Annotated in this window: 47 protein-coding genes, 2 tRNA genes and 1 pseudogene (2 of these 50 running past the window's edge); 29 read left to right on the plus strand and 21 right to left on the minus strand. The window is 70.3% G+C overall.

Annotation, left to right across the window (positions count from 1 at the left end; genetic code table 11):
* The 7 genes in view from ACZ4SF_RS02085 to ACZ4SF_RS02115 are tightly spaced (each overlapping or abutting the next) and all read right to left on the minus strand, a layout consistent with a single transcriptional unit that may run on beyond the window.
* A protein-coding gene (locus ACZ4SF_RS02085; protein WP_468376958.1) for a 2-hydroxyacid dehydrogenase crosses the window boundary here: on the minus strand, positions 1-39 show its 5' end (the start). Its footprint begins 987 nt before the window's first position; 39 of the gene's 1,026 nt are visible here — the first part of the coding sequence; it begins with the start codon at positions 37-39; its stop codon lies beyond the left edge, outside the window.
* Positions 36-1,109, minus strand: coding sequence for an ABC transporter ATP-binding protein (locus tag ACZ4SF_RS02090; RefSeq protein WP_468376960.1), 1,074 nt, complete (start codon positions 1,107-1,109; stop codon positions 36-38). The genes ACZ4SF_RS02085 and ACZ4SF_RS02090 overlap by 4 nt, the downstream gene beginning before the upstream one ends.
* The gene (locus ACZ4SF_RS02095; protein ID WP_468376963.1) at positions 1,087-1,911 is read right to left on the minus strand and encodes a DeoR/GlpR family DNA-binding transcription regulator; all 825 of its coding nucleotides are present in this window, start codon (positions 1,909-1,911) and stop codon (positions 1,087-1,089) included. The genes ACZ4SF_RS02090 and ACZ4SF_RS02095 overlap by 23 nt, the downstream gene beginning before the upstream one ends.
* A complete protein-coding gene (locus ACZ4SF_RS02100) occupies positions 1,908-2,996 on the minus strand; it encodes an ABC transporter ATP-binding protein (RefSeq protein WP_468376965.1) in 1,089 nt (362 codons plus the stop codon). Before ACZ4SF_RS02100 ends, ACZ4SF_RS02095 begins: the two co-directional genes overlap by 4 nt.
* A complete protein-coding gene (locus ACZ4SF_RS02105; protein WP_468376968.1) occupies positions 2,993-3,817 on the minus strand; it encodes a carbohydrate ABC transporter permease in 825 nt (274 codons plus the stop codon). Before ACZ4SF_RS02105 ends, ACZ4SF_RS02100 begins: the two co-directional genes overlap by 4 nt.
* The gene (locus tag ACZ4SF_RS02110; RefSeq protein ID WP_468376971.1) at positions 3,814-4,698 is read right to left on the minus strand and encodes a carbohydrate ABC transporter permease; all 885 of its coding nucleotides are present in this window, start codon (positions 4,696-4,698) and stop codon (positions 3,814-3,816) included. Before ACZ4SF_RS02110 ends, ACZ4SF_RS02105 begins: the two co-directional genes overlap by 4 nt.
* Entirely contained in the window at positions 4,698-6,134 is a 1,437-nt protein-coding gene (locus tag ACZ4SF_RS02115; protein ID WP_468376973.1) for an ABC transporter substrate-binding protein, read from the minus strand. The genes ACZ4SF_RS02110 and ACZ4SF_RS02115 overlap by 1 nt, the downstream gene beginning before the upstream one ends.
* 180 nt (positions 6,135-6,314) lie before the next feature.
* On the opposite strand from ACZ4SF_RS02115, the gene ACZ4SF_RS02120 reads away from it, so the two are divergent.
* Together ACZ4SF_RS02120 and ACZ4SF_RS02125 are read left to right on the plus strand one after the other, a co-directional pair.
* A complete protein-coding gene (locus tag ACZ4SF_RS02120; RefSeq protein ID WP_468376976.1) occupies positions 6,315-7,736 on the plus strand; it encodes an FGGY-family carbohydrate kinase in 1,422 nt (473 codons plus the stop codon).
* Positions 7,737-7,960: 224 nt separating this feature from the next.
* Positions 7,961-8,572 (plus strand): histidine phosphatase family protein, encoded by a 612-nt coding sequence (locus tag ACZ4SF_RS02125; RefSeq protein WP_468376979.1) that lies wholly within the window; start codon positions 7,961-7,963, stop codon positions 8,570-8,572.
* Between the two features lie 237 nt (positions 8,573-8,809).
* Here ACZ4SF_RS02125 and ACZ4SF_RS02130 read toward each other — a convergent pair whose 3' ends face one another.
* From ACZ4SF_RS02130 to ACZ4SF_RS02160, 7 genes are all read right to left on the minus strand, one after another.
* On the minus strand, positions 8,810-10,195 hold the full coding sequence (locus ACZ4SF_RS02130) for an amino acid permease (RefSeq protein WP_468376982.1): 1,386 nt from the start codon (positions 10,193-10,195) through the stop codon (positions 8,810-8,812).
* 121 nt (positions 10,196-10,316) lie between these two features.
* Positions 10,317-11,213 (minus strand): TauD/TfdA dioxygenase family protein, encoded by an 897-nt coding sequence (locus ACZ4SF_RS02135; RefSeq protein WP_468376985.1) that lies wholly within the window; start codon positions 11,211-11,213, stop codon positions 10,317-10,319.
* 11 nt (positions 11,214-11,224) lie between these two features.
* Positions 11,225-12,601, minus strand: a complete 1,377-nt coding sequence (locus tag ACZ4SF_RS02140) for an LLM class flavin-dependent oxidoreductase (protein ID WP_468376987.1) — start codon at positions 12,599-12,601, stop codon at positions 11,225-11,227.
* Positions 12,598-13,332: an ABC transporter ATP-binding protein gene (locus ACZ4SF_RS02145; protein WP_468376990.1), complete on the minus strand. Its 735-nt coding sequence runs from the start codon at positions 13,330-13,332 to the stop codon at positions 12,598-12,600. Before ACZ4SF_RS02145 ends, ACZ4SF_RS02140 begins: the two co-directional genes overlap by 4 nt.
* Entirely contained in the window at positions 13,308-14,156 is an 849-nt protein-coding gene (locus ACZ4SF_RS02150) for an ABC transporter permease (protein ID WP_468376992.1), read from the minus strand. Before ACZ4SF_RS02150 ends, ACZ4SF_RS02145 begins: the two co-directional genes overlap by 25 nt.
* Positions 14,153-15,196 (minus strand): ABC transporter substrate-binding protein, encoded by a 1,044-nt coding sequence (locus ACZ4SF_RS02155; protein ID WP_468376995.1) that lies wholly within the window; start codon positions 15,194-15,196, stop codon positions 14,153-14,155. The genes ACZ4SF_RS02150 and ACZ4SF_RS02155 overlap by 4 nt, the downstream gene beginning before the upstream one ends.
* A gap of 217 nt (positions 15,197-15,413) precedes the next feature.
* Positions 15,414-16,613 carry an ROK family protein gene (locus ACZ4SF_RS02160; protein ID WP_468376996.1) on the minus strand — a complete coding sequence of 400 codons (1,200 nt, stop codon included), beginning with the start codon at positions 16,611-16,613 and terminating at the stop codon, positions 15,414-15,416.
* Between the two features lie 423 nt (positions 16,614-17,036).
* On the opposite strand from ACZ4SF_RS02160, the gene ACZ4SF_RS02165 reads away from it, so the two are divergent.
* Positions 17,037-17,618 carry a biotin transporter BioY gene (locus ACZ4SF_RS02165; protein ID WP_468376999.1) on the plus strand — a complete coding sequence of 194 codons (582 nt, stop codon included), beginning with the start codon at positions 17,037-17,039 and terminating at the stop codon, positions 17,616-17,618.
* Between the two features lie 204 nt (positions 17,619-17,822).
* Here the strand turns inward: ACZ4SF_RS02165 and ACZ4SF_RS02170 are convergent, their stop codons facing one another.
* Entirely contained in the window at positions 17,823-19,241 is a 1,419-nt protein-coding gene (locus ACZ4SF_RS02170) for an amino acid permease (protein ID WP_468377001.1), read from the minus strand.
* A 214-nt stretch (positions 19,242-19,455) separates the two neighbouring features.
* On the opposite strand from ACZ4SF_RS02170, the gene ACZ4SF_RS02175 reads away from it, so the two are divergent.
* Together ACZ4SF_RS02175 and ACZ4SF_RS02180 are read left to right on the plus strand one after the other, a co-directional pair.
* Positions 19,456-19,941, plus strand: coding sequence for a ribose-5-phosphate isomerase (locus ACZ4SF_RS02175; protein ID WP_468377003.1), 486 nt, complete (start codon positions 19,456-19,458; stop codon positions 19,939-19,941).
* A gap of 421 nt (positions 19,942-20,362) precedes the next feature.
* On the plus strand, positions 20,363-21,172 hold the full coding sequence (locus ACZ4SF_RS02180; protein WP_468377005.1) for an Fpg/Nei family DNA glycosylase: 810 nt from the start codon (positions 20,363-20,365) through the stop codon (positions 21,170-21,172).
* Between the two features lie 7 nt (positions 21,173-21,179).
* Here ACZ4SF_RS02180 and ACZ4SF_RS02185 read toward each other — a convergent pair whose 3' ends face one another.
* A complete protein-coding gene (locus ACZ4SF_RS02185) occupies positions 21,180-22,421 on the minus strand; it encodes a GNAT family N-acetyltransferase (RefSeq protein WP_468377008.1) in 1,242 nt (413 codons plus the stop codon).
* Positions 22,422-22,582: 161 nt separating this feature from the next.
* On the opposite strand from ACZ4SF_RS02185, the gene ACZ4SF_RS02190 reads away from it, so the two are divergent.
* Both ACZ4SF_RS02190 and ACZ4SF_RS02195 read left to right on the plus strand, forming a co-directional pair.
* Complete coding sequence (locus tag ACZ4SF_RS02190) at positions 22,583-23,755, plus strand: SpoIIE family protein phosphatase (RefSeq protein WP_468377011.1); 1,173 nt, start codon at positions 22,583-22,585, stop codon at positions 23,753-23,755.
* Positions 23,756-23,778: 23 nt separating this feature from the next.
* Positions 23,779-24,216 (plus strand): annotated as a pseudogene (locus tag ACZ4SF_RS02195) (HD domain-containing protein); the annotation flags it as partial.
* A gap of 95 nt (positions 24,217-24,311) precedes the next feature.
* Here ACZ4SF_RS02195 and ACZ4SF_RS02200 read toward each other — a convergent pair.
* Positions 24,312-25,397 carry an acyltransferase family protein gene (locus tag ACZ4SF_RS02200; protein ID WP_468377014.1) on the minus strand — a complete coding sequence of 362 codons (1,086 nt, stop codon included), beginning with the start codon at positions 25,395-25,397 and terminating at the stop codon, positions 24,312-24,314.
* A gap of 532 nt (positions 25,398-25,929) precedes the next feature.
* Between ACZ4SF_RS02200 and ACZ4SF_RS02205 the strand changes: the two genes are divergently transcribed.
* On the plus strand, positions 25,930-26,124 hold the full coding sequence (locus ACZ4SF_RS02205; RefSeq protein ID WP_030648672.1) for a hypothetical protein: 195 nt from the start codon (positions 25,930-25,932) through the stop codon (positions 26,122-26,124).
* Positions 26,125-26,195: 71 nt separating this feature from the next.
* The gene (locus tag ACZ4SF_RS02210) at positions 26,196-28,364 is read left to right on the plus strand and encodes a protein kinase domain-containing protein (RefSeq protein ID WP_468377017.1); all 2,169 of its coding nucleotides are present in this window, start codon (positions 26,196-26,198) and stop codon (positions 28,362-28,364) included.
* Between the two features lie 618 nt (positions 28,365-28,982).
* On the opposite strand, the gene ACZ4SF_RS02215 is transcribed toward ACZ4SF_RS02210, so the two are convergent.
* Positions 28,983-29,053 (minus strand) — tRNA-Gly (locus ACZ4SF_RS02215).
* A gap of 163 nt (positions 29,054-29,216) precedes the next feature.
* Here ACZ4SF_RS02215 and ACZ4SF_RS02220 point away from each other — a divergent pair.
* The 5 genes from ACZ4SF_RS02220 (at position 29,217) to clpX (ending at position 34,165) form a co-directional block, all read left to right on the plus strand.
* A tRNA-Pro gene (locus ACZ4SF_RS02220) sits at positions 29,217-29,293 on the plus strand.
* Positions 29,294-29,472: 179 nt separating this feature from the next.
* A complete protein-coding gene (gene tig, locus ACZ4SF_RS02225) occupies positions 29,473-30,843 on the plus strand; it encodes a trigger factor (RefSeq protein WP_468377019.1) in 1,371 nt (456 codons plus the stop codon).
* Between the two features lie 524 nt (positions 30,844-31,367).
* Complete coding sequence (locus ACZ4SF_RS02230) at positions 31,368-31,973, plus strand: ATP-dependent Clp protease proteolytic subunit (protein ID WP_468378274.1); 606 nt, start codon at positions 31,368-31,370, stop codon at positions 31,971-31,973.
* A gap of 69 nt (positions 31,974-32,042) precedes the next feature.
* Positions 32,043-32,708, plus strand: coding sequence for an ATP-dependent Clp protease proteolytic subunit (locus ACZ4SF_RS02235; protein ID WP_468377022.1), 666 nt, complete (start codon positions 32,043-32,045; stop codon positions 32,706-32,708).
* A gap of 170 nt (positions 32,709-32,878) precedes the next feature.
* Positions 32,879-34,165, plus strand: coding sequence for an ATP-dependent Clp protease ATP-binding subunit ClpX (gene clpX, locus ACZ4SF_RS02240; protein WP_468377025.1), 1,287 nt, complete (start codon positions 32,879-32,881; stop codon positions 34,163-34,165).
* Positions 34,166-34,372: 207 nt separating this feature from the next.
* On the opposite strand, the gene ACZ4SF_RS02245 is transcribed toward clpX, so the two are convergent.
* Positions 34,373-35,311, minus strand: coding sequence for a hypothetical protein (locus ACZ4SF_RS02245; protein ID WP_468377027.1), 939 nt, complete (start codon positions 35,309-35,311; stop codon positions 34,373-34,375).
* Between the two features lie 138 nt (positions 35,312-35,449).
* Here ACZ4SF_RS02245 and ACZ4SF_RS02250 point away from each other — a divergent pair, with 138 nt between their 5' ends.
* The 11 genes from ACZ4SF_RS02250 (at position 35,450) to ACZ4SF_RS02300 (ending at position 51,137) form a co-directional block, all read left to right on the plus strand.
* Entirely contained in the window at positions 35,450-38,074 is a 2,625-nt protein-coding gene (locus ACZ4SF_RS02250) for a valine--tRNA ligase (RefSeq protein ID WP_468377030.1), read from the plus strand.
* A 332-nt stretch (positions 38,075-38,406) separates the two neighbouring features.
* Positions 38,407-39,921: a bifunctional tetrahydrofolate synthase/dihydrofolate synthase gene (gene folC / locus ACZ4SF_RS02255; protein WP_468377033.1), complete on the plus strand. Its 1,515-nt coding sequence runs from the start codon at positions 38,407-38,409 to the stop codon at positions 39,919-39,921.
* A gap of 8 nt (positions 39,922-39,929) precedes the next feature.
* Positions 39,930-40,292 (plus strand): DUF4233 domain-containing protein, encoded by a 363-nt coding sequence (locus ACZ4SF_RS02260; RefSeq protein ID WP_468377036.1) that lies wholly within the window; start codon positions 39,930-39,932, stop codon positions 40,290-40,292.
* A 66-nt stretch (positions 40,293-40,358) separates the two neighbouring features.
* Positions 40,359-40,772 (plus strand): nucleoside-diphosphate kinase, encoded by a 414-nt coding sequence (gene ndk, locus ACZ4SF_RS02265; RefSeq protein WP_468377039.1) that lies wholly within the window; start codon positions 40,359-40,361, stop codon positions 40,770-40,772.
* A gap of 300 nt (positions 40,773-41,072) precedes the next feature.
* Positions 41,073-42,092 carry a rod shape-determining protein gene (locus ACZ4SF_RS02270; protein ID WP_020940056.1) on the plus strand — a complete coding sequence of 340 codons (1,020 nt, stop codon included), beginning with the start codon at positions 41,073-41,075 and terminating at the stop codon, positions 42,090-42,092.
* A gap of 166 nt (positions 42,093-42,258) precedes the next feature.
* Positions 42,259-43,197, plus strand: a complete 939-nt coding sequence (gene mreC, locus ACZ4SF_RS02275) for a rod shape-determining protein MreC (protein ID WP_468377042.1) — start codon at positions 42,259-42,261, stop codon at positions 43,195-43,197.
* Between the two features lie 12 nt (positions 43,198-43,209).
* Complete coding sequence (gene mreD, locus ACZ4SF_RS02280) at positions 43,210-43,887, plus strand: rod shape-determining protein MreD (RefSeq protein ID WP_468377045.1); 678 nt, start codon at positions 43,210-43,212, stop codon at positions 43,885-43,887.
* A 146-nt stretch (positions 43,888-44,033) separates the two neighbouring features.
* Complete coding sequence (mrdA, locus tag ACZ4SF_RS02285) at positions 44,034-46,286, plus strand: penicillin-binding protein 2 (protein WP_468377047.1); 2,253 nt, start codon at positions 44,034-44,036, stop codon at positions 46,284-46,286.
* Positions 46,283-47,479 (plus strand): rod shape-determining protein RodA, encoded by a 1,197-nt coding sequence (gene rodA, locus ACZ4SF_RS02290; protein ID WP_468377050.1) that lies wholly within the window; start codon positions 46,283-46,285, stop codon positions 47,477-47,479. Before mrdA ends, rodA begins: the two co-directional genes overlap by 4 nt.
* A 123-nt stretch (positions 47,480-47,602) precedes the next feature.
* Entirely contained in the window at positions 47,603-49,105 is a 1,503-nt protein-coding gene (locus ACZ4SF_RS02295; protein ID WP_468377052.1) for a CYTH and CHAD domain-containing protein, read from the plus strand.
* Between the two features lie 70 nt (positions 49,106-49,175).
* Positions 49,176-51,137, plus strand: coding sequence for a TIGR03960 family B12-binding radical SAM protein (locus tag ACZ4SF_RS02300; RefSeq protein WP_468377055.1), 1,962 nt, complete (start codon positions 49,176-49,178; stop codon positions 51,135-51,137).
* A 100-nt stretch (positions 51,138-51,237) separates the two neighbouring features.
* Here the strand turns inward: ACZ4SF_RS02300 and ACZ4SF_RS02305 are convergent, their stop codons facing one another.
* On the minus strand, positions 51,238-51,915 hold the full coding sequence (locus ACZ4SF_RS02305; protein WP_468377058.1) for a GAP family protein: 678 nt from the start codon (positions 51,913-51,915) through the stop codon (positions 51,238-51,240).
* A 377-nt stretch (positions 51,916-52,292) separates the two neighbouring features.
* Here ACZ4SF_RS02305 and ACZ4SF_RS02310 point away from each other — a divergent pair, with 377 nt between their 5' ends.
* From ACZ4SF_RS02310 to ACZ4SF_RS02325, 4 genes are all read left to right on the plus strand, one after another.
* Positions 52,293-52,883 carry a hypothetical protein gene (locus ACZ4SF_RS02310; RefSeq protein WP_468377060.1) on the plus strand — a complete coding sequence of 197 codons (591 nt, stop codon included), beginning with the start codon at positions 52,293-52,295 and terminating at the stop codon, positions 52,881-52,883.
* 112 nt (positions 52,884-52,995) lie between these two features.
* Entirely contained in the window at positions 52,996-54,348 is a 1,353-nt protein-coding gene (locus ACZ4SF_RS02315; RefSeq protein ID WP_468377063.1) for a Dyp-type peroxidase, read from the plus strand.
* A 57-nt stretch (positions 54,349-54,405) separates the two neighbouring features.
* Positions 54,406-55,536, plus strand: a complete 1,131-nt coding sequence (locus tag ACZ4SF_RS02320) for a catalase family protein (RefSeq protein ID WP_468377066.1) — start codon at positions 54,406-54,408, stop codon at positions 55,534-55,536.
* A gap of 73 nt (positions 55,537-55,609) precedes the next feature.
* On the plus strand, positions 55,610-56,662 hold the full coding sequence (locus ACZ4SF_RS02325) for a zinc-dependent alcohol dehydrogenase family protein (protein WP_468377069.1): 1,053 nt from the start codon (positions 55,610-55,612) through the stop codon (positions 56,660-56,662).
* Between the two features lie 66 nt (positions 56,663-56,728).
* Here the strand turns inward: ACZ4SF_RS02325 and ACZ4SF_RS02330 are convergent, their stop codons facing one another.
* On the minus strand, positions 56,729-57,194 hold the end of the coding sequence (locus ACZ4SF_RS02330; RefSeq protein ID WP_468377072.1) for a cytochrome P450. Its footprint extends 740 nt past the window's final position; the window shows 466 of its 1,206 coding nt (coding positions 741-1,206); its start codon lies beyond the right edge, outside the window; the stop codon is at positions 56,729-56,731.

Here is a 57,194-nt window from a genome sequence, read left to right on the forward strand (position 1 = left end):
GTCGCCGGCGGCCACCACACGTACACCACTGGACGTCATCGCAGGGCATCTCCCGTCTCGGCGTCGAAGACATGGGTGAGTCCGGCCGCCACCCGGACCCGCTCGTCGTGGGCGAGCCGCACCCCGGGCCCGGTGAGCACCACCAGATGCCGTTCCACCCCGGGCAGGGCGAGGGTGGCGATGCCCGACTCCAGCAGGGGTTCGTGGGCGACGACCCGGGCGGGGACGCCGCCGGCGCCGGTGAGGCTCAGCTCCTCGGGGCGGATGCCGACCACGACCGGGCGGCCCTCCGGCACCGCGACCGGCAGCGGCAGTTGCACCCCGGCGGAGAGCCGGGCCCGGCCGTCGGCGCCGGCGACGCCGGGCAGCAGGTTGATCGCGGGCTCGCCGACGAAGTCCGCCACGAAGGTGGTGGCGGGGCTGTCGTAGATCTCGTACGGGGTGCCGAGCTGCTGGATCACGCCGTCCCGCATGACGGCGATCCGGTCGGCGAGCGACAGCGCCTCCTCCTGGTCGTGGGTGACGAGGATGGTGGTGTGGCCCAGGTCCCGCTGGATGCGCTTGAGTTCGCGGCGGGTGGTGTCGCGCTGGGCCGCGTCCAGATGGGACAGCGGCTCGTCCAGCAGCAGGACGTCGGGTTCCCGGACCAGGGCGCGGGCGAGGGAGACGCGCTGCTTCTGGCCGCTGGACAGGCCGGCCGGGCGGGCGTCGAGGACCTCGGTGAGGCCGACCCGCCCGGCGATCTCGGCGACCCTGCGGGACACGTCCTTGCCCCGGCTCCCCCTGCGGGCCCGCAGCCCGAACGCCAGGTTCTCCGCGACCGTCAGCGGCGGGTACAGCGCGTAGTTCTCGAAGGCGACCCCGATGTTGCGGCGCTGCGCCGGCCGGTTGGTCACCGGGGCCCCGCCGACCAGGATGTCCCCGCCGGTCACCGCCTCCAGGCCCGCGATCATCCGCAGGGTCGTGGACTTGCCGCAGCCGGACGGCCCGAGCAGGCCCAGCAGTTCACCGGAGTCCAGGCTCAGGTCGATGCCCCGGACCGCCTCCACCGGCGGGCGGCCCCGCGACCGGTAGGTCTTGCGCAGCTCACGTAGCTCCAGCGCGGTCATCGCCCTCCCTCGGATCGGTGGCGCACACCTCGTAGCGCACCGTGTGCTCGTCCAGGTCGCGCAGCGCCTGTGGCGAGGCTCCGTCGTCCACCAGCAGCAGGTCGAAGCGGGAGAGGGGGGCCACCCGGTGCAGGGCGACCCGCCCCAGCTTGGTGTGGTCCACCAGCAGCACGTTGCGGGCGGCCGAGTCGACCATCGCCCGCTTCACGGAGACGATGTGCTGCTCCTGGTGGTAGGCGTAGCCGCCGTGCACGCCCGAGGTGGACACGAAGCCGACGTCGACACGGAGCTGGCCGACGGCCTCCACGCAGGACACGCCGAGGAAGGAGGAGTGCAGCCGGTCGTAGTCCCCGCCGAGCGCCATCAGACGGATGCCCCGCTGACCGGCGAGGAGATTGATCGCCTCCAGGAAGTTGGTGACGACGGTGAGCGGGGTGATCTCGCCGAGCCGCAGCCTGCGGGCTATCTCCAGCGTGGAGGTGGAGTCGTCCAGCAGGATCGCCATGCCGGGCTCGATCTGCTTCAGGGCGTGCCCGGCGAGCGCGGCCTTCTGCGGGCGCATGGTCTTCAGCCGGTACTGCACGTTCGACTCGAACACCCCGGAGGGCTGCGCGGTCACCCCGCCCCGCGACTTCCGTACAATGCCCTGCCGCTCGAGCTCGTCCAGGTCCCGGTGGATGGTCATCAGGCTCACGCCGAACCGCTCGGCCAGCTCGGCCGCGGTCGCCGAGCCCTCGGCGAGGACGAGTTCGGCCATGGCGGCCTGCCGGGCCGCGGGTCCCTGTGCACCGGTGCTGTTCATCGTCGCTCTATCCGTCGTCCCGGGTGCTCGGGCCGGTCGGCCTCGAACACGAGCAGGTTCTCAGGCCGGACGGCCGGGCGTACCGGGTCGTCGGGGCGCAGTCCGGCCGCCTCGCCGCGGGCCGCCACGAGCGACAGGGTCTGTGCGCCGATCCGCACGGTCACCTCCACGGACCGGCCGAGCACCTCGGTGACGTACACGGTCCCGGCGAGCCGGTGCCCGTCACCGGTGAGCGTCACGTCCCGCGGCCGCACCCCCACCAGCACCTCGGTGCCGGCCGCGACCCGTGCCGCGAGCGGCAGTTCGAGCGCCCCGTCCGCCGACCGGAAGTGCCCGGCCGCGGTCACCGCGCCCGGCAGCAGATTGATCCGGGGCCGCCCGAACGCGCGGGCGACCTCGGTGTCGCAGGGCCGGTACCAGATGTCCTCGCGGGTGCCGGTCTGCACGATCCGCCCCTCCCGGATCACCCCGATCCGGTCGCCGAGCGCCAGCGCCTCCACGGAGTCGTGGGTGACGTACAGGGTGGTCGTGCGCCGGACGGCCCCGATCGCCTTCAGCTCCGCACGCATCTGCTGGCGCAGTTTGGCGTCCAGGTGGGACAGCGGCTCGTCCAGCAGGAACGCGCGGGCCGGGCGGACCAGCACCCGGCCGAGCGCGACCCGCTGCCGCTGCCCGTTGGACAGCTGGCCCGGCATCCGGTCCAGCAGACCGCCGATGCCGAGCAGTCCGGCGATGGCGCCGACCCGGTCCCGGGCCTCGGCGGCGGGCAGCCGGTGGCGCGGGGAACGCAGCGGTGAGACCAGGTTGTCGTACACCGACCGGTGCGGATACAGGGCGTAGCTCTCGAAGCACATCGCCACGCCCCGGTCGTACGGCTCCACGTCCCGCATGTCCCGGCCGTCGATCTCGACCGTGCCGGAGTCGGGCCGCTCAAGACCGGCGACCGTCTTCAGGGTGGTGGTCTTGCCGGCCCCGGACGGCCCGAGCAGACAGAAGAACTCGCCTTCCCGGACGTCGAGTTCGAGCCCGTCCAGGGCGGTCGTGCGGCCGTACGACTTCCGTACCCCGCGCAGCGCGATGCTCATGACTTCACCGCCCCGAAAGACAGCCCGCGCACCAGGTACCGCTGGATGGTGAGCGCGAGCAGCAGCGGCGGGACGACGGAGACGAGGGCGGCGGCGGCCGTGAGGTTGTACTTGGGCCGGTCGCCGCCGAGGAAGGACAGCGCGCCCACGGTCACCGTCTGGGCCTCGTTGGAGGTGAGGATCAGCGGGAAGACGAAGTTGTTCCAGGCGAAGATGAACGCCAGCAGCGACACGGCCGCGATGCCCGGCTTGACCAGCGGCAGGGCGACCTTGAAGAACGCCTGTCTGCGCGTGTACCCGTCGAGCAGGGCCGCCTGTTCCAGCTCCGGGGTCAGGTCCGCGAAGTACGAGCGCATGATCCACACCACCAGCGGCAGCGTGATCAGCTGCAGCACCCACACCATGCCGACGTACGTGTCGAACAGGCCCAGCTTCTGGTACAGCACGAACAGCGGGATGATCACCGTGAGTTCGGGTGCGAACCGGAACGACAGCAGCGTGAACATCAGGTTCTCGGAGCCCTTGAACCGCCAGCGCGCCGAGGCGTACGCGGCCGGCAGCCCGACCACCAGCGACAGCGCGACCGCGCCCACCGACACCACCAGGCTGTTGCCGAAGAACCGGGTGAAAGGGATGCCCCCGCTGTCGCCCAGCACCGTCCGGTACGACTCCAGGGTCGGCGTGAAGGAGAAGTAGGTGCTGAACAACTGGTCGGCCGGCTTGAGAGAGAGGACCAGCATCCAGGCGACCGGGAACAGCGCGAAGACGAAGTACAGGATCAGGGCGGCATCCGCGAGCCACCCGCCGAGCCGGCTCCTCATCCGGACACCTCCGCGGCCTTGCGCTGGATGCGGCCCAGACGCCGGACCAGCACCATCGCCGCCAGGTAGACCACGGCCCACAGCACGATCGTGTAGCTGATGCCGAACGAGTACCGCTGGAACCGGATCGCCTCCAGGTACGCCCGGATCTGCAGCACCACCGTGGAGTCGCCGGGGCCGCCCTCGGTCAGCGCATAGATGATGTCGAAGACCTTCAGCGAGTCCATGAACCGGAAGATCACCGCGACCAGGACGTACGGCCACAGCATGGGCAGGGTCAGCCGCCGGAAGGTGTACCACCAGCCGGCGCCGTCCACGGCCGCCGCCTCGAACGGCGATGCGGGCAGCGACCGCAGTCCGGCCAGGGCGAGGATCGCCACGAACGGCGTGTACACCCACACGTCCACGGCGATCGACGACAGCAGCGCCCCCGTCGGGGTGTCCGTCCACTGCACCCCGCCCAGACCGAAGGGTTCCAGCAGGTGGTTGACCACTCCCACGGACGGCTGGAGCATCAGCTTCCACATGATCGCCGCGATCACCGGTGCGATCATCAGCGGCAGGATGAGGATCTTCTCCAGGACCCGGCCCACCAGGGACGAGCGGTGCAGCAGCAGCGCCACGGCCACCCCGAGCACGGTCTCCACCCCGGCCGCGCCGACCGCGTACAGCACGGTCACCCAGGCCGAGTTCCAGAAGGCGTCCTGCGTGAAGACCGTCCGGTAGTTCTCGAAGCCGACCAGGTCCGGCTGTGGCCTGGCCGCCGAGAAGTCGAACAGCGTGTAGTACAGGCCGAGCCCGAACGGATAGAGGATCCCGCAGGTCAGCAGCAGGGCCGGGAGGACGAGGAGGTACGGCCGCAGCGCGGGGCGAGGGCGCATCAGCCGACCTTCGGCTTCAGATCGCCGGCCAGCCCGTCCAGCACGGACTTCGCGTCCTTGCCGCCGTAGATCTCCTGCAGGGCCGCCGCCCAGCTGGTGGTGGCGTCGAAGAACTGCGCCTGCGGGGTGAACTGGATCCTCGTCCGGCCGACGACCGTCTCGAAGGTCTCGATGAAGCCGGGCAGGTGCTTCATCTTGTCCTTGTACGCGCCGTCCTGGCTCACCGACTTCCGCACCGGATCGATGTGGTTGCCTGTCAGGGCGGCCCTGCGCAGGTGCTCCTTGCCGGTCGCCCACTGCAGGAACAGCCAGCTCGCGCTCTTGCGCCGGCTCCTGGCGTTCATGCCGAGCGACCAGATCCACATGTTGGTGGCGAGCGAGCCGTCCGGCCCCTTGGGCCCGGGATGGAAGGCGATCTTCCCGGAGGCGGGGCTCGCACCCTTCACGGCCTGGAAGTAGGCGGCCGTGTCGGCGTCGAACAGCATCCCGGCCTTCCGCGCCCCGAGATCGCTGGAGCACTGGTACCAGGTGTACGACGTCCAGGACGGCGGCCCGCCCTGCTTCACCATGTCCGCCCAGTCCTCGGTGAAGGCGACGGCCTCCGGGGAGTTCATGGCCGGTGCGAGCTTCCCGCCCTCGACGGTGAAGTCGTGCAGCCCGTTGCGGGCGTACATCGTCATGAACCCGGGATGGATGGTCGCCCAGCTCCGCGACCCGCGCACGGCGATCCCGTACATCCCGTCGAACCCCGCGCCCGGAGCCTTCCGCTTGATGACCCCGGCCAGCTCCCGCAGCTCCTCGAACGACTCGGCAGGCTTCAGCCCCAGTCTGCGGAACACCTCGGTGTTGTAGGCGACCACGTTGGTCTCCCAGCCCCACGGCAGCGCGTACTGCCCGCCCCGGCCGAGCGGTGCGCCCGCCTTGAGCGACCACTGGTCGGCCTGGAGCAGGTTCGGGAAGAAGTCCGCCCGGTCCCATTCGGCGCCGGTGGCCGAGGAGTTGCGCATCCATGGGCCCAGGTCCTCCAGCCAGCCCGGTGGCCCGTACTGCCAGACCATGTAGGCGCCGAGCATGAAGACGTCGTAGGAGGCCCGCCCGCCGGCCAGGTCGACGGTGAGCTTGTCGAAGTAGTTGTCCTCGGGGAAGACGTCGTACCTCACCTCGATGCCGGTCTTCTCGGTGAACGACTTCAGATCGGCGATCAAGGCGTCCGTGTACGGGTGCTTGTTCAGCAGCGCCCTGACGGTGGTGCCCTTCTCCCGCTTCCAGTCGAAGGACCCGGTGATCTCGTCCGCGGCCGAACCGCCGCCCTTGTTCCCGTCGTCGCCCCCGAAGCCGGTACCGCAGGCCGAGAGCAGCGGGGCCGCGGTCGCGCCGGCGGCGAGGGCGCCGGTGAGAGAGAGGAAGCGTCGGCGGTCGTGCACGTGCCTGTCCATCCGGGACCTCCGTCGGTGGGGCGGTGGGGTCTGGCGGGTTAACAGCGCGAGTCGACTCGACAACCGAGGGTGTAACGGCGACGGAAGCCCGTCAATCCCTTGTGCACGAGGAAATGAGGGTGAAATCTCAGTAGGGAGTGGGAAGTTCACAGAGCCGGTCGCGATGTGCGGGAGGTTCGGATGGAGTGGGCGTGGCTCGGGGTGGACCTCGGCACGCAGGGGGCACGGGCCCTGCTCGTCACGGCCGACGGCCAAGTGCTCGGCAGCGGGGCGGCACCGCTGCTGCGCGGGTGCCGGGAGGGCGTGCGGCACGAACAGGACCCGGGGGAGTGGTGGGAGGCGGTGTGCGCGGCCTGCCGGGCGGCGCTCGAGGGGGTGCGGGCGGCGGTGGGCGGGGTCGCCGTGTGCGGGACCTCCGGGACCGTGCTGCTCACCGACGGCTCGGGCCGCCCGCTGGCACCGGCCCTGATGTACGACGACCGGCGGGCCGCGGCCGAGGGCGCGCGGCTGCGGTCGGCCGGGCTCGCGGTGCAGGACACCTGGGCGCTGCCCAAGGTGCGCTGGCTCGTCGACCGGCACGGCCCCGGCCGGGTCGCGCACCAGCCCGACGTGATCACGTCCAGGCTGGTCGGGCACCCGGTGCCCAGCGACTCCAGCCACGCCCTGAAGACGGCGTACGACCTGCGGCGCGCGGCCTGGCCGGACATCACCGGGCTGCCCGCGGGCGTGCTCCCCGACGTCGTGCGCCCCGGCACCCGGCTCGGCGAGGTCTGCACGGCCGCCGCCGCCGCCACCGGCGTCCCGGCCGGCACGCCCGTCGTCGCCGGCATGACCGACGGCTGCGCCGCCCAGATCGCCGCCGGCGCGCTGCGCGAGGGCGCGTGGAACTCGGTGCTCGGGACGACCCTGGTGCTGAAGGGGGCGGCGGCCGAGCCGGTGCACGACCCGGCGGGCGTGGTCTACAACCACCGGTCACCGGAGGGAGCCTGGTGGCCGGGCGGCGCGTCCAGCGTCGGCGCCGGAGTCCTCACCGCCCGCTTCCCGGGCGCCGACCAGGCAGCGCTGGACGCCCGGGCGGCCGGCTTCGAACCGTCGAACGCGGTCGCCTACCCCCTCGTCTCACCCGGCGAACGCTTCCCGTTCCACGCCCCCGGGGCCACCGCCCTCCTCCTCGGCGACCCGGAGTCGGACGCGGACCTGTGGGCGGCCCTGCTCCAGGGCGTGGCCTTCGCGGAACGCCTCTGCCTGGACTACCTCGACCATCTGGGCGCCCCGCTGGAGGGCCCCCTCACCTTCACCGGCGGCGCCGCCCGCAGCGCGTACTGGACGCAGCTGCGCGCCGACGTCCTGGGCCGCCCGGTCCGGGTGCCGGCCCGCACCGAACCGGCCCTGGGCATGGCGGCGCTGGCCGCGTACGGCACGGGGGCCGGGCAGACGCTCGCGGACGCGGCCGAGGGCATGGTGCGCTCCGGTACGACGGTCGACCCCCGCCCGGACCGCACGCCCCGCTTCACCGAGCCGTACGCCCGGCTGGTGTGGGAGCTGGAGGCCCGGGGATGGCTGCCGCGCCCGGTGGCCGTGCATGCGCGGGGCCGGCTCTGAGGGACTGGCTTCCGGGGAACTGGCTGTGCGGGGCCGCGGCAGGTCCGGTACCGCCGGTTCGTGGCCGGACGTGCGTGGGCCGGCTGTGCGGGGCCGGCTGTGTGGGGCCGCACGGGTCCGGCACCGCCGGCCGGTGCCGTCGTGGTCGCGTGCCGCTGCGACGGACCGGAAGCGGACCGGGAAACATGCCGCCGGGTGCCGGGACACCCGCGATACTGCTGCCCATGACCCCCGCCACCCTCCTCCTCGCCCGCCACGGCGAGACCGTCTGGCACGCCGAGAACCGGTACGCCGGAATCAGCGACGTGGCCCTCACCGACACCGGGCGGGCGCAGGCCGAGGCGCTCGGGCGGTGGACGGCCGCGCACCCCGTGGACGCGGTCTGGACCTCGCCGCTGTCCCGGGCGATCGCCACCGCCGAGCCCGCCTGCCGGGCCCTCGGTGTCACCCCGCATCGTGATCCGGGCCTGCGGGAGTGCGACTTCGGCGTGGTGGAGGGCCGTACCCTCGCGGAGTTCGCGGCGGAGGACCCGGCCGCGGCGGAGGCGTTCCGCGCCGATCCGGTGGCGCACCCGTTCCCCGGGGCTGAGGACCCCCGCGCGGCGGCCGAGCGCGGCACGGCCGCCCTGCGCCGGATCGCCGCCGGTCACCCCGGCGGCCGGGTGCTGGTCGTCGCCCACAACACCCTGCTGCGGCTGGTGCTGTGCTCCCTCATCGGCATCCCGCTCGGCGGATACCGCAGGGTGCTCCCGCGGTTGCGCAACGCGGCCGTCAGCGAGATCCGCCTCGGCACCGAGGACACCGCCCTGCTCTCGCTCAACGTGCCCTGCGCATGAGAAGGCCCCCGCGAGTCACGTCCTCGCGGGAGCCTTCCCTTCATCCGCCTGCCAGGTGAAAGGTGAGAAGACGATCACGAGGCAGGACGTTCTCGGGCGGGGACCCGCCCCATCGTCTCGATGGTGATCCCCCTCCGACCTTATTGCGAGTGAGTTGCAACTACACATTAACAGTGACAGTGTCCGGGCAACGGAAAGCCCCCACGTGTCGCACGCGGGGGCTTTGCGGGGTACGGGTCAGCGCTTGGCGCGTGCCCGCTGCCAGGCGTATCCGACGGCCGCCAGGACCAGCGTCATCGCGCCCGTCGAGTACAGCTGGACACGCGTGTCCGGCTCCCGCGCCATCAGGACGAAGATCGCCACCATGCCGGCCAGCGCCACCCAGGTCAGCCACGGGAACGCCCACATCCGGACGACCAGCTTCTCGGGGGCCTCGCGCTCGATCCGGCGGCGCAGCATGAGCTGGGAGACCGCGATGAAGATCCAGACGACCAGGATGACCGCGCCGATCATGTTCAGCAGCCAGGGGAAGACGTCGTCCGGACGCCAGTAGCTGAGCAGCACGCAGACGAAGCCGAAGAAGCAGGAGGTCAGGACCGCGATCCGGGGGACCCCGCCGGACAGCTTCGCGAGCGCCTTCGGGCCCTGAGCGCGCTCGACCAGCGAGTAGGCGATGCGCGAGGAGCCGTAGATGTTGGCGTTCATCGCGGACAGCAGCGCCACCAGCACGACCACGTTCATCAGCTGGCCGGCGCCCGGGATGCCGAGGTGGTCGAGCGTGGCCACGTACGGGCCCTTCTCCACGACCTCCTTGGAGTCCCACGGGACCAGGGTGACCACGACCGCCATCGAGCCGATGTAGAAGAGCGCGATGCGCCACATCGCCGTGCGGACGGCGGACGCCACGCCCCGCACCGGGTCCTGCGACTCGGCCGCCGCGATGGTGACCGTCTCCAGGCCGCCGTACGCGAAGACCGAGGCGAGCAGGCCGACCAGCAGGCCCTCGCTGCCGTGGGGCATGAAGTCGGTCAGGTTCGAGGCGCCCGGCGAGTCGGTGCCCGGCAGGACACCCGCCATGGCCAGCACGCCGAGTACGAGGAACAGGCTGATCGCGCCGACCTTCAGGGCCGCGAACCAGAACTCGAACTCGCCGAAGTTCTTCACGGCGGCCAGGTTCGCCCCGCAGAACACCACCATGAACAGGGCCACCCACATCCACTGCGGGGTGCCCGGCACCCAGCCCTGGACGATCTTCGCGGCGCCGATGCCCTCCAGGCCGACCGCCGTGCAGAGCAGCACCCAGAACGACCAGCCGGCGGTGAATCCGGCCCAGGGGCCCATCGCCCGCTCGGCGTGCGCCGAGAAGGAGCCCGACGATGGGTACGCGGCCGACATCTCGCCCAGCATCCGCATCACCAGCATCACCAGGACGCCGGAGAGGGTGTAGGCGATCACGATGGACGGGCCGGCCGCGGCGATGCCCGCACCGGAACCGACGAACAGGCCGGCACCGATCACACCACCGAGGGCGATCATCGACAGGTGGCGCTGCTTGAGGCCGTGGGAGAGGGAGGAGGCCTGCTGCTCTTGCGGCGGCGTCTCCGTGGTCGTGCTGCTGGGCATGGGCGCGGCTCTCCCAGTGCGATAGGCGGGCAAAAACCCCGTCAGTCTGGGCGGCCCGTCCGCTCAGGCGAAGGGGCCGCCCACTATCCGGACACCTGCCGTACGCTGAGTGAACCGGCGGTTACGCAGCCGCGGGTGTCGGGGTGTAGTGCGAGGCGTCGCCCTCGATCGAGTAGCTCTCCTTGCCCTCGACGCCGGCCGGCACGTCACCGGCGACGGTCACCCGGTGCAGCCGGCGCGGCTGCCCGTCGTAGTTGTCGATGGCGTAGTGCTGGGTGATGCGGTTGTCGAAGAGGACGAGCTGGTTCTCCGACCAGCGCCACCGCAGCACGTTCTCCGGGCGGGTGACGTACGCCTGCAACAGGTCCAGGATCTTGCGGGACTCACCGGCCGACAGGCCGACGATGCGCTGCGCGAACCCGCCGACGAACAGCCCCCGCTCGCCGGTCAGCGGGTGCACCCGGACCACCGGATGCGCGGTGCGGTACTTGATGGACATGAACTCGGCGAGCTGGGCGGCCCTCTCCTCGTCGACCCCCTCGTCCGGCACCGCGTAGTCGTAGTCGTTGGTGTGCTCGGCCCACAGGGTGTCGGCGAAGCGGCGCAGCGGCTCGGGCAGGTCGCGGTAGGCCGCCGCCGCGTTCGCGATCAGGGTCTCGCCGCCGTACGGCGGGATCGTGATGCTGCGCAGGGTGCTGGCCTGCGGCGGGTTGAGGACGAAGGTGACGTCGGTGTGCCAGTGGTTGGCGCGGCCCCGCTCGCTGTCGACCGGCAGCACGTTGGGGGCGCCGTCGACCGCGCCGACCGTCGGGTGGGCGGTGGTCAGGTCGCCGAAGTGCCGGGCGAAGGCCTGCTGGCCCTCGTCGTCCAGGTGCACGTCGTCGAAGACGAGCGCCTTGTGCACGTTGAGGGCCTCCCGGATGGCGGAGACGTCCTCCGGGGCGAGCGGCCGGGAGATGCCGACGCCGGAGACCTTCGCGCCGATGCGTGCGGTGACCTTGGTGATCTCGATGGACATGCGGGTTCCTCTCAGGCGAACACGGGCGACGGGGACGCCCCCGGTGCGGGCGGGGCCGTGAACTCGGGGGAGTACTGGTTGGCGGGGCGGGGGAGGCCGTAGCGCTCCCGCAGGGTCTGGCGGGGGCCGTACTCCGTGCGCAGCAGGCCGCGGGTGCGCAGGATCGGTACGACGTGCTCGACGAAGGCGTCCAGACCGGAGGGGAGCACGGCGGGCATGATGTTGAAGCCGTCGGCGGCTCCTTGTGTGAACCAGGTCTCGATCTGGTCGGCGACCTGCTCGGGCGTGCCGGCGAAGGTGAGGTGCCCACGCCCGCCGCCGAGCCGCCCGACCAGCTGCCGCACGGTCAGACGCTCGCGCCGGGCCAGCTCCACGACGAGCGTGTAGCGGCTCTTGGCGCCCTCGACGGCCGTCTCGGGCGGCAGGTCGGCGGGGAGCGGGGCGTCCAGCTCCAGGGAGCCGGACGGCAACTGCAGCAGGCTCTCCAGCCGGGCCACCCCGTGCTCGTACACGATGTGGTCCTCCAGCAGCTGCTCGGCGGCCCGGGCCTCGGCCTGTGTCGAGCCGAGGACCGGCACGATCCCGGGCAGCACCTTGATGTGCCCGGGATCGCGCCCGGCCCGTGCCGTACGGGATTTGAGGTCGGCGTAGAAGTCCTGCGCGTCGGCGAGGGTCTGCTGGGCGGTGAAGACGGCCTCCGCGTACCGGGCGGCGAACGCCTTGCCGTCCTCGGAGGAGCCGGCCTGGACGAGCAGGGGGTAGCCCTGGGGGGTGCGGGGCACGTTGAGGGGCCCTGCGACGCTGAAGTACGTTCCCTTGTGCCGGGGCGGGTGGATCTTGCTGTCGTCGCCCCACACGCCGGCCGCCTTGTCGGCGACGATCGCGTCGTCCTCCCAGCTGTCCCACAGTTTGAGGGCGACGTCGAGGAACTCGGCCGCGCGGGCGTACCGCTCGGCGTGCGCGGGCTCGTGGTCGAGACCGAAGTTGCGGGCCGCCTCGGCGCCGGCGGTGGTGACGATGTTCCAGCCCGCCCGGCCCCCGCTGATGATGTCCAGCGAGGCGAACTTGCGGGCCAGGTTGTAGGGCGAGTTGTAGGAGGTGGAGGCGGTCGCGATCAGGCCGATGTGCTCGGTGGCGGTCGCCAGCGCGGTCAGCAGGGTGAGCGGTTCCAGGGCGCCAGCCGGGCGCTGCGCGAGGTTGCTCCACAGCTGGGGGCCGTCGGCGAGGAACAGCGAGTCGAAGGTGCCGCGCTCGGCGGTCCTCGCCAGCTCGGCATAGTGCCGGAGGTCGACGTGCGCGTACGGGTCGCTCTCCGGGAGCCGCCAGGACGCCTCGTGGTGTCCGGTGTTCATCAGGAACGCGTTGAGGTGGAGCCTTCGCACTGTCACCGGTGGTCCTCCGTGACGCCCAGGGCGGCCAGCAGCCGCTCGCGGTACTCGCCCAGCACCGGCTCGCGGTAGGAGCGCGGGTGGGGACGGTCGATGGTCAGGTCGAGGCCGATCCGGCCCCGTTCGAGGACGAGGACCCGGTCGGCGAGCACGATCGCCTCGTCCACGTCGTGGGTGACGAGCAGCACGGAGGGCCGGTGGCGCTCCCACAGCTCGCGCAGCAGGTGGTGCATCCGGATCCGGGTCAGTGCGTCCAGGGCGCCGAACGGCTCGTCGGCCAGCAGGAGTTCGGGCTCGCGGACCAGGGAGCGGGCGAGCGCGGCCCGCTGTGCCTCCCCGCCCGACAGCTGCCCCGGCCAGGCCCGCTCCCTGCCCTTCAGGCCGACCTCCTCCAGCGCGGCCCGGCCGCGCTCCACGGCGTCCTTGCCGTCCAGGCCGAGGAGTACGTTGTCCAGCACCCGGCGCCAGGGCAGCAGCCGGGAGTCCTGGAACACCACCGACACCCGCTCGGGGGCGGTGAGCCTCCCCTTGCCGGCCACCCCGTGGTCCAGGCCGGCGACGGCCCGCAGCAGGGTGGACTTGCCGGAGCCGCTGTGCCCGAGCAGGGCCGTGAACTGGCCGGCCGGCAGGTCGAGGTCGATGCCGTCGAGGACGGTACGGCCGTCGAAGGACCGGGTGAGGCCCCGGAGCCGGACGGCGGGACGGGTCAGCTGCTCAGTGTGCGGCGCCATGACAGCACCCTCCGTTCGATCAGGCGGACCACGCTGTCGGAGACCAGGCCGAAGACGCCGTAGATCAGCAGGCCGACCAGGATGACGTCGGACTGGCCGTAGTTCTGCGCCTGGAACATCAGGTAGCCGAGGCCGCTGGTGGCGTTGATCTGCTCCAGCACCACCAGGCCCAGCCACGAGCCGGTCACACCCAGCCGGAGTCCCACGAAGAATCCGGGCAGCGCGCCGGGGATCACCACCTGGCGGATGAAGGTGAGCCGCGACAGGCCCTGCACCTCGGCGAGTTCGACGTACCGGCTGTCGATGCCGGACAGCGCGGCATGCGTGTTCAGGTAGATCGGGATGTAGACGACGATCGCGATGATGGCGACCTTGAAGGTCTCGCCGATGCCCAGCCAGAGGATGAACAGCGGGATCAGGCCGAGGGTGGGGATCGCCCGGTTGAGCTGCACGGTTCCGTCGATCAGCGCCTCCCCGGTCCGGCTGAGCCCGGAGGCCAGCGCCAGGACGATCCCGGCGGTCAGGCCGATCACGAAGCCGTACGCGGCCCGCTCCAGGGAGGTCAGCACGTCACTGGGGAGCGTGCCCTGCGTCCACAGGTGGCCGGCCGTCCTGAGGACCGTCCAGGGCGCGGGGACGGCGCCCGGGTCGAGCTGCCCGGCGGCCGAGGCGGCGGCCCAGAGGGCGACGACCAGCAGCGGGCCGGCCAGCCGGGCGGCGGGCAGCCGGCGGCCGGGGGAGAGGCGGCGGCGCCTGCGGACCTGGGGCGGTTCCCCGGTCACCGGTGCCGGCGCGGCGGTCGTCGTGGTGGTCACGGCGGTCATTTCCGGTACTCCCCGGGTACGGCCTCGGCGGCGATCGGCTCGAAGCGGTGGTCGAAGAGCGAGGAGACGTCGAACTTCTTCACGAAGCCGCCCTCGGCCAGCAGATCGGCCGTCTCCTGCTCCCACTTGATCGCCTCGTCCCAACGGGGCGGGAACAGCGGCTTGTTCGCGAGATCGGTGATGGACTTCGCCTGCTGCGGGGTCAGGTTCTGGGTCTTGACGTAGAACTCCTCGTTCCACTGGTCCGGGTGCTCGTACTGCCACACCTGGCCCTTGGCCCACTGCGGGATGTAGGCGGCGATCGCGGCGGCCTTCGCCGGGTCGTTCAGCACGGACTGCGGCGCCCACAGGAGATTGAGCAGGTCGACGACGTCGGTCTTGATGACGTGGGCGCCCTTCCCCCCGTACTGCTTCAGGTAGGCCGGGGACTGGCTGTTGGCCAGCGGGGCGATGTCCACCTGTCCCGACTGCAGGGCGGTCAGGAACTGGTTGCTGGTCAGCGGGACCAGCTGTACGTCGTCGTAGGCCAGACCCGCCTGCTTCAGCGCCCGCAGCAGCACGACACCCTGCGCCTGCCCCTGCGAGAACGCGAGCTTCCTGCCCCGGAAGTCCTCGACCGAACCGATGTCGCTGCCGGGCTTGGTGGCGAAGAGGTAGTTCGGCTTGCGGGTGATGTTGATCGCCACGATCTTGGCGTCGAACCCCTGGTAGTGCGCCTGGATCGGAGGGATGCCCGCGTTGTTGGCGACGTCCAGGGACTTGGCGCGGAAGGCGTTGATGACGTCCGGCCCGGCCCCGATGTTCGCCCAGCCCGACACCGTGAACGGCAGCGGGGGCAGCTTCGCCAGCTTGAGCTGCAACTGCTGCTGCCCCTGGTAGGAGGCGATCTTCAGGCTGGTCCCGGCGGGCACCTTGTCCGCGAGCGGCTTGGTGGCGGCCCCCTTGGTCTCGGCGGACGCGTCGCCCTTGGCGCAGCCGCTGAGGCCCACGGCGGCGGCGGACGCGCCGAGCAGGGACGTGAGAAAGACACGACGGTGCATGGGAGGACTCCCAGGAGAAAGAGGGAAGAAAAAGCGGCGAAAGGCAGAAGGAATTCCGGGACAGACGGGCCGGAAGAAGAGAACTCACACAGCGGGAAACACGCGCTTCATGCGCGGCAATGTGTCAGCAACAGACGGTGCGACAGCTGGTGAGGAGGCTCATGACCAGCATGTTCCTGGCCATGGGTGCCCCCTGTCAACATTCCGAGTTTCTGAATTAAATAAGGTCAGGTGATGCGCCCAACGGGTCCCGGAACAGCGTGTCCAGCACCACTGATCCGCCCGCCACCGCCAGCACGGAATCCGGAAAACTGGTCGGGAGGACATCCGCCGGGCGCGCCGTGCCGACGGCGTCCCGCAGGGCGCCGAGGCAGTCCTCGAAGTGCATGACACCGACCTCGGTCACGACCACCGTCTCCGGGTTGAGCACGTCCAGCAGCAGCCGCGCGGCCCGCCCGGTCGCCCGGGACCGCTCCACCAGCAGCCGCCGGGCCACCGCGTCCCCGGCTCGTGCAGCGGCCACCACCTGCATCGGATTGGCCGAGCCGACGACCCCGGCCGCCCGGGCCCGCCGGCACAGCGTCCGCTCGCTCAGCTCCACCTGCAGGCACCCGCTACGGCCGCACGGGCACGGCTCGTCTCCCCCCGGCACCGGCAGGTGGGCGATCGCACCGGCCGCCGAGCGCGGCCCGTGGTGCACTTCGTCATGGGTGGCGAAGGCGGCGTCGACGACATTGCCCACGAACAGATGCAGCAGACTGCGGCTGCCCCGGGCCCGCCCGAACAGCCGCTCCCCGTTCACCAGCGCCCGCGCATGCCCGTCCACCTGGACCGGCAGACCCGTGCGGGCGCCGAGCAGCTCCCGTACCGGCACCTCCCGCCAGCCCAGCAGCTCGTGTTCGACCACGGTGCCCGTCTCCCGGTCCACCCAGCCGCCCACCGCCACTCCGACCCCCAGCGGGCGCCGGCCCGGTGTTCCGGCGAGCAGCCCGGCGAGCCCTTCGGCGGCCCGCGCCAGCACCCAGCCGGGATCGGTCCGTTCGTGCTTCAGCTCCCGCAGGGCGACCACCCGGCCGCGCAGGTCCAGCAGGGCGAGCGTGGTGTACGGCACCGCCACGTGCACCCCGGCGACCAGGAACCGGGTGTCGTCCAGATCGACCGGGACGTGCGGCCGGCCCACCCCGCCCGAACGGCGGGGCGCGGCGGACTCCCGGATCAGGCCGAGACCGGCCAGCCGGGCACAGTGCTCCGTCACCGACGCGGGTGACAGCCCGGTCAGCCGGGCGATGGTGCTGCGTGCCACCGGCCCGTGCTCCAGCACGGACCGCAGCACGACGCTGGCACTGGTGCGCCGCCGGTCGCTGTCGGCGGCGCGCGGAACAGGGGAGAGAAGGGTGGATGCCACGGTACGGGGCATGGAGAACCGTCCTCGGGAACGGGGCCGACACGTCGCGGAGGACAGAGGCGCGCCGTGCCCGCCCCTACCCGGGACGGCGACAGGTGGCCGTGCCCTGGCGTCGCAGGTCGACATAGCGACGCGAGGTGAAGTACCGGGACTGGGCGACCATGGCTGGAAGGGTAGGCCAGAAAAGGTGAATCCGACCAGACAACTAGGATTCATTTGGCGGAACCCCACAGTCCGCCGGTGTCGAACCACGTGAGCGAAACGTCCCGGCCTCCGTGATCAGTCTCACGTCGGGGCCGGTGTGAGCAGCGCTCTTTGTCCGGAGCCCACCAAGCTGTTGATCCGCCCTTTGTCGAGCGCTGACGGTGATCGGCCGGACCGGGCTGGGATAGCGTCACCGTGTCCCAGCATGTTCCCGTCACACGCGGAGTCCCCATGAGCACCGCCACCGCCACCACCCGCCCCGGTGCAGTCCTCGCCGACCTGCTGCCGGCGTCCCGCGTCCGCGACGTCGCCCTTGTGGTCGGCGGCGCCGCGCTCACCGGCCTCGCGGCCCAGCTGTCGGTCCCGGTGCCCGGCTCCCCGGTGCCCGTGACCGGCCAGACCTTCGCGGCGCTGCTCGTCGGCACCGCCCTCGGCGCCCGCCGCGGCTTCCTCTCCCTCGCCCTGTACGCCGTCGCCGGTGTGGCCGGCATGCCGTGGTTCGCGAACGGCGACTCCGGCACCGGCCTCGTCTCCTTCGGCTACGTCCTCGGCATGATGCTCGCCGCCGCGGCCGTGGGTGCCCTGGCCCGCCGCGGCGCCGACCGCTCCCCGCTGCGCACGGCGGGCGCGATGATCCTCGGCGAGGCGATCATCTACGCCGTCGGCGTGCCCTACCTGGCCCTGGCCGCCCACATGTCCGCGTCCCAGGCGATCGCGGCCGGCCTCACCCCGTTCCTGATCGGCGACGCCGTCAAGGCCGCCCTGGCGATGGGCGTCCTGCCCGCCGCCTGGAAGCTCGCCGGCAAGCGCTGATCGCCGACGCCGCGGTTCCTGCGGAAAGAGGCCCGCCGGGTCGTACGTCTCCTCGACCCCGGCGGGCCTCTTTCGCGTCTCCGGGCCGTGCGGCCCCGCACCCCGGTCGCCGGCCGCGCAGGTGAAGTTCACGGCACAACGCAGATGGCCGCATGACCCGACGGTTTCCGTCAGGTCATGCGGCCGTGCCGCTACGGATCAGGATCAGCCGACGGACACCTTGTCGGCCGGCGCCTCGGCCGCCGGGACGGGCCGGCCCGCCGTGAGCCGCTGCTTGACGAAGGCGACCACCAGGACGACCGCCGCGACCATCAGCGACAGCAGCACGGTCTCCCGGCCGTCGTGCTCGGTGTCGAACAGCATGTAGACCAGGACACCCACGATCATCACGGCCGTCGCCCAGGTCAGGTACGGGTACAGCCACATCTTCACGACGAGCTTCTCCGGGGCCTCGCGCTGGAGGATCTTCCGCATCCGCAGCTGCGAGAAGCAGATGACCAGCCACACGAACAGGGCCACCGCGCCGGAGGAGTTGACGAGGAAGAGGAAGATCTTGTCGGGGGACAGGTAGTTGAAGAAGACGGCGACGAAGCCGAACACGACCGACGCGAGGATCGCCGCCAGCGGCACGCCCCGGCTGTTGACCCGTGCGAACGCCTTCGGCGCGTCACCGCGCTCACCGAGCGAGAAGGCCATCCGGGAAGCCGTGTACATGCCGGAGTTGAGGCAGGACAGCACCGAGGTCAGCACGATGAAGTTCATGATCTCACCGGCGTGCGCGATGCCCAGCGAGTCCAGCGCGGCGACGTAGGAGCCCTGCTCCGCGATGGACTTGTCGTCCCACGGCAGCAGCGAGACCACGACCAGGATCGAGCCCAGGTAGAAGACGCCGATACGCCAGATGATGCTGTTGGTGGACTTGGTGACCGCCCGCTGCGGGTCCTCGGACTCGCCGGCCGCCAGGGTGGCGATCTCACTGCCCATGAAGGAGAAGACGACCAGCAGCACACCGGTGAGGATCGCGCCCGGACCGTGGGGCAGGAATCCGCCGTGCGAGGTGAGGTTGGAGAAGGAGGCCTTCTCGGCGTCCACGCCCGGCAGCACGCCGAACACGGCGAGCAGACCGACGACGATGAACGCGCCGATCGCCACGACCTTGATACCGGCGAACCAGAACTCGAACTCGCCGTAGGAGCCGACGGAGACCAGGTTGGTCGCGGTCAGCACGACCATCACGATGAGGGCCCAGCCCCACTGCGGGACGTCCGGGATCCAGCCCTGGAGGATCTGGGCACCGGCGGTCGCCTCGACGGCGAGCACGACGACCCAGAAGAACCAGTAGAGCCAGCCGATGGAGAAACCGGCCCAGCGGCCGAGCGCACGGTCGGCGTGCGCGGAGAAGGAGCCGGAAGTCGGATTCGCGGCGGACATTTCGCCGAGCATCCGCATCACCAGCACGACGAGCGTGCCGACGAGGGCATAGGACAGAAGGATGCCGGGTCCCGCGGTGGCGATACCGGCCTTGGAGCCGACGAAGAGGCCGGCTCCGATGACGCCACCGATCGCGATCATCGACAGATGGCGGTTCTTGAGTCCTGCTTGAAGGCCCGAACCAGGGGTCATGGACGGATTTCCTTTGCGCCAGGTAGAGCTTCCCGCACGAGCGGTGTACGAGTCGGTCCAGTGAATCCGAGGCGAACGGATTGGGGAACCTCTGAATCCGGATCGTTACTTGAGGTTTTCTTGAGGATCTATGGCCTGACTCACAAATTCCAAGGTCATTCATGCGCCGACACCCGGGGCTGCTGCCCATGAATGGCCGTGTCACACTCGTTGCATGCGCGTGTATCTCGGCTCCGACCATGCGGGCTACGAACTCAAGAACCACCTCGTCGAGTGGCTGAAGGCCGCCGGCCACGAGCCCGTCGACTGCGGGCCGCACATCTACGACGCCCAGGACGACTACCCGCCGTTCTGCCTCCGTGCCGCGGAGAAGGCGGCCGCCGACCCGGACGCCCTCGGCATCGTCATCGGCGGCTCCGGCAACGGTGAGCAGATCGCCGCGAACAAGGTGAAGGGCGTGCGCGCGGCGCTGGCCTGGAGCGAGGAGACGGCGGCGCTCGGGCGCCAGCACAACGACGCCAACGTGGTGGCCGTGGGTGCGCGGATGCACAGCACGGAGGAGGCGACCAAGTTCGTCGAGGTCTTCCTCAACACGCCGTTCTCGGGTGACGAGCGGCACATCCGCCGCATCGACATGCTGGCGGCGTACGAGACCACGGGCGACCTCCCGCCGGTCCCGCCCCACCACCCGCAGCAGTAGCCCCCCACCGGCCCTGCCGCCCGGCTCGGCCGAAAGGCTCCCCCGGGGGCTCCGCCCCCGGCCCCCAGGCCTTGCCCACCCACCCACCCGACTCGGTCGGCTGGAAAGTCGGACCGGTCGACTCGGTCGGCTGGAAAGTCCGGCCGGTCCACCCGACTGGAGCGTCCGGCCGGTCCACCCGACTGGAGCCTCCGGCCGGTCCACCCGACTGGAGCGTCCGGCCGGACCGCTGACCGGGACGGCGCGGGTGTGTCGCTCGGTCCCCTTGTTCACCCCTCGGCCGCCCGAGTCGGGTGGCTCGCCCCCTTGTTTGGTCCGCCCCCCAGCCGCTCGAGTCGGCTGGCTCGCCCCCTCGTACACTTCTCGGGCCACCGAGACGGGTGGGTGGGCGGGCGGGGCGTCAGGAAAGGACATCTCCGCCTTGCCGGAAGGGCACACGATCCACCGGTTGGCCCAGGACTACGCCGAGCGCTTCTCAGGAAGGCCCGCCCGCGTCACCAGCCCCCAGGGCAAGTTCTCCGACGCCGCCGCCCTCCTGGACCGTACCGAGCTGACCGCCACCGAAGCCCACGGCAAGCACCTCTTCCTGGGGTTCCGGGACGCCGACTGGGTCCACATCCACCTCGGCCTCTTCGGCAAGGTCGGCTTCGGCGCCGCCCCCGCACCCCCGCCGACGGACACCGTCCGGCTCCGGCTCGCGAACGACACGTCGTACGTCGACCTCCGCGGCCCCACCACCTGCGCCCTGATCACGGACGCCGAGAAGCGGGCCGTCCACGACCGGCTCGGCCCCGACCCGCTGCGCGCCGACGCCGACCCGGCCGCCGCGTACCGGAGGGTCTCCCGCAGCCGTACGACGATCGCCGCGCTGCTCATGGACCAGAAGATCGTCGCCGGTGTCGGCAACGTCTACCGCGCCGAGGTCCTGTTCCGGCACGGCATCGACCCGTACCGCGCGGGCCGGGACGTCACCCCGGCCGAGTGGGACGCCCTCTGGGCCGACCTGGTCGCGCTGATGCGCGAGGGCGTGCGGAACAACCGGATCGACACCGTCCGCCCCGAGCACACCCCGGAGGCGATGGGCCGCCCGCCACGCGTGGACGACCACGGCGGCGAGGTGTACGTCTACCGCCGCGCGAGCATGTCCTGCCACATCTGCGGCCACGAGATCCGCACCGCGGACCTCGCCGCCCGCAACCTCTTCTGGTGCCCCGGGTGCCAGCGGTCCTGACCGGACGCTAGAAGCCGTGGGACAGCCAGGGGGCCACCGGTGCGCCGAACGCCACCGACGCCTCCGTCAGCGTCCCCGGCCGCAGCTCCCGCACCCGCCCGGCCGCCGCCAGCGACAGCAGGGTCACCCCGCCGAGGTAGGCCGCGCCCAGTTCCCGTACCGACAGGGCGAGGTCGGCCGCGTCGGTCGTACGCTCGCAGGACGCGCCCTTCGTGTCGCCCGTCAGCCGCCAGCGCCCCGTGTTCCAGGGGCAGAAGGCGTCCTCGACCTCGAACACGACGTCCACCGGCGCCAGGTAGGTGCGCGCCGGCAGGGCCGCGCCGACGTCCACGAGACGGATGTGTCCGGCGTCCCGCAGCCGCGGAAGACAGCGGCGGATGTCGGAGACCTGGTACTGCCAGGCCTCGTCGACCGGCCGCCCGCGCAGCTTCAGCGTCGTCATCAGGTCGATGCCGAACAGGAAGTCCCACAGCGCCGCCTCGGTGACCGGGTCGAGCGCGGCCAGATCCTCCACCGTCACCGTGCCGTCGTGCCCGCTCGGACCCCAGCCGGCCTTGGTGCGGAAGCGCGCGTACCCGGCGACCTCGCCGTCCCGTTCGGCGACCACGCACTGCAGGGCCGACGCCCCGTCCCGCTCGCTCTCCGGGTCGAGCAGGGCGGCCCGCTCCCAGCCGGGCTGCCGGGCCAGCATGCCCGGGCGGCGCGGCACCAGGGCCGCGTACACCGCCTCGCACTCGTCCAGCACGTCGGCCGGCGCCGCGTAGCGCACGCGCACCTCGTCGGTGCCGGCGGGCAGCTCCAGCGCGACCCGGCTGGTGTCGATCTCGGCGCTGAGCTGGAACGTCGCCGCACCGAAGCCGAAACGGCCGTAGATCGCGGGCTCGGAGGCGAACAGTGCCGCCAGCGGCTCGCCCTTGGCGCGCGCGTCGTCCAGCAGCCGTCGCATCATCGCGGTCAGCACTCCGCGTCGCCGGTGCGTCGCGGCCACGCTCACCATCGTCACGCCGGCGGTGGGCACCACGGCCCCGCCCGGCACGGACATCCGGAAGCTGAACGCCCCGGACGTGCCGACCATCGCGTCCCCGTCCCACACGGCCAGGGAGCGCTCCAACTCGGTGACCGATCTGTCCAGTTCACGCTCTTCGGTGGAGGCCGGGCCGCCACCGAAGGCGCGGTACAGGTGGTCCCACCACCGGTCGAACTCTTCCGGGCGCAGCAGCTTCAGCTCGGTCCCGTGGTCAGTCCCCATGTGCCATGAGTATCAGGGCATTGGGGGACGAGCCAGTGAATTTCTCCTGGGCGGAAAGCGCCAGGAGATCACGTCCCGAACGACGAAGCGGAGTCCCGCGCGGGGGACAAGTGGGACCTCCCGTGCCAAGCAGCCGGTCCGCTGGATAGGGTCCCGGACTAATGGCAGCAGGACGACAGCGGCGCTCGAAGGCCGAGACGCTCACGGCCCGGTGGAAGATGCAGTGGCACCGGGTCCGCGTCGCCCTGCGCAGAAGCGCCGTGGACTACTTCCGCGGCGACGGCTCGGACTGGATCGCCTTCGCCGGACTGCTGCTGACCGTCCCGCTCCTCGCGGCCATGACACTCGTCGACTCGGTGTGGTGCTCTCCGGCCACGTTGGTGCTGCCGATCGTCGCGGGCGGCCTGGTGCTGCGGCCGGCCAGCCTGCTCGGCCTGTACGCGGCTGCGGCCACCGCGCTGATCGTGGAGTCGGTACGGCTCGGCCCGTACACCGAGGGCCCCTCCCGGGTCACCCCCGGCGTGGTCCTCGTGGTCGCCGCATGCGGTTTCTTCGGGCTGCTGACCGCGCAGTTCCGCAGCAGGGTCGGTGTGCCCTGGCGGCGTGGCGGCACGATGCTGTTCGACCTGCGCGAGCGGATCCGGGTGCAGAGCAAGCTGCCGAAGCTGCCGCAGGGCTGGCACCACGAGATGGCGCTGCGCCCGGCGGGCGGCCAGTCCTTCTCCGGCGACTTCGTCGTCGCGTCCCGTACGAACGGCGGCCGCACCCTGGAGGTCGTCCTCACGGACGTCTCCGGCAAGGGCATGGACGCGGGCTCGCGCGCCCTGCTGTTGTCCGGTGCCTTCGGCGGCCTCCTCGGCTCCCTGCCCCCGCACGCCTTCCTCCCGGCCGCCAACGGCTATCTGCTCCGCCAGGACTGGGACGAGGGCTTCGCCACCTCCATCCACCTGGTCCTGGACCTGGACTCCGGGGACTACGAGCTGTACTCCGCCGGTCATCCGCCGGGGCTGCAGCTCAGCGCGGGCAGCGGCCGCTGGGAGGAGAAGGCCGCCGAGGGGCCGCTGCTCGGTGTGTACAGCGGCGCCCAGTTCGACTCCGTGAAGGGCTCGCTGCGGCCCGGGGACGTGTTGATGCTGTTCACGGACGGACTGGTGGAGACCTCCGACCGCGACATCGTCGAAGGCATCGACCGCCTCACCGGCGAGGCCGACCGCTATGTCGCCGGCGGCTTCCACGGCGCCGCCTGGCATCTCATCGAGGCGGTCGCCAAGGACGTCAACGACGACCGGGCCCTGCTCCTGATCTGCCGCCAGGCGTCGCCGAACACCCGCTGAGCCCGCCGGGGGAGACTGGGGGAATGACCCACCTCACCCTCGCCGAGGTCGAGACCCTCGCGCGCGCCGCCCATCAGGGCCAGACCGACAAGGCGGGCCGGCCGTACGCCGAGCACCTCGCGGCCGTCGCCGAGGGCGTGCGCGTACGCGGTGGCGACGCCGAGCAGATCGCGGCGGCCTGGCTGCACGACTCCGTGGAGGACGACGCGCTGAGCGAGGAGTGGCTGGAGGCGGCCGCACTCACGGCGCGGACCAAGGCCGTCGTGCGCGCCCTCACCAAACGGCCGGGGGAGCCGCCGGAGGCCTACGCGCGCCGGATCCTGGCCACCCCGGGCGCGCTGCTGGTCAAGGAAGCCGACCTCGCCCACAACGCCGACCCGCGGCGCCTCGCGGTCCTGGACGAGCCGACCCGGGATCGCCTGACCCGGAAGTACGCCCGTATGCGCGCACTTCTCGGTCTGGACCCGCAACCCGGCCCCGGACCCGGACGGCCCCCGGCCCCGGAACCGGAGGGAAGCGGGCCCCGGAAGCGGAGCGACGCCGGCCCCGGAACCGACTAGACGCCGACCGTCTCCCGCTGCTTCTGCCGCTCGCGGGCCAGTTCGGCGGCGTCCTGCTTGAACGCCCACTCCATCTTCGGCTCCATCGCGAAGCGGAAGATCCGCTGCACGGGCCGGGTGCACAGCACGGTGACGGCGGCCGCGGCCAGCACGGTCACCAGGATCTCGCCGAGCGGGCGGTGCAGCCAGGGGTGCTCGAACCAGCCGCGGTAGTCGCCGAGCTTCACCAGGAAGCCGTGCAGCAGGTAGCCGTAGAGCGTGCCCGCGCCGAGCGCGGTGAACCACATCTGCCGGCGCGGCACCCAGGCGAAGAAGCAGGCCGTCAGCACCAGCGAGCAGCCCATCATCGCGAGCGTCATCACCGGGCCGCACCACCACGGGGCGCCCAGTTCCTGCGCGGAGTCGCGGTGGTAGAACCACGCCGTGTTCATGCGCGGCACCGCCCACCAGCCGATCGCCAGCGCCGTCGCGAACACCGGCACCGAGGCGATCCGCACCGAGCGGCGGCGCACCAGGTGGAAGTGCTCGGGCTTCATGCACAGGCCGAGCACGAAGTACGGCAGGAACTGCAGGACCCGCTGCAGATCGAGGTCGTCACCGATGTTCGGGGTGACGGTCGCCACCATGGCCAGGCCGAGGGCCAGGGGCAGCGGCCAGCGCACCACCTTCCACAGGGGTGTGGTCATCCGCCAGACGAACAGCGCGACCAGGAACCAGGTGAGATACCAGGGATCGAGGAGGCTGATCTCCTCGTGCGAGCCGGTGACGACGTTCTTGAAGAGCGGGTACGCCGTCTCGAACAGGATGTACGGCACGGCGACGCCGGTGATCAGCCGCTTCAGCCGGTCCGGACGCATGTCGAAACTGCGCGAGAAGAAGCCGGAGATGATGATGAACGCCGGCATGTGGAAGGTGTACACGACGCTGTAGGCGCCCTCCAGGATCCGGCTGTCGCCCTTCAGCGGTTCCCAGGCGTGCCCCATCGCGACGAGCGCGATGGCCAGATACTTGGCGTTGTCGAAGAACGCATCGCGCTGTTTGCCGGGTCTGTCCGCCTTCGGCTGCCCCTTCTGCGCGCTCATCGGGGTACGCGGGCCGGGCACTCCGTCCGCCGGCGACTGTGCCGGGGGGAGCGGCCTGCGGTTCTGGCCGGGGGACGAGGCGGCTTCAAACATCTCAGGCACCCTAGCGTCGTCCGCGGGATTTCGTAAAACTCCCGCAGTCATTCCTGGTTATCGCCTTCGGGTACCCGCTGATTTACAGAACTTGCCTCCTCTGTCCACGTGATGGTGCACACACGGACGTCGTCCGTTCACCCGTGATGTCCCGATTCATCCTGACTAATTGGGGCATACGTCGCCTCTGCGCCATCAATTCGAATTAGCTGCGCACGTGATGTGTGGGCATGGAAACGAAGTCGGGTAATTCATCGGCGAGTCATGTAAGGGCACTCGCTCGAATTGCTGTACGGGGCATCGCCCGTGCCGGGCCGGTGCCCGACGTTGTGTCACGGGCCGCATACGGCAGCCGGGTTGGTGGCACGATGGTTCTGGCGGGGGTGCGTGGCCGTACCTCCGGGCCGGGAGAGCGGACCGACCGAGGGTGTGATCAGTTGTGGCCATTTCACTGTCTGTGGTGCTGCTGTTGGCGATCATCCTGGTGGTGTTGATCCGAGGGGGGAACATCAAGGCCGGCCCCGCCATCGTCGCCATACTCTTCGGTTTCTTCCTGGCCTCGACCGGCATGGCGCCATCGATCAACCGCTTCCTGAACTCGATAGCGGAGTCCATCAACTCGATCAGGTTCTGATCAGGCCCCGACCCGGCGGGGGAGCCGGCAGGCCGAGCTGAACAACTGAAACAACGGGGGGACGTACGGGAATGGCGCTGCGCGACTCGGACCCGGCGGATGTCGGCGGCTACCGGACGGAGGACCGCCTCGGCAGCGGCGGCATGGGCGTGGTCTACCTCGCCCGGTCCGCCTCCGGCCGCCGGCTGGCCGTCAAGGTCGTCCACGCCCAGTACGCCGACGACGACGAGTTCCGCATCCGGTTCCGCCGCGAGGTCGCCGCCGCACGCCAGGTCAGCGGCGCCTTCACGGCACCCGTCGTGGACGCGGACGCCGACGCCCCGCGCCCTTGGATGGCCACGCTCTACATCGCCGGCGAGGACCTCGGCACCCACGTCCGCCGGCACGGCCCGCTCCCGCCCGCCCGGCTGCGCGAACTCGCCGCCGGCCTCGCCGAGGCCCTGCGCGACATCCACCGCGCCGGAGTGGTCCACCGGGACCTCAAACCGGCCAACGTGATGCTCGCGGAGGACGGCCCCCGGGTCATCGACTTCGGCATCTCCCGCGCGGCCGAGGCCGCCGGCATGGACGCCCTCACCCAGACCGGCCGGGTGATGGGCACCCCGCCCTTCATGTCCCCCGAGCAGTTCGCCTCCCCGCACGAGGTCGGTCCCGCCACCGACATCTTCTCCCTCGGCGCGGTCCTCGTGTACGCCGCCACCCGGCGCGGCCCCTTCGACAGCCCGAGCCCGTGGGAGACGGCGACCCGCGTGGTCGAAGGCACCCCCGATCTGACCGGCGTCCCCGACGGCCTGCTCCCCTTCGTCCGCCTCTGCCTGGAGAAGCACCCCAAGTCCCGGCCCGGCCCCGACGAACTGCTGCATCTGCTGCGCGAGGGCCGGCTGCCCGACCCCCGTCCCGGCACCACGGCGCCGGCCCCGGAGCCGGCCCGCCCGCGCCGGCGCCGCAGATGGCCGCTCGCCGTCGCCGCCACCGCCGTACTGGCCGCCGTCGCCGCCACGACCACCGTCCTCGCCCGCGACGGCGGCAGCGCCCCGCACGTCCTGCCTGCCGGCTGGCAGGCCTGGCACCGGCAGGCCGTGGACCCCACCGCCGGGAAGCCGAACGCCATGGGCCAGAGCGGCCCCTTCACCCGCTGCGTCGTCGCCCGGAAGTCGCTGCTGTGCGCCGGCGACAGCATCATGGCCGCCCGGTTCGACCTCGCCGACGGCCGCAACGTCTGGACCCGGCCCATGGACCCCACACCCGCCGAGGTCTCCAGCGGCGGCGGCGGAACCATCATCGGCACCCGGCGCGGCGCCGTGTACGTCTTCGGCGCCGACAGCACCACCCTCACGAGCGCCAAGGAGCCCGCGAGGTCTGACGAGGATCCTCGAAGCCGAACCCGCTACACCGTGCAGGCCCTGGACCCCGTCACCGGCACGGCGGTCTGGCGGACGGCCGTGTCCGAGAGCGTGGACGGCACCGGACCGGAGTTCGCCGGAGCCGTCGCCACCCCCGCCGGAGTGATCACCACCTACGGCGACCGGTCCGACTCCTACGCCCTGCTCGACGCCGCGCACGGCACGGTCCGCTGGCACCGCAGGCTGCCGTCCGGCACCGACAGCGACTGCTCACTGAGCGGGGCGGGCGGCCAGGCCTACCTGGTCTGCCGCGAAGCCGACGCGGAGGGGAAGCACGAGCGCACCACCCTCGCCCAGCTCGACCCCGGCACCGGAAGGACGCGCTGGCAGATCACGGCCCCGGGCACGCTGTACCTGACCGGGCAGACCCCCCGCGGGCACCTGGTGCTCGCCCGCGGCTCGGACTTCGACAAACTGACCGGACTGACCCTGATCAACGCCGCCTCGCACATCCTGACGACCGTACGCCTGACCACCCCGCGCACCGCCTCCGGCGCCTACCTCGTCCGCGGCACCCTCTACCTCACCCTGACCAGCGGCAGCGTCCGCGCCGTCGACCCGGAGACCGGGCGGCAGCTGTGGGAGAGCAACTCCACCGTCGAGCAGCCCGGCCCGCCCACCGCCTCCTCGGCCCGGCTCTACCTGGCCTCGCCCACCGGCCGGCTGGCCGCCCTCGACCTGCGCACCGGCAAGGTCACCGGCACCCTCCCCGGCCGCGACGACGGCGACAGCGCCGGCTCCGGCCAGACCGCGGCGGCCCCCGTCCTGTCCGGCGACGCGCTCTACGTCCCGTACGGCATGCGCGCGGTCTACAGCGTCGACGTCAAAGACCTCTGAACACGCCGGGGCCGGGCCCCGCCGAAGCGGCGAGCGGGCCCCGGACCGCGGGAGCGGGTGACCGGAACCGGCCCCCTCACCAGGACTCGGCCTCCACGAACAGCACGACCAGCTCCGCGAGGAACCAGACGGAGAACACCAGACACGCGAGCCACAGCCCCCACATGGCCCAGCGGACCTCTCGCCGTATGCGCATGAGCGGATCATCCCCTCGCGCTCCCGGCCCTGTCACCGGCCCGGTCCTCCCCGAGACCCCTCCGCGCCCCTTGAGCGGACCTGGTGGCCATGTCGGACGCACGTTCGACCGTTCACCGTTTGGGCTCAGTTCTTCCGGACGGGAGGGCGGCCCCAGGACAGGCAACGGCATGAAAAAACCCGACTGTCTGTCCGGTCATGCCTGTGCCCTCACAAGTCGCCCTGATCCACCAAGGCTGGTCCGCGCCCGTGATCCTCTCGCCGCACGGGGCGCAGAAGGTGGGCCTGTCGGGTAGGCCATGAAGCCGCACACCTTCGATCGCCGTGAGCGGGAGACCGGAGCGCCGTGAGCGGGAGCCCCCGGAACGGCCGAAGGCCCAGGGGAGAAGAAAACAACCTCTCACCTGGGCCTTCGGCATCCCGAGCGGGCGACGGGAATCGAACCCGCGTAGCTAGTTTGGAAGACTAGGGCTCTACCATTGAGCTACGCCCGCAACGCTGCGCCGCAGGTCGGTGACCGCGGCACTGGTAGGCATCCTAGCGGGTCGCCCGTCGCCGAGGCCAACGAGTTGGGTCCCGGGGGGCATCCCGCGTGCCGCCTCCGGAAATGCAGCCGACGCAAGGGGCCCGGGCATGTACCCTACGTGTCGCACCAGACGGGGTGTGGCGCAGCTTGGTAGCGCGTCCGCTTTGGGAGCGGAAGGCCGTGGGTTCAAATCCCGCCACCCCGACCACCGGCTCACGACGTCGTGATGATCGCCTTTTGGGGCGCTGACCGGCTGCGGTTACTATGCAAGCTGCGCGCCCGTGTGTCCCGGCCCACTCGGCCTACGAACTCCTCCGGGCGGCGAAATCCGCCGGACCAGTCTGGCTCCGGCAGAACCCAAGCAGTCAGCCACAAGGAGACCGAACCGTGAAGAGCGCCGTGGAGACCCTGAACCCGACCCGGGTTCGGCTCACTGTCGAGGTGCCCTTCGAGGAGCTCAAGGACAGCCTCGACGCGGCGTACAAGAAGATCAACCAGCAGGTCACGGTGAAGGGCTTCCGCAAGGGCAAGATCCCGGCCCGAGTAATCGACCAGCGGTTCGGCCGCGGTGCGGTGCTGGAGGAGGCCGTCAACGACGCGCTGCCGAAGTTCTACACCGAGGCGGTCAACGAGGCCGAGCTGAGCCCGCTGGGCCAGCCCGAGGTCGACATCACCGAGCTGAAGGACGGCGAGACGCTGAACTTCACCGCCGAGGTCGACATCCGCCCGGCCCTGGAGATCCCGGACTACTCCGGCATCGAGGTCGAGGTCGACGCCGTCGAGGTCACCGACGAGGACGTCGAGAAGTCCGTCGAGCAGCTCCGCGAGCGCTTCGCGTCGACCTCCCCGGTCGAGCGCGCCGCCGAGGACGGCGACGTCGTCACCATCGACCTGGAGGCCAAGGTCGACGACGAGGTCCTGGAGGACGGCATCGCCAACGGTGTCTCCTACACCATCGGCTCCGGAGAGCTGCTGGACGGCATCGACGACGCCGTGAAGGGCAAGTCGGCCGGCGAGGAGGCCACCTTCACCTCCGAGCTGAAGGGCGGCTCCGCCGCGGGCAAGGAGGCCGAGGTCACCGTCAAGGTCACCCAGGTCGCCGCCCGTGAACTGCCCGAGCTGGACGACGAGTTCGCGCAGCTCGCGTCCGAGTTCGACACCCTGGAGGAGCTGAAGGCCGACAGCCGCAAGCGCCTCGCCAACATGAAGCAGTTCGACCAGGCCACCCAGGCGCAGGAGCGCGTCCTGGAGAAGCTGCTCGAGCTGGTCGAGGTCCCGGTCCCCGAGAAGCTGCTCGAGGACGAGATCAACACCCGCAAGCACAACCTGGAGCACCACCAGCTCGGCCAGATGGGTCTCACCCTCGACAAGTACCTGGAGATCCAGGGCAAGACCGCCGAGGAGTTCGAGACCGAGACCCGCGAGGCCGCGGTCAAGGGCATCAAGACCCAGTTCGTCCTGGACGAGCTGGTCAAGAAGGAGCAGCTCAACGTCAACCAGGAGGAGCTCACCGAGCACCTCATGCGGCGCGCCGCCTCCTCCGGCATGTCCCCCGACCAGTTCGCCCAGGCCGTCGTCGAGGGTGGCCAGGTGCCGCTCCTGGTCGGCGAGGTCGCCCGCGGCAAGGCCCTGGCCGTCGTGGTCGAGGCCGCCACGGTGAAGGACACCAACGGCGAGATCGTCGACCTGGACGACGAGGAGGAGGAGACCGAGGCCGCCGAGGCGTCGGAGACCTCCGAGGAGAACGCCGAGGGCTGAGCGGCCCTGCGGCGCCTCTGACGACGCGCACGGGCCCCTGGGAGGCGTCTCCCGGGGGCCCTTGCCGTCTCCGGGCGGGGCACCGGCCTCCGGGGCGCGTGGCTGTATCGACGTGCGGCTCCGCCGTCCGGGGCGGGACGTCGGCCTCGGGGGCGCGGGGCTGTGCCGATGTGCGGCTCCGCCGTCCGGGGTGGGGCACCGGCCTCGGGGGCGCGGGGCTGTGCCGATGTGCGGCTCCGCCGTCCGGGCGCGACCAGCGCCCGGCGCACCCGTGGCCCGACGGCGACGCGCCCGCCGGGAACCGGCCCCCGGCCTGCCCACGAACCGCACCCGCTCCCATGCTGAGCGCTACGCCCCCGGCGAACACCCCCATCTCCGGGATTCCCCGGAGGGGCCTGAGCGTTAGGGTCCATGAATACGGGGGCAGGGGAGTCTCCTGACACCCCCCGCCAAGCCTCCGGCAGGACGACGTGAGACGGCCCGGCGCCGTCGTAAGACGAGCAGGTGGATACGTGACGAATCTGATGCCCTCCGCCGCCGGCGAGCCTTCCATCGGTGGTGGCCTCGGCGACCAGGTCTACAACCGGCTGCTCGGCGAGCGGATCATCTTCCTCGGCCAGCAGGTCGACGACGACATCGCCAACAAGATCACCGCACAGCTGCTGCTCCTTGCCGCCGACCCGGACAAGGACATCTACCTCTACATCAACAGCCCCGGTGGCTCGGTGACGGCCGGCATGGCGATCTACGACACCATGCAGTACATCCCGAACGACGTGGTCACCATCGCCATGGGCATGGCCGCCTCGATGGGCCAGTTCCTGCTCACCGGCGGCACGGCCGGCAAGCGCTTCGCGCTGCCCCACGCCGACATCATGATGCACCAGGGCTCCGCGGGCCTCGGCGGTACGGTCTCGGACATCAAGATCCAGGCCGAGTACCTGCTGCGCACCAAGAGGCGCATGTCCGAGCTCACCGCGCTCCACTCCGGCCAGACGGTCGAGGCGATCATCCGCGACGGCGACCGCGACCGCTGGTTCACCCCGGAAGAGGCCAAGGAGTACGGTCTCATTGACGAGATCATCACGCACGCCTCGGGTGTTCCGGGAGGCGGCGGCACCGGTGCCTGACCGGCCAGGCCACGCCACGCACCGCCGAGACCGAAGCCCCCAGAACGCCACCAGGACGGTGAACACCCCATGAGCAACTTCCCCGGCGCCGCCAGCGGCACGTACGAAGGGCCCCGCCCCGAGAGCCGCTACGTCATCCCGCGCTTCGTCGAGCGCACCTCCCAGGGCATCCGCGAGTACGACCCGTACGCGAAGCTCTTCGAGGAGCGCGTGATCTTCCTGGGCGTCCAGATCGACGACGCCTCCGCCAACGACGTCATGGCGCAGCTGCTGTGCCTGGAGTCGATGGACCCGGACCGGGACATCTCGATCTACATCAACAGCCCCGGTGGCGACATGACCGCCCTGACGGCGATCTACGACACGATGCAGTTCGTGAAGCCCGACATCCAGACGGTCTGCATGGGCCAGGCGGCCTCCGCCGCGGCCATCCTGCTCGCCGCCGGTACGCCCGGCAAGCGCATGGCGCTGCCGAACTCGCGCGTCCTGATCCACCAGCCGGCCGGCTCCACCGGCCGCGGTCAGCTCTCCGACCTGGAGATCATCGCCAACGAGTTCACCCGGATGCGTGAGCAGCTGGAGGACATGCTGGCCAAGCACTCGAACCAGCCGATCGAGAAGATCCGCGAGGACATCGAGCGCGACAAGATCCTCACGGCCGAGGAGGCGCTGCAGTACGGCCTCGTCGACCAGATCATCTCCACCCGCAAGCTGAACAACGCATCGGTCCGCTGACGCGGAACGCGACACTCTGAGCCCCGCTTGGCACGGTGCACGTCAAAGTGAACCCTGCCAAGGGGGGCCCGAACACCGGGCCCGGCAAGGTACCGTCGGACATAAGGCAGCACCAGGAGCCGCTGGACTCATGACGTCCAGGCGTCTCCCAGGCGAAGGGGAAGCACACCGTGGCACGCATCGGTGACGGCGGCGATCTGCTCAAGTGCTCGTTCTGTGGCAAGAGCCAGAAGCAGGTCAAGAAGCTCATCGCAGGGCCCGGTGTGTACATCTGCGACGAATGCATCGATCTCTGCAACGAGATCATCGAGGAAGAACTCGCGGAGACCAGCGAGGTGCGCTGGGAGGAGCTGCCCAAGCCTCGCGAGATCTACGAGTTCCTCGAGGGCTACGTGGTCGGCCAGGAGGCCGCCAAGAAGGCGCTCTCCGTCGCGGTGTACAACCACTACAAGCGGGTCCAGGCGGGCGAGAACGGCGGTGCGAGCGGCCGTGACGACGCGATCGAGCTGGCCAAGTCCAACATCCTGCTGCTCGGCCCCACCGGCTCGGGCAAGACACTCCTCGCGCAGACCCTGGCCCGCATGCTGAACGTCCCGTTCGCCATCGCCGACGCGACGGCGCTCACGGAGGCGGGCTACGTCGGCGAGGACGTCGAGAACATCCTGCTGAAGCTGATCCAGGCCGCGGACTACGACGTCAAGAAGGCCGAGACCGGGATCATCTACATCGACGAGATCGACAAGGTGGCCCGCAAGAGCGAGAACCCGTCGATCACCCGTGACGTCTCCGGCGAGGGCGTCCAGCAGGCCCTCCTGAAGATCCTCGAGGGCACGACGGCCTCGGTCCCGCCCCAGGGCGGTCGCAAGCACCCCCACCAGGAGTTCATCCAGATCGACACGACGAACGTCCTGTTCATCGTGGGCGGTGCCTTCGCGGGCCTGGAGAAGCTCATCGAGGCGCGGGCCGGCGCCAAGGGCATCGGCTTCGGCGCGACGATCCTCTCCAAGCGCGAGCTGGAGGCCAAGGACGTCTTCGAGGACGTCATGCCGGAGGACCTGGTCAAGTTCGGCATGATCCCCGAGTTCATCGGCCGCCTCCCGGTCATCACCTCGGTCCACAACCTCGACCGCGAGGCCCTGCTCAAGATCCTGGTGGAGCCCCGCAACGCCCTCGTCAAGCAGTACCAGCGCCTGTTCGAACTCGACGGCGTGGAGCTGGACTTCGAGCGCGAGGCGCTGGAGGCCATCGCCGACCAGGCCATCCTCCGCCAGACCGGCGCCCGCGGCCTGCGCGCCATCATGGAAGAGGTGCTCCAGGGCGTGATGTACGAGGTCCCGTCCCGCAAGGACGTGGCCCGCGTCGTCATCACGGCCGACGTGGTCCTCTCCAACGTCAACCCGACCCTGATCCCGCGGGACGCGCGGGGGCGGGGCTCCGGGGAGCAGAAGACGGCCTGAGCACATCGACTTCGACGGGCAGGCACCCTGCGTGGGGTGCCTGCCCGTCGGCGTGTCAGGTGGCCGACCCCACCTGCCTCCTCCAGCTGGCAAAGGTCGGGGTGAAGAGCGAGGTCTCCGATCCTGCCTGCAAGCGAGCCTGATCAGGCGGCGAAGGCGGCTCGCTGCCACCGAGCCGCCTTCTGCGCCGAGGGGTGCCCCGCGCTCTCAGGCCTTGACGCGGACCTCGTTGCGGAGCTTGGCGGCCACCTCGGCGTCGGCGGCCGGGTCACTGCTCCTGCCCGCCGCGAGGCTGGCGATGTCCATCGGCATGACGAACCCGAGCGTGCTGTGGTCGGCCCAGATGCAGATCGAGAGTGTGACGTCCTTCGGAGCGCCGCTGCTCGCGCCGGTGGGAGCCGAGGCCTGCTGGCACTTGAGGACCGCGCCCTTGAGTGAGGCCGGCTTGTACTCCTTCGGCTCGCCCTTCAGGGAGGCGTCCTCGCCACCGTCTTTCTGAGACTCGGACTTGAAGTAGGCGAACATCGCGTCGATGGTCTTCTCGGGGTCGTCGATGGTGCCGTAGACACCAGCGAACTTGATCCCCTTCTTGCTCAGCGGATTGTCCTCGTCCCCGGACGCGTACGAGGCGCTGACGTCGTGGGGGTCCTGCACACCCCACTTCTTGGCGTCCGCCTCGTCGCTGTCCGTCATCGAGCCGCTGTCGCTCTTGGACTTCTTGTACTCGGTCAGCACCGTCTCCGGCGTCGTCAGCTTGTGCGGCCCGTCGTCCGCGATGTCGCTGCCGCTGCCGCTGCCGCCGAGCACGAAGTACGCACCGACCGCCACGGCGGCGACCACGGCCACCGCGCCGATGATCAGACCGGTCTTCTTCTTCCCCCCGGCCGGCTGCGGCGGGTGCGGAACGTTGTAGGGCTGCTGGCCGTACGCGTTCGGCTGCTGCGGGACGCCCTGCTGCGGGTAGCCGTAGCCGGGCTGCGGCGGGGCCGCAGGGGCCTGCTGGGGGTAGCCGTAGCCGGGCTGCGGAGCCTGCGGCTGCTGGCCGTAGGGGCCCGGCTGGCCGTAAGGCCCAGGCTGCCCCGGCTGGCCGTACGGACCCGGCTGCTGGGGCTGCTGGCCGTACGGGCCCGGCTGGTTGTTGCTCATTCCTGGGTTCCCCTCCAGATGCCTTATGTGTTCCTGACATCCTGGCCCAGGCCCGGGAACCGCACGGCACCGGGGGCCTCACCGTTACAGAACAAACGCGTTTCGGGACCGCGCCGTGACACCTCTAAACTGACCCCCGTGACCGAGAACGCTCAGCAGCAGCCACCCGCGCCCGACTCCGAACTGCCCACCCAGTACGCGCCGGCCGATGTAGAGGGGCCGCTGTACGAGCGCTGGGTAGAGCGCGGTTACTTCGAGGCGGACGCGAAGAGCGACAAGCCGCCGTACACGATCGTCATCCCGCCGCCGAACGTCACGGGCAGCCTGCACCTGGGCCACGCCTTCGAGCACACGCTCATCGACGCCCTGACCCGCCGCAAGCGGATGCAGGGCTACGAGACGCTGTGGCAGCCCGGCATGGACCACGCCGGCATCGCCACCCAGAACGTCGTCGAGCGTGAGCTGGGCAAGGAGGGCAAGTCCCGGCACGACCTGGGCCGCGAGGCCTTCGTCGAGCGCGTCTGGCAGTGGAAGGGCGAGTCCGGCGGCCAGATCAGCGGCCAGATGCGCCGCCTCGGCGACGGCGTCGCCTGGTCCCGCGAGCGCTTCACCATGGACGAGGGCCTCTCCCAGGCCGTCCAGACCATCTTCAAGCGGCTCTACGACGACGAGCTGATCTACCGCGCCGAGCGCATCATCAACTGGTGCCCGCGCTGTCTGACGGCGATCTCGGACATCGAGGTCGAGTACCAGGACGACGACGGCGAGCTGGTCTCCATGAAGTACGGCGAGGGGGACGACACCATCGTCGTCGCCACCACCCGTGCCGAGACCATGCTCGGTGACACCGCCGTCGCGGTCCACCCCGAGGACGAGCGCTACAAGCACCTCGTCGGCAAGCTCATCCGGCTCCCGCTGACCGACCGCTCCATCCCGGTCGTCGCCGACGAGCACGTCGACCCCGAGTTCGGCACCGGCGCGGTCAAGGTCACCCCGGCCCACGACCCGAACGACTTCGAGATCGGCCAGCGGCACGACCTGCCGTCCATCACCGTGATGGACGAGCACGCCGTCATCACCGCCCACGGCCCCTTCCAGGGCCTGGACCGTCTGGAGGCCCGCTCCGCCATCGTCGCCGCGCTGCGCGCCGAGGGCCGGATCGTCGCCGAGAAGCGGCCGTACGTCCACTCCGTCGGCCACTGCTCGCGCTGCAAGACCACCATCGAGCCGCGGCTGTCCATGCAGTGGTGGGTCAAGGTCGGCCCGCTGGCGAAGGCGGCCGGTGACGCCGTCCGCGACGGCAAGGTCAAGATCCACCCGCAGGAGATGGAGAAGCGGTACTTCGACTGGGTCGACAACCTCCACGACTGGTGCATCTCCCGCCAGTTGTGGTGGGGCCACCGCATCCCCGTCTGGTACGGCCCGAACGGCGAGGTCGTCTGCGTCGGCCCCGACGACGAGGCCCCCACCGGCGAGGGCTGGCACCAGGACACGGACGTCCTCGACACCTGGTTCTCCTCGGGTCTGTGGCCGTTCTCCACCCTCGGCTGGCCCGAACAGACCGAGTCGCTCGCGAAGTTCTACCCGAACTCCGTCCTGGTCACCGGCTACGACATCCTCTTCTTCTGGGTCGCCCGAATGATGATGTTCGGCCTGTACGCGATGGACGGCACCCCGCCGTTCCACACCATCGCCCTGCACGGCATGGTCCGCGACCAGTTCGGCAAGAAGATGTCGAAGTCCTTCGGCAACGCGGTCAACCCGCTGGACTGGATGGACAAGTACGGCTCCGACGCCCTGCGCTTCACCCTGGCCCGCGGCGCCAACCCGGGCGTCGACGTGCCGATCGGCGAGGACTGGGTCCAGGGCTCCCGTAACTTCGCCAACAAGATCTGGAACGCCACCCGCTTCGCGCTGATGAACGGCGCGACGGTGGACGGCCCGCTGCCCGAGCCGTCGGCGATGTCGGCGCCGGACCGCTGGATCCTGTCCCGCCTGAACTCCGTCATCGCCGAAGTCGACGCGTACTACGACGACTTCCAGTTCGCCAAGCTCTCCGACGCCCTCTTCCACTTCGCATGGGACGAGGTCTTCGACTGGTACGTCGAGCTGTCCAAGACGACGTTCCAGGCGGGCGGGGAGGCGGCCGAGGTCAGCAAGCGCGTCCTCGGCGAGGTCCTCGACGTGACCCTCAAGCTGTTGCACCCGGTGGTCCCGTTCGTCACGGAGACCCTGTGGACGACCCTCACCGGCGGCGAGTCGGTCGTCATCGCGGACTGGCCGAAGGACAGCGGCTTCCGTGACCGGGCGGCCGAGCAGGAGATCGAGTCCCTCCAGTCCGTCATCACCGAGGTCCGCCGCTTCCGCGCCGACCAGGGCCTGCAGCCCGGCCAGCGGGTCCCGGCCCGTCTGACGCTGGACGGCACCGCCCTCGCCCCGCACGAGGCCGCCATCCGCCAGCTGCTGCGCCTCCAGCCGGAGGGCGAGTCGTTCACGGCCACGGCGACGCTGCCGGTCGCCGGTGCGGAGGTCGCCCTCGACCTCTCCGGCACGATCGACGTGGCCGCCGAGCGCAAGCGCCTCGCGAAGGACCTGGCCGCCGCCGAGAAGGAGAAGGCCCAGGCCACGGCCAAGCTCGGCAACGAGGCGTTCCTGGCGAAGGCCCCGGACAACGTGGTCGACAAGATCCGCGGGCGCCTCGCCAAGGCCGAGGAGGACATCACCCGCATCCAGTCCCAGCTGGACCGCCTGCCGCAGGCGTAACGACCGCTGCACAGGCCCCCGGAGCCGTACAGGCACCGGGGGCCTTCGCGCGCCCGGGCCCGAGGCGCTGCTCACTGAGAGGTGCCGCCGCGCCCACCCGTGCCGCCCCAGCGGCACGACTGCCCGCAGCTACGAGTGCCCGAGGGAGGGCGGGGGACTGCGGGCTGCGCTCACGCGTGCCGCCTCAGCGGCATGACTGCCGGGAGCCACGAGTGCCCCGAAGGGGCGCGGGGAACTGCGCGACCGGCCACCACGCACCCGCAGCCGGACGACGAGACAAGCCACCCCATACCGGCGCCGCGAAGCCCCCGCCCGCTCCGTAGACTGACCCTGTGAGCGACCACCCCGGCACCAGCGACACCCCCGACCCCCTCGACAGCTTCGACGAGATCATCGAAGCCGAGACCACCCGCGACCCCGATCTCGCGGTCATCGAGGCAGGCAGCCGCACCCTGCGTACCCAGGGCGGCCCGCCGCAGGCCGACGTACCCGCGCGTCCCGAGGACCCGGAGGTCGACAAGGCCCTGCGCGAGGTGGAGGCGGAGCTGGCCACCCGCTGGGGCGAGACCAAGCTGGAGCCCTCGGTCAGCAGGATCTCCGCGTTGATGGACGTGCTCGGCGAGCCCCAGCGGTCGTACCCGTCGATCCACATCACGGGCACCAACGGCAAGACCTCCACCGCCCGCATGATCGAGGCCCTGCTCGGCGCCTTCGAGCTGCGCACCGGCCGCTACACCAGCCCTCACGTGCAGTCGATCACCGAGCGGATCAGCCTGGACGGCGCGCCGGTCTCCGCCGAGCGGTTCGTCGAGACGTACCAGGACATCAAGCCGTACATCGAGATGGTGGACGGGCAGCAGGAGTACCGGCTGTCCTTCTTCGAGGTGCTCACCGGCATGGCGTACGCGGCCTTCGCGGACGCCCCCGTGGACGTCGCCGTGGTCGAGGTCGGCATGGGCGGCTCCTGGGACGCCACCAACGTCATCGACGGCGACGTCGCCGTCGTGACCCCCATCGACCTCGACCACACCGACCGCCTCGGCGAGACCACCGCGGAGATCGCCGCCGAGAAGGGCGGCATCATCAAGCAGGACGCGACCGTCATCCTGGCCCAGCAGCCGGTGGACGCGGCGCAGGTGCTGCTGAAGAAGGCCGTCGAGGTGGACGCCACCGTGGCCCGCGAGGGGCTGGAGTTCGGCGTCGTCGCCCGGCAGGTCGCCGTCGGCGGGCAGCTGCTCACGCTGCGCGGCCTCGGCGGCGAGTACCCCGAGGTGTACCTCCCGCTGCACGGCGCCTACCAGGCGCACAACGCGGCCGTCGCCCTCGCCGCCGTCGAGGCGTTCTTCGGCGTGGGCGCCCAGCGCGCGGAGCCGCTGGACATCGACACCGTCCGCAAGGCCTTCGCGGCCGTCTCGTCCCCGGGCCGGCTGGAGGTCGTACGGCGGTCTCCCACCGTCGTCCTGGACGCCGCGCACAACCCGGCCGGCGCCGAGGCCACCGCCGAGGCCGTGCGGGAGGCGTTCGACTTCACCCGGCTGATCGGCGTGGTCGGCGCGAGCGGCGACAAGAACGTGCGGGGGGTGCTGGAGGCCTTCGAGCCGATCTTCGCCGAGGTCGTCGTCACCCAGAACTCCAGCCATCGCGCCATGGACGCGGACGAACTGGCCGCGATCGCCGTCGAGGTGTTCGGCGACGAACGGGTGCAGGTCGAGCCGCGGCTGCCGGACGCCCTGGAGGCCGCGATCACGCTGGCCGAGGAGGAGGGCGAGTTCGCGGGCGGCGGCGTGCTGGTCACCGGTTCCGTCATCACCGTCGGCGAGGCCCGGCTGCTGCTGGGGAAGGGCTGAGGTCTACCGTGCGTACGCTCTGTGCATCCACCCTGATCGGCGAGCTGTTCGTCATCGGCTTCGCCGGGCTCGTCGCCATGAAGGACCCCGATCTGTCCACGTCCACGGTGTGGCTGGTCAGCGGCATCGCCATGCTGCTGTGCCTGCTGCTGTGCGGCATGGTGACCCGCCCCGGCGGGGTGGCCCTCGGCTGGGCCCTGCAGATCGCGCTGATCGCCTCCGGGATCTTCGTCCCGACCATGTACTTCATGGGTGCGATCTTCGCGGCGCTGTGGTGGGCATCGGTGCACTTCGGGAGGAAGGTGGACGAGGCGAAGGCCAGATTCGCGGCCCAGGCCCAGTCCTCCTCCTCCACGGCTGACGCTGCGTAACAACCGCAGGGCAGGCTCTTGTAACCTCGTCCCACCGCACCTCGTAAGCCGCGTAAGGAGCCTCCCGTGAGCCAGCGCACCCTCGTCCTTCTCAAGCCCGACGCCGTTCGTCGGGGCCTGACCGGCGAGATCATCAGCCGTATCGAGCGCAAGGCCGGCTGGCAGATCACCGCGCTGGAGCTGCGCACCCTGGACCGCGGCACCCTGGAGCAGCACTACGCCGAGCACGTGGGCAAGCCGTTCTACGAGCCGCTGGTCGAGTTCATGTCCTCCGGTCCGGTCGTCGTCCTGATCGTGGAGGGCGAGCGGGTCATCGAGGGCGTGCGCCAGCTGGCCGGTCCGACCGACCCGATCGCCGCCGCGCCCGGCTCGATCCGCGGTGACTTCGGTGTGATCGTCCGCGAGAACCTGATCCACGCCTCCGACTCCGAGGAGTCCGCCGAGCGCGAGGTGAAGATCTTCTTCCCGGGCCGCGCCTGACGGTGTGACGCCCACGGTCCGGCGCGGTGGGCGCGGGCCGCGGCGGAGTGTCCGGGGGGGTCCGTCCCCCGGGCCTGGTTTTCCTGGCATGAGTACCGGCGATCGAGGGAACGAGCGTCCCCGAACGCCCGTCTCCACAAGCGAGGCGGCACGCCATCTGGTGACAATGGCGGAGACCCTCGCGCAGTGTTCGTGCAGGCGCGTTTACGATGGAAGCCTTCACGTCACAGCACCCGCCTCGCCGACCTGATATGCCCTCAAAAGCTCAGGAAGGCCAGATGAATCCGGATGGGGAACTCAATGTCGTTCATCGGCCGTGACATGGCTGTCGACCTCGGGACCGCCAACACGCTGGTGTACGTCAGGGGTCGCGGGATCGTACTGAACGAGCCGTCCGTCGTCGCGATCAACACCAACACGGGTGGGATCCTCGCGGTCGGCGCCGAGGCGAAGAAGATGATCGGCCGGACGCCGGGCAACATCGTGGCCGTCCGCCCGCTGAAGGACGGTGTGATCGCCGACTTCGAGATCACCGAGCGGATGCTCCGTTACTTCATCCTGAAGATCCACAAGCGGCGCTATCTGGCCCGCCCGCGGGTCGTCGTCTGTGTCCCCTCGGGCATCACGGGCGTCGAGCGCCGCGCGGTCATCGAGGCGTCCTCGCAGGCCGGTGCCCGGCAGGTGCACATCATCGAGGAGCCCATGGCCGCCGCCATCGGCTCCGGTCTGCCGGTGCACGAGGCCACCGGCAACATGGTGGTGGACATCGGCGGCGGCACGACGGAGGTCGCCGTCATCTCGCTCGGCGGCATCGTCACCGCCCAGTCCATCCGCGTCGCCGGCGACGAACTCGACAACGCGATCATCCAGTACATCAAGAAGGAGTACAGCCTCCTGCTGGGTGAGCGGACGGCCGAGCAGATCAAGATCACGATCGGTTCGGCGTACGACCTCGACTCCGACGAGCACACCGAAGTCCGCGGCCGGGACCTGGTGTCCGGGCTGCCGAAGACCGTCGTCATCTCGGCCGCCGAGGTGCGCAAGGCGATCGAGGAGCCGGTCAACGCGATCGTGGACGCGGTCAAGACCACCCTCGACAAGTGCCCGCCGGAGCTGTCCGGCGACATCATGGACCGAGGAATCGTTCTGACCGGCGGCGGAGCCCTGCTGCGCGGGCTCGACGAGCGGCTGCGGCGGGAGACCGGCATGCCGATCCACATCGCCGAGGACCCGCTGGACAGCGTCGCGCTCGGTTCCGGCAAGTGCGTCGAGGAGTTCGAGGCGCTGCAGCAGGTCCTGGACGCCCAGCCGCGCAGATGACGTAACTCTTCGATTCCGCCGTACGAGACGTTCTCCTCTCGTGCGGCGGATCGTTGATATAGAGGCAGAAGCTCCCCCAAATGGGCCTCTTCGGTTTGCGCCGCACCATTCGCGTTTTCCAGGAGGTCCCCGAATTCCTACTTGAGGAAGGGCACGGCCGCCGCACGTGAGGGACACGAAAGAGAGCCGGCTGCTCCTGGTCCTGCTGGTCGCCATCGCATTCGCGTTGATCACGGTGGACATCCGAGGGGGCCGCAACTCCCCCGTCGACGGTGCCCGGCACGCCGCAGCCGCGGTGTTCGGCCCGGTCGAGAACGGACTGTCCTCCGCGGTCGACCCGGTCGGCAACGCCGTCTCCGCGATCCGTGACTCCGGCAGCCGCCACGACCGGCTCGCCGCGCTGGAGAAGGAGAACGCGGCCCTCAAGGCGAAGCTCGGCAGCGACGACCGCAACCGCAGCCGCCTCAAGCAGCTCGACAAGATGCTGAAGATCGCCGGCGAGGGGCAGTACGGCATCAAGGGCGCCCAGGTCATCGCCATAGGATCGGCCCAGGGCTTCTCCTGGACCATCACCATCGACGTCGGCGCCGACGACGGCATCAAGCGGGACATGACCGTCCTCAACGGCGACGGACTGGTCGGCCGGGTCACCACCGTCGGCCCCGGCACCGCCACCGTACTGCTCGCCAACGACCCCGACTTCACCGTCGGCACCCGCATGGAGGCGGGCGACGAACTCGGGTTCGCCTCCGGGCAGGGCGACCGCCCGCTGCGCGTGGAACTCCTCAACGGCAAGGCGGAGGTGAAGAAGGGCGACCGCCTCGTCACGTTCGGCTCGCAGGCGGACCGGCCGTTCGTGCCGGGCGTCCCGGTCGGCGTGGTGTCCCGGGTCGACCCGTCGGGCGGCGGCCTCACCCGCACCCTCTACGTCACCCCGTACGTCAGCTTCACCAAGCTCGACATGGTCGGCGTGGTCGTGGAAGCCCCGAAGGACGACCCGCGGGACACCGTGCTCCCGGCGAAGCCCAAGCCGGTGCCGACGCCGACGGTGACCGTCACGGTCACCCCGTCGGCCGACGCCCCCGACACCGACGAGCAGCAGTAGGAGCCAATCCCCATGCGTGTCAACCGGATCCTGCTCTCCAGCGCGCTGGTCGTCGTGGCCCTGGTCGTCCAGGTGAGCGTCCTCGCCCGGCTGCACCTGCCGGGCGCCGTCCCCGACCTGCTGCTGCTCACCGTCCTGGGCCTGGCGATGGTGTACGGCCATGTCGGCGGCGCCCTCGTCGGCTTCGGCGCCGGCCTGCTGGCCGACCTGGCCCCGCCCGCCGATCACGCGGCGGGCCGCTACGCCCTCGTGCTGTGCGTCACCGGGTACTTCGCCGGGCTCATCCGGCCGGAGAACGGCCGGCTGAAGTCGGCGACCGGCCCGATGGTTGTCGTGGTCGCCGCCGCCGTCGGCTCCACCCTGCTCTACGCCGGCGTGGGCGCCCTGGTCGGTGACACCGCCGCCCGGCACGTCGGCCTGACCGGCCTGCTGATCTCGGCAGCCCTGTACGACCTGCTGCTCGCCCCGTTCGTGGTGCCCGCAGTCATGTGGCTGGCCCGTCGCTCCGACAACGACCCGCTCACCGAGACGGGCCCCGCGGCCAAGGCCGGTGACATCTCCTCCGGCTGGCTCTCCTCCGGCACCGGCCTGCGCGTCGGCGGACAGCGCGGCGGCTTCGGCGCCCTGAAGGCCAAGGCCCGCACCCGCTCCGCCCGGGTCGGCCGCATCAAGGGGGTCAAGCGGCTGTGACCGCAGGGAAGTTCACCCGAACGGGTCAGCTGTCCCGGAACGCGGGTTCACAGGCTGGTCGTTCATCATTCGTACGCGCGCAGGCGATTCGCACACACGCGCCGCACGCACAGACGTCCGCGCACTGAGAGGGGGCGACAGCCGCAGTGACCAACATCCCCGAGACCGGTCGGACCCCACGGGTCCAGATCCGGCTCGTCGTGATCCAGATCCTCGTCCTCTCCCTCCTCGGCACACTCGGCGGCCGGTTGTGGTACCTGCAGATCCGCGAGGGCGCGGAATACCAGAAAGAGGCGTCCGGCAACCACGTCCAGCAGGTCGTCGACCCCGCCGTGCGCGGCGACATCCTGGACGCCCGCGGCGTGCCCCTCGCGGACAACGAGACCCGGCTGGTCGTCTCCGCCTCCCGCACCGACCTGCTGAAGCAGAAGGACGACGGCAAGGCCGTCCTCGCCAAGCTGGCCCGCGTCCTCGGTATGAGCCCCGAGGACGTCATGCAGAAGGTCCGGCTGTGCGACGCCAAGACCCCCCAGCCCTGCTGGAACGGCTCGCCGTACCAGCCGATCCCCATCACCGACGAGGCAACGGCCAAGCAGGCCCTGCAGATCCGCGAGCGCTCCGAGGACTTCCCCGGCATCACCGCCGAGCCCGCGGCCGTCCGCCGCTACGCGGCCCCGGGCAAGTCCAACACCGCCCAGGTGCTCGGCTACCTCTCGCCGGTCACCGACTCCGAGATCCAGAAGGCCAAGGACACCGAGTCGCCCTATCTGCGCTCCGACATGGTCGGCCGTTCCGGCCTGGAGCGGACCTACGACAAGGTGCTGCGCGGCAAGGCCGGCGTCACCCGGTACGAGGTCGACAACCTCGGCCGGGTCATCGGCAAGGCCCGGTCGGACGCGGCCGAGCCCGGTTCCAACCTGGTCACCAGCATCGACGCCCGGGTCCAGCGGGTCGCCGAGTTCGAGCTGAACAAGGCCATGAAGAAGGCCCGCGAGCAGTTCGACAAGATCACCGGCGAGAACTACAAGGCCGACTCCGGTGCCGTCGTCGTGATGGAGGCCAAGACCGGCCGGATCGTCGCCATGGCCTCCGCGCCGACCTACGACCCGAACGTCTGGGTCGGCGGCATCTCCGCCAAGGACTACCAGGCCCTCACCGGCAAGAAGTCCGACTACCCACTGCTCAACAGGGCCATACAGGGACAGGCCGCGCCCGGCTCGACCTTCAAGGTGGTCTCCACCGCCGCCGCGGTCCAGGCCGGCTATCCCTGGGACGGCGGCTACCCGTGCACCAGCTCCTACTCGGTCGGCGGTCAGGTCTTCCGGAACTTCGAGGGGGAGAGCTTCGGCCCGATCTCGCTCGGCCGGGCCCTGGAGGTCTCCTGCGACACCGTCTTCTACGGCCTCGCCGACAAGGAGTGGAAGAGGGACGGCGGCATCAACCCCAAGAAGGGCCAGCCCAAGGACTGGTTCTTCAAGACGGCCCACCAGTTCGGCCTCGGCCAGGAGACCGGCATCGACCTGCCCAACGAGGTCACCGGCCGCGTACCCGACCGCCAGTGGAAGGAGACGTACTGGAAGGCCAACAAGGACGCCTGGTGCAAGACCGGCAAGAAGGACGGCTCCTACGTCGAGAAGATCGCCTACGAGAACTGCCTCGAAGGCAACAAGATGCGCGAGGGTGACGAGATCAACTACTCCATCGGCCAGGGCGACACGCTCGTCACGCCGATCCAGGAGGCCGTGATCTACGGTGCCGTCGCCAACGGCGGCACGATGTACCAGCCGACCATCGGCAAGGCCGTCATCAGCCCCGACGGCAGGTCGGTGGAGGAGATCAAGCCGAAGAAGCGCGGACGGCTCCCGGTCAGCCAGGCCACCCTCGACGGCATGAACGACGCCTTCGCCGGCGTCATCACCCGCGGTACGGCCGCCTGGAAGTTCGGCGGCTGGCCGCAGGACAAGATCACGCTCCACGGCAAGACCGGTACCGCCGAGGTCTACGGCAAGCAGACCACGTCCTGGCTGGCCACCTACTCCGAGGACTACACGGTGATCATGACGATCGCCCAGGCCGGTACCGGTTCCGGCGCCTCCGGTGAAGCCGTGCGCAACATCTACAGCGCGCTCTACGGCGTCCAGGGCGACGGCTCCATCGACAACAAGAAGGCGCTGCTGCCCGAGCCGCAGAAGGGCCTGCCCAAGGTCCGCACGGACGGCACCATCGCCGCCCCCAGGATCACCGGAGACCCGGCGAAGGACGCCGAGGCCGCCCAGAAGAACAACCCGACCAACGGCGACGACGGGCAGCCCGCGGGCACCACGGCCTCGCCCGGTACCGGCAACCGTGACACCCGCAGGCGGGCCCGCAGGAGGGGAAGCCGGAGGATGCCCTCATGACCGGCACGAACAGCTTCTCCGTTTCCGGCTACGGCCCCGAGCGGGCCGGCTGGACCAGGATCTTCGCCCGCGACTCGCTGAGCCGCCGGCTGGACTGGCCGATGCTGCTGGCGGCCACCACGCTGTCCCTGATGGGCTCCCTGCTGGTCTACTCGGCGACGCGCAACCGCACCGAGCTGAACCAGGGCGACCCGTACTTCTTCCTGGTCCGGCACCTGATGAACCTCGGCATCGGGATCGCCCTGATGATCGGCACCGTCTGGCTCGGCCACCGCGCCCTGCGCAACGCCGTGCCGATCCTCTACGGCGTGTCGGTCCTGCTGGCCCTCGTCGTCCTCACCCCGCTCGGCGCGACCATCAACGGCCAGCGCAACTGGCTCGTCATCGGCGGCTTCTCGCTCCAGCCCGCCGAGTTCCTCAAGGTCACGATCATTCTCGGCATGGCCATGCTGCTGGCCGCGCGGGTGGACGCCGGTGACAAGCCGTACCCCGACCACCGGACCGTGTTCCAGGCGCTGTGCCTGGCCGCCGTACCGATCCTGATCCTGCTGCTCATGCCGGACCTCGGCTCGGTGCTCGCCATGGTGGCGATCATCCTGGGTGTGCTGCTCGCCTCCGGCGCCTCCAACCGCTGGATCTTCGGCCTGCTCACCGCCGGAGTGATCGGCTGCATCGCCATCTGGCAGCTGCACATCCTGGACGAGTACCAGATCAACCGGTTCGCGGCCTTCGCCAACCCCGACCTGGACCCGGCGGGCGTCGGTTACAACACCAACCAGGCCCGCATCGCCATCGGCTCCGGCGGGCTCACCGGGGCCGGGCTCTTCCACGGCTCGCAGACCACCGGCCAGTTCGTGCCCGAGCAGCAGACGGACTTCGTGTTCACGGTCGCGGGGGAGGAACTGGGCTTCCTCGGCGCCGGCTTCATCGTCTTCCTGCTCGGCGTCGTCCTCTGGCGGGCCTGCCGGATAGCACGCGACTCGACCGAGCTGTACGGGACGACCGTCGCCGCGGGGATCGTCGCCTGGTTCGCCTTCCAGTCCTTCGAGAACATCGGCATGACCCTCGGCATCATGCCGGTCACCGGCCTGCCCCTGCCCTTCGTGTCGTACGGCGGCTCGTCGATGTTCGCGGTGTGGGTGGCGGTCGGGCTGTTGCAATCGATCAAGGTGCAGCGGCCGATGTCGGCGTGAGGACGCCCGGTACGGACCGGGTCAGGGTTCGGCGCGATTCACCGGGCGGATGGCGAAAGTTTTCCGGCCATTCACCACGGATGACCTCTGCCGTCCGAGCCCGCCTCCCACTAGATTCGCTTCATGGCGGATGCGAAACGCGAGATAGAGCGCAAGTACGAATCCGACGACAGCGGACTGCCCGACCTGACCGGCGTCGGCGAAGTGGCGGCGGTCCTCGACAAGGGCCTGGTCGAGCTGGACGCCGTGTACTACGACACCGCCGACGAACGCCTCACGTCGGCCTCGCTCACCCTGCGCCGCCGCACCGGCGGCTCGGACGCCGGCTGGCATCTGAAGTTCCCGGTCGCCCCCGGAGTGCGCGACGAGATCCGGGCGCCGCTCTCCGACACCGTCCCCGAGGAGATCGCCGCCCTCGTCCGCTCCCGCGTCCGCGACCGCGCGCTGGCCCCCCTGGTCCGGCTGCGGTCCGCCCGCGACGTGCGGCACCTGGTCGACGCCGAGGGCACCCTGCTGGCCGAGGCGAGCGTCGACACCGTGACCGCCGAGCGGGTCACCGGCGAGGGCGTTACCGCCCAGTGGACCGAGATCGAGGTGGAGCTGGCCGACGGCGGCGATCCGGCCTTCCTGGACCAGGTGGAGAAAAGGCTGCGCAGGGCCGGCGTACGGCCGTCCGCCTCCTCGTCGAAACTGGCCCACGCCCTGGAACAGACCCGGCCCGGCGGCCGCAGGAAGCAGCGCAAGCCCGCCCGGCCCACGACGGCCGGCGACCATGTCCTCGCCTACCTGCGCGCCCAGCGGGACGTGCTGGTCGAGCTGGACCCGGCAGTCCGCCGGGACATCCCCGATTCCGTCCACCGGATGCGGGTCGCCACCCGGCGCGCCCGCAGCACCCTGCGCACCTTCCGCAGCGTCCTGGACCGCACCGTCACCGACGCCATCGGCGCCGAGCTGAAGTGGCTCGCCGGCGAGCTGGGCGTGGACCGTGACCAGGAGGTGCTGGCCGAGCGCCTCACGACCGCCCTCGACGCCCTCCCGTCCGCTCTGGTCACCGGCCCCATCGCCGAGCGCCTCGCCTCCTGGGCGGAAATCCGGCACGGCGGCGCCCACGCCCACCTCACCGGCGTCCTGGACTCCCGCCGCTATCTGACCCTGCTGGACACCCTGGACGCCCTGATCAGCGACCCGCCCCTGCGCAAGGCGGCCGGCGGAAAGCCGGAGAAGGTGATCGCCAAGGCCGTGGGCAAGGACGAGAAGCGCCTGGCCGGCATCGTGGAGCACGCGCTGGAGCTGCCGCCCGGCAAGGACCGCGACCTCGCCCTGCACGAGGCCCGCAAGAAGGCCAAGCTCACCCGGTACGCGGCCGAGGCCGCCACCGAGGCCCTCGGCACCCCCGCCGCCTCCCTGACCAAGGCCATGAAGTCTCTGACCACGCTCCTCGGCGACCACCAGGACAGCGTCATGGCCCGACAGACCCTCCGTGAGCTGTCCGCGGTGGCCCACGCCACGGGCGAGAGCACGTTCACGTACGGGCTGCTCTACGGCAGGGAGGAGGCCAGGGCGGCGGCGACGGAGGCGGAGCTGCCCGCACGGTGGAAGAAGATCAGGTCCGGGTCGGACGGCTGAGCGTTCGGGGCAGGGCGCAGCGCGGGTTACGCTGAATGGTCACCCCTGTCAGCTCATGAAGGTTCGCGAGATGCCTGTCGAGTCGGTTTTCCCGCAGCTCGAAGCTCTGCTCCCGCACGTGCAGAAGCCGATCCAGTACGTCGGCGGAGAGCTCAACTCCACGGTCAAGCCGTGGGACGAGTGCGACGTCCGCTGGGCGCTCATGTACCCGGACGCGTACGAGGTCGGCCTGCCCAATCAGGGCGTCATGATCCTCTATGAGGTCCTCAACGAGCAGGACGGAGTCCTCGCCGAGCGCACCTACAGCGTGTGGCCGGACCTGGAGGCGCTGATGCGCGAGCGCGGCGTCCCGCAGTTCACGGTCGACAGCCACCGCCCGGTGAAGGCCTTCGACGTGTTCGGCCTCAGCTTCTCCACGGAGCTGGGCTACACGAACATGCTCACCGCGCTGGACCTGGCGGGCATCCCGCTGGAGTCCAGGGACCGCACCATCGACGACCCGATCGTCCTGGCCGGCGGCCACGCGGCCTTCAACCCGGAGCCGATCGCCGACTTCATCGACGCGGCGATCATCGGTGACGGCGAGCAGGCCGTGCTCGACATGACGCGGATCATCAAGGAGTGGAAGTCGGAGGGCCGCCCCGGCGGCCGCGAGGAGGTCCTGCTCCGCCTGGCGAAGACGGGCGGGGTCTACATCCCGGCGTTCTACGACGTCGAGTACCTCTCCGACGGCCGTATCGCCCGTGTGGTCCCCAACCGCTCCGGCGTCCCGTGGCGCGTGTCCAAGCACACGGTCATGGACCTGGACGAGTGGCCGTACCCGAAGCAGCCCCTGGTCCCGCTCGCCGAGACCGTCCACGAGCGCATGTCGGTCGAGATCTTCCGCGGCTGCACCCGTGGCTGCCGCTTCTGCCAGGCCGGCATGATCACGCGCCCGGTGCGCGAGCGCTCGATCACGGGCATCGGCGACATGGTCGACAAGGGCCTGAAGGCCACGGGCTTCGAGGAGGTCGGCCTCCTCTCCCTGTCCTCCGCGGACCACTCGGAGATCGGCGACATCGCCAAGGGGCTGGCGGACCGCTACGAGGACGACAAGATCGGCCTCTCCCTCCCCTCCACCCGGGTCGACGCCTTCAACGTCGACCTGGCGAACGAACTGACGCGCAACGGCCGCCGCTCCGGCCTGACCTTCGCCCCCGAGGGCGGCTCGGAGCGCATGCGCAAGGTCATCAACAAGATGGTCTCGGAGGAGGACCTGATCCGCACGGTCGCCACGGCGTACGGCAACGGCTGGCGCCAGGTGAAGCTGTACTTCATGTGCGGCCTGCCGACGGAGACGGACGAGGACGTGCTGCAGATCGCCGACATGGCGACGCACGTGATCCAGAAGGGCCGCGAGGTGTCGAGGTCGAACGACATCCGCTGCACCGTCTCGATCGGCGGCTTCGTCCCCAAGCCCCACACCCCCTTCCAGTGGGCCCCGCAGCTCTCCGCCGAGGAGACGGACGCCCGCCTGGAGAAGCTGCGCGACAAGATCCGCGGCGACAAGAAGTACGGCCGCTCGATCGGCTTCCGCTACCACGACGGCAAGCCCGGCATCGTCGAGGGCCTGCTCTCCCGCGGTGACCGCCGCATCGGCGCGGTCATCCGCGCGGTCTACGACGACGGCGGCCGTTTCGACGGCTGGCGCGAGCACTTCTCCTACGACCGCTGGATGGCCTGCGCCGACAAGGCCCTGGTCCCCTTCGGCGTGGACGTCGACTGGTACACCACCCGCGAGCGCACCTACGAGGAGGTCCTCCCCTGGGACCACCTCGACTCCGGCCTGGACAAGGACTGGCTGTGGGAGGACTGGCAGGACGCCCTCGACGAGACCGAGGTCGAGGACTGCCGCTGGACCCCGTGCTTCGACTGCGGCGTCTGCCCCCAGATGGACACGTCCATTCAAATCGGCCCGACCGGCAAGAAGTTGCTCCCGCTGACGGTCAAGAACGCAGGTCCTACGCCGGCTTCGAGCGGTCACGCACACTGAGCTGAGCTGGGCACTCGGCCTGTTGAGCCCCCTTCCCTGACGGGGAGGGGGCTCGTCGGCGTCTGGGCGACTTGGCATCTGGGCGACGCGAACAAGCGCGTCACGAGGTCAGGATGGAGATGCCGTCGCCGAGCAGCTTCAGCCCGAGGACGAAGAACAGGACCGCCATCACGGCGACATTGTGCTGAGCTGCCCAGTCTTTCCAGTTGCCGAGCGTGGTCTTGGCCCGCTCGCCCCCGAGCAGGAAAACTCCTAGCGGGGCCAGCAGGCCGAGGGTGGCGATCAGGACGAAGATCGCCATGGACGCGATCTGCTGCCCGACCGGCAGTCCTGCCGAGCCGATCGCGGCGCCCGCGGCGATCGTCAGCGGTGCGTTCTTGGCGTTGAGCGCGGCCAGGGCCAGTCCGAGTGCGAAGATCTTGACCGGCGTGAGGCGGTCCATCGCGCTCATCCACTTCGGCAGCTTGGCTTGTGACGCATCCTTCGGGCGTCGGTGCCATTGCCTGGCGCCGAACAGGACGAGGAACAGGCCCAGGGCCAGCTTGAGGGCTCCCACCCAGGTGGCCGGGTGCTTGTGGGCGGAAGCACCTGCGGGGGAAGCGATCGCCAGCATCACCGCGCCCAGCGCCGCGAGTCCCAGGACCCAGCCGACGGTGAAGAGGATTCCGTTGAGACGTCCTCTAGGTGTGGCGAGTATGAGGATGATGGCGATGATCGGAAGCGGGCTGACCGCGACGGCGGCCGCGAAACCCAGTACGTCACCGAGGACTGCGCCCATGATTGCCTCCATGCGGGGTCAGGGTGGCGATCCGGTTGAGCAGGACTCGGCGCGAGAGGGTGCTCCGACCGCCTCGGCGGCGCAACGGGCTGGTGTGTGATCGGCTGCGTCACCGTCTTCACGACTGTGTGTGAGTGGCCGCCCGTAAAGGGTGCCGACGACGTACTCGGCACGTCTCACCGGTTCCATCTTCCTGCGCCTGGCCTGACCTGTCCTCAGGAGCTTCTCGGGAGGGATCAGGTCGGCCCCCGGATGCCGAGGTCTTCGCCGGGATGCGAGGCAGTGCATCCACGGTGAGGATGGCATGTGAGGGCGATGGCGCCTCATGTTCGGGTGCTTGGCGCCCCTCGCACCGATCCGTGGCAGGAGAATTCACCATGACTGCGACGACAGGCTCAACCCAGTCGGCTCACCCCGAACGCCCGGGCAGGTCGGATGGGGTCTGCAACGAGTTCACCGTCTTCACCGAGATCAAGCCGGGCCATGCAGACGCCATGCGCGAGGATCTCGCCGCGCTTGCCGACGCGAAGGCCGACGAACGAGTCCATGCGGCGTTGCGGCAGATCGGCACTCTGCATGACGCACGGCACGTGATCTTCGATAATGACACCCGGCACATGTTCGCCAGCGTCTTCGACGGCTCCTGGGACAGCTACATCGACGACTTCGCCCAGACGGAAGTCGGGGACCGCTTCGACAAGGTCTTCTCGCACACCGAAGGGTTCCCCGGCGTCAAAGACCCGGGGGTGAAGGACTGGTTTGTCGCCCACCAGGAGCCCGCAAGAGTCTTCGTCAGCTCCTATCCCGACCTGACCGTTCAGCAGGTCTGGAAGGACCAGCGCGTGAGCCAGGCGTTCCAGGCTGTCCTGGACACTCCCGAGTTCCGGGCGGCGCTGGACAACCCGGCGAACGCCGAGTTGCTGGCCACGCCGGCCTTCCAGAAGCTGCTGGAGGAAGCCTCGGCCTAGAGCCCGGATGCAGCCATCCCCGGAACCCATGATCGGTGGACGCGTCGACAGGCGCGTACCAGCCGCTGCAGGGCTGTCCAGGCAGAGACCGATGCGGAGGCAGCGAGCGACCATGAACACAGCGGACAGCAGCAGCGGGGCAGTCGTGAGCGTCGAGATCGACGATGTCCAGAGCGGGGCCCTGCGTCCGAGGCCCGTGCCGTACGCGGGAAAGTTCGTCTTCCTGCGCGTCGATGACCGCAGTGCCGGGCGCGCCCTGCTGCGGCGGCTGCTCCCGGTGACCTCGGGAGGTCTGCCGAGCGCGGACCGGAGCCAGGACGCCTGGGTCGCTGTCGCGCTCACCTACCAGGGGCTGAGGGCCCTGGGGGTACCTCAGGAGTCGCTGGACAGCTTTCCGCAGGCGTTCCGTGAGGGCATGGCCGCTCGGGCGGAGCTGATCGGAGACGTGGGAGAGAGCGCACCGGCCCACTGGGAGGCACCGTTCGGAACCGGCGATGTCCACATCGCGTTGAGCGCCCTCTCCTCCGATGGGGCGCAGTTGGACCGGGAGTTGGAGCGGGCTCGTGTCGCCTACGAGGACACGCCCGGTGTCCAGGTGATCTGGCAGCAGGACGTCCGCCAGCTCCCGACCGGGCGTACCACCTTCGGTTTTCGTGACGGCATCAGCCACCCGAACATCGAGGGCGTCGGACTGCCCGGCTCCAACCCGCAGGAGGCCCCGATCAAGGCGGGCGAGTTCATCCTCGGCTACCCCGACGAAACCGGCAGCCTGCCGCCCATGCCCACCCCCGACGTGCTGGGACGCAACGGCACCTACGCGGCCGTTCGCAAGATCCATACCAACGTGGCGGCCTGGCGCCGGTACCTGCGCGCGAACAGCTCAGGCGCGGAGGAGGAGGCGCTGCTGGCGGCGAAGATGGTCGGGCGCTGGCCGAGCGGGGCGCCGCTGGCGCTGACGCCGGAGCACGACGACCCGGAACTGGCGGCCGACCCGCACCGCGTCAACAACTTCCTGTACCGGGAGAACGACGACCGGGGGTACCGGTGCCCCGCCGGTGCGCACATCCGGCGCACCAACCCCCGCGATGCCACCATCATCGGCGACGCGCGGATGCACCGCCTCATCCGCCGTGGCACCACCTACGGGCCGCCGCTGACCGAGGGCGTGCTGGAGGACGACGGCGCCGACCGCGGCCTGGTCGGGGTCTTCCTCGGAGCCCATCTTGAACGGCAGTTCGAGTTCATCAAGGCCGAATGGGTCAACGACGGCAACTTCATCGGCTACCCCGGCGAGAAGGACCCGGTGGCCGGGCACCACGGCGGAACCGGCAGCGTCACCATCCCGGAGAAGCCCGTCCGGCGTCGTCTGCAGAACCTGCCCAGCTTCGTGGTCACCCGCGGCGGTGAGTACTGCTTCGTACCGGGTCTGCGCGCCTTGCGCTGGCTCGCCGAACTTGAGGACTGAGGACGATTTCAAGCGCCTGAGGTGCGATCACGGTCTCCCGGAGGAGAGGTCGAAGTCATGGCAGCACAGTTCGTCCGCTACACACCTGACGTCGAAGACGACGACCCGGGCTTCGACCGCAACGTGCAGACGGTGATCGAGAAGACCGAGAGCTACATCGCCGAGTCGGTCGAGGCCGGCGGCACCGGACGGGCCCTTCGCGACGCCCACGCCAAGGGCTACGGCCTGGTCCGAGGGGAAGTGGAAATCCTGGACGGGCTGCCCCCCGAGTACGCCCAGGGCATCTACGCGACCCCGGGAACCCACGACGCGCTCATCCGCTTCTCCAACGGCTCGCCCCACGCCGGAGCCGACGCACGTCTGGGCTCCGCCACCGGACTGGCACTGAAGATGTTCGACATCCCCGGCCCCACCCTGTTGGAAGACGAACCGGACACGGGCACATTCGACTACGCCAACATCAACGGACCGATCTTCTTCTGCAACACCGTCGAGCACTACCTCTTCATCCAGGAACTGTTCCTCAACGCGCCGGCCTACTTCTCCAAGGGCCGACCAGGCGCACATCGCTTCTTCACCGAATTCGTGACCGGAAAGGGAACGCTGGACCAGGACAACTGGGCGTGGGACGAGTTCCTGGCCTTCCTCCGCCTGGCAAAGACCCCTCCGGCGAACGTACTGCTGTCGAGTTACTGGACCATGGGCGCGGTCCGGCACGGCGACTACATCGCCAAGGTACGCATCACCCCCGACCCGTCCGCCGCCGCCGCGGTGGTCCGGCGCGACATCGACCCGGCCTCTGCGGCGGAGGTCTTCCGACCGGCCCTGCAGGCCGAGTTGCAGGAGCGGCCCTACGCCTTCGACATCCAGGTCCAGCTCTGCACCGACCTGGAACGCATGCCGGTGGAGGACACCACCGTGGAGTGGCCCGAGCAGCTCTCCCCGTCCGTCACCGTCGCCAGACTGCGGCTCCCGCAGCAGGACATCTCCAGCCCGGAGAACCTGGAGAAGATGGACTCGCTGTCCTTCACGCCCTGGCGGGTCACCGCCGAACACGCCCCCCTGGGCAACATCATGCGCGCCCGCAAAGAGGTCTACCGGCACTCCTCCATCGCGCGCCACAAGCTCAACGAACAGCCGCGCACAGAGCCGCGCAGCGCCGAGGAGGTACTTGGCCAGACCCGTTGAGGCCGACCGGTGCAACGGCAAGCGACCCCGACGCACGGCTGAGACAGACCCAAGGAGATTCGAAAGGTCACTCATGCCTCAATTCATGCGTGCGCTCGTAGCCGGAAAGGTCGGCGAGCCTGCCGATGTCCTGCGGCTGGAATCCCGTCCTGTTCCCGCACCGGAAGCCGGGCAGGCGTTGATCCGTGTGAAGGCGACTCCGATTCACGCCAGTGATCTGCATGTGCTGCGTGGCCGCTACGGTTTCTCCCCCGAATTTCCCACGGTCGGGGGCCACATGGAATGCGTGGGCCGTGTCGAGGCCCTGGGCCCGGACACCGTGGGGCTGAAGACCGGTGACCGCGTGGTGGCCGCGACGGTCCCGGCGGTACCAGGACCTCCAGTGGCCGGCACGTGGCAGGAACACCTTGTCGTCGATGGGCGAAGGCTCATGCCGGTCCCCGACCAGCTGAGCGACTCCAGCGCCTGTCAGCTCGCCGTCAACCCGTTGACCGCGCTGCTCCTCGTGACCCGCGAACTCGACGTACAGCCGGGTGAATGGTTGTTGCAGACGGCCGCGGGCTCCACCGTCGGCCGGCTCGTCATTCAGCTGTCCAGGCACCTGGGTATTCGCACGATCAATGTCGTGCGGCGACGCGATGCCGTCGAAGAGATCGAAGCGCTCGGTGGTGACGAGGTCATCTGCACCGAGGACGAGGACCTGTTGCAGCGCGTGGCCGACACAGCAGGGCCGGCCGGCGTGCGCAAGGCCATCGACTGTGTCGCGGGCCAGGTGGGTGCTCAGGTGTCCCAGGCATTGGCTCCGGGAGGAGAGGTCGTGGTCTACGGCGCGCTCTCCACCCACCGGCAGACCGACCCGGCAGCGCTGACGATCCCGCTGCAGGCCCGCTCGGTCATCTACGAGACCAAAGCAGTCCGTGGCTTCTGGCTGAACCGCTGGTTCGGTACCGCCTCACCTGAGGATGCGCTGCGCGCGCTGTCCCAGGTTCGCAGTCTCGTCGCCGACGAAGTGCTGAGCATCCCTCAAGGCCGGCCGTTCCCGCTCGAGCGCTTCCCTGAAGCCATCGCGCTCGCCGAAGCACCCGCACATGGCACCAAGCCACTCTTCGTCTTCGAAGACGGCTGAACCGAGAAACCGAGGAGCGGGGCTTCGAGCGGGGCTTCGAAGACGGCTAAGGGCTTCCCGTGGCGCTCAGGCTGTGAGGCCCTCGATCGACACGGGGAGGTGTCGGGGGCCGCGGAGCACGGCGTTGGCGCGGTACGGCGGCGGGTCCTCCAGCAGCCCGGCGAACCTGACCCGCCGGAACAGTTCGGGCACGGCCACGTGGAGTTCCATCCGGGCGAGAGGGGCGCCGAAGCAGTAGTGGATGCCGGTGTAGAAGCCCAGGTGCTCGTTGTCCTTGCGGTCGGGATCGAACCGGTCGGGGTCCTTGAAGCGTATGGGGTCGCGGTTGGCCGCGGCCAGCATGAGCCAGACCGGGGAGCCCTTGGGGATGGTGGTGCCGGCGACGTCGATGTCGGTCAGGGCGGTGATCCATGGGACGAACTGGACCGGGGGCTCGTAGCGCAGTACTTCCTCGATGAGCGGGACGGCCAGGCCCGGATCCTCCTGGAAGCGCTGCAGGATGTCAGGGTGGCGCAGCAGGGTGAGGGTCGTG

The organism is Streptomyces sp. NPDC027663, assembly GCF_055566415.1.

Coding starts and splice junctions, on each gene's coding strand:
- ACZ4SF_RS02090 (WP_468376960.1), bottom strand. CDS start 1,109: ATGACCGCGCTGGAGCTACGTGAGCTGCGCAAGACCTACCGGTCGCGG.
- ACZ4SF_RS02095 (WP_468376963.1), bottom strand. CDS start 1,911: ATGAACAGCACCGGTGCACAGGGACCCGCGGCCCGGCAGGCCGCCATG.
- ACZ4SF_RS02100 (WP_468376965.1), bottom strand. CDS start 2,996: ATGAGCATCGCGCTGCGCGGGGTACGGAAGTCGTACGGCCGCACGACC.
- ACZ4SF_RS02105 (WP_468376968.1), bottom strand. CDS start 3,817: ATGAGGAGCCGGCTCGGCGGGTGGCTCGCGGATGCCGCCCTGATCCTG.
- ACZ4SF_RS02110 (WP_468376971.1), bottom strand. CDS start 4,698: ATGCGCCCTCGCCCCGCGCTGCGGCCGTACCTCCTCGTCCTCCCGGCC.
- ACZ4SF_RS02115 (WP_468376973.1), bottom strand. CDS start 6,134: ATGGACAGGCACGTGCACGACCGCCGACGCTTCCTCTCTCTCACCGGC.
- ACZ4SF_RS02120 (WP_468376976.1), top strand. CDS start 6,315: ATGGAGTGGGCGTGGCTCGGGGTGGACCTCGGCACGCAGGGGGCACGG.
- ACZ4SF_RS02125 (WP_468376979.1), top strand. CDS start 7,961: ATGACCCCCGCCACCCTCCTCCTCGCCCGCCACGGCGAGACCGTCTGG.
- ACZ4SF_RS02130 (WP_468376982.1), bottom strand. CDS start 10,195: ATGCCCAGCAGCACGACCACGGAGACGCCGCCGCAAGAGCAGCAGGCC.
- ACZ4SF_RS02135 (WP_468376985.1), bottom strand. CDS start 11,213: ATGTCCATCGAGATCACCAAGGTCACCGCACGCATCGGCGCGAAGGTC.
- ACZ4SF_RS02145 (WP_468376990.1), bottom strand. CDS start 13,332: ATGGCGCCGCACACTGAGCAGCTGACCCGTCCCGCCGTCCGGCTCCGG.
- ACZ4SF_RS02150 (WP_468376992.1), bottom strand. CDS start 14,156: ATGACCGCCGTGACCACCACGACGACCGCCGCGCCGGCACCGGTGACC.
- ACZ4SF_RS02155 (WP_468376995.1), bottom strand. CDS start 15,196: ATGCACCGTCGTGTCTTTCTCACGTCCCTGCTCGGCGCGTCCGCCGCC.
- ACZ4SF_RS02160 (WP_468376996.1), bottom strand. CDS start 16,613: ATGCCCCGTACCGTGGCATCCACCCTTCTCTCCCCTGTTCCGCGCGCC.
- ACZ4SF_RS02165 (WP_468376999.1), top strand. CDS start 17,037: ATGAGCACCGCCACCGCCACCACCCGCCCCGGTGCAGTCCTCGCCGAC.
- ACZ4SF_RS02170 (WP_468377001.1), bottom strand. CDS start 19,241: ATGACCCCTGGTTCGGGCCTTCAAGCAGGACTCAAGAACCGCCATCTG.
- ACZ4SF_RS02175 (WP_468377003.1), top strand. CDS start 19,456: ATGCGCGTGTATCTCGGCTCCGACCATGCGGGCTACGAACTCAAGAAC.
- ACZ4SF_RS02185 (WP_468377008.1), bottom strand. CDS start 22,421: ATGGGGACTGACCACGGGACCGAGCTGAAGCTGCTGCGCCCGGAAGAG.
- ACZ4SF_RS02190 (WP_468377011.1), top strand. CDS start 22,583: ATGGCAGCAGGACGACAGCGGCGCTCGAAGGCCGAGACGCTCACGGCC.
- ACZ4SF_RS02200 (WP_468377014.1), bottom strand. CDS start 25,397: ATGAGCGCGCAGAAGGGGCAGCCGAAGGCGGACAGACCCGGCAAACAG.
- ACZ4SF_RS02210 (WP_468377017.1), top strand. CDS start 26,196: ATGGCGCTGCGCGACTCGGACCCGGCGGATGTCGGCGGCTACCGGACG.
- ACZ4SF_RS02230 (WP_468378274.1), top strand. CDS start 31,368: ATGCCCTCCGCCGCCGGCGAGCCTTCCATCGGTGGTGGCCTCGGCGAC.
- ACZ4SF_RS02235 (WP_468377022.1), top strand. CDS start 32,043: ATGAGCAACTTCCCCGGCGCCGCCAGCGGCACGTACGAAGGGCCCCGC.
- ACZ4SF_RS02245 (WP_468377027.1), bottom strand. CDS start 35,311: ATGAGCAACAACCAGCCGGGCCCGTACGGCCAGCAGCCCCAGCAGCCG.
- ACZ4SF_RS02270 (WP_020940056.1), top strand. CDS start 41,073: ATGTCGTTCATCGGCCGTGACATGGCTGTCGACCTCGGGACCGCCAAC.
- mreD (WP_468377045.1), top strand. CDS start 43,210: ATGCGTGTCAACCGGATCCTGCTCTCCAGCGCGCTGGTCGTCGTGGCC.
- rodA (WP_468377050.1), top strand. CDS start 46,283: ATGACCGGCACGAACAGCTTCTCCGTTTCCGGCTACGGCCCCGAGCGG.
- ACZ4SF_RS02295 (WP_468377052.1), top strand. CDS start 47,603: ATGGCGGATGCGAAACGCGAGATAGAGCGCAAGTACGAATCCGACGAC.
- ACZ4SF_RS02300 (WP_468377055.1), top strand. CDS start 49,176: ATGCCTGTCGAGTCGGTTTTCCCGCAGCTCGAAGCTCTGCTCCCGCAC.
- ACZ4SF_RS02305 (WP_468377058.1), bottom strand. CDS start 51,915: ATGGGCGCAGTCCTCGGTGACGTACTGGGTTTCGCGGCCGCCGTCGCG.
- ACZ4SF_RS02310 (WP_468377060.1), top strand. CDS start 52,293: ATGACTGCGACGACAGGCTCAACCCAGTCGGCTCACCCCGAACGCCCG.
- ACZ4SF_RS02315 (WP_468377063.1), top strand. CDS start 52,996: ATGAACACAGCGGACAGCAGCAGCGGGGCAGTCGTGAGCGTCGAGATC.
- ACZ4SF_RS02320 (WP_468377066.1), top strand. CDS start 54,406: ATGGCAGCACAGTTCGTCCGCTACACACCTGACGTCGAAGACGACGAC.
- ACZ4SF_RS02325 (WP_468377069.1), top strand. CDS start 55,610: ATGCCTCAATTCATGCGTGCGCTCGTAGCCGGAAAGGTCGGCGAGCCT.